General features: G+C 68.1%; 36 protein-coding genes and 1 tRNA gene (1 of these 37 running past the window's edge). 9 read left to right on the forward strand and 28 right to left on the reverse strand.

Translation table 11 applies throughout. The features are described from left to right. Window positions 1-127: 127 nt before the first annotated feature. The 7 genes from E6O51_RS13225 to E6O51_RS13250 form a co-directional block, all read right to left on the reverse strand. Window positions 128-643, reverse strand: coding sequence for a YbaB/EbfC family DNA-binding protein (locus E6O51_RS13225; protein WP_136385471.1), 516 nt, complete (start codon window positions 641-643; stop codon window positions 128-130). A gap of 13 nt (window positions 644-656) precedes the next feature. After that, window positions 657-1,379, reverse strand: coding sequence for a S1 family peptidase (locus tag E6O51_RS13230; RefSeq protein ID WP_168735267.1), 723 nt, complete (start codon window positions 1,377-1,379; stop codon window positions 657-659). 118 nt (window positions 1,380-1,497) lie between these two features. Then, entirely contained in the window at window positions 1,498-1,629 is a 132-nt protein-coding gene (locus tag E6O51_RS22390) for a hypothetical protein (protein ID WP_269140103.1), read from the reverse strand. Window positions 1,630-2,248: 619 nt separating this feature from the next. Beyond that, complete coding sequence (locus tag E6O51_RS13235) at window positions 2,249-15,250, reverse strand: filamentous haemagglutinin family protein (RefSeq protein WP_168735268.1); 13,002 nt, start codon at window positions 15,248-15,250, stop codon at window positions 2,249-2,251. A 323-nt stretch (window positions 15,251-15,573) separates the two neighbouring features. Further along, window positions 15,574-16,563: a FecR family protein gene (locus E6O51_RS13240; protein ID WP_136385474.1), complete on the reverse strand. Its 990-nt coding sequence runs from the start codon at window positions 16,561-16,563 to the stop codon at window positions 15,574-15,576. A 112-nt stretch (window positions 16,564-16,675) separates the two neighbouring features. Next, on the reverse strand, window positions 16,676-17,197 hold the full coding sequence (locus E6O51_RS13245) for an RNA polymerase sigma factor (protein ID WP_136385475.1): 522 nt from the start codon (window positions 17,195-17,197) through the stop codon (window positions 16,676-16,678). Beyond that, the gene (locus E6O51_RS13250; RefSeq protein ID WP_168735269.1) at window positions 17,190-17,822 is read right to left on the reverse strand and encodes a TonB C-terminal domain-containing protein; all 633 of its coding nucleotides are present in this window, start codon (window positions 17,820-17,822) and stop codon (window positions 17,190-17,192) included. Before E6O51_RS13250 ends, E6O51_RS13245 begins: the two co-directional genes overlap by 8 nt. Window positions 17,823-18,289: 467 nt before the next feature. On the opposite strand from E6O51_RS13250, the gene E6O51_RS13255 reads away from it, so the two are divergent. The 3 genes from E6O51_RS13255 (at window position 18,290) to E6O51_RS13265 (ending at window position 20,554) form a co-directional block, all read left to right on the forward strand. Continuing rightward, window positions 18,290-18,961 carry an STN domain-containing protein gene (locus E6O51_RS13255; protein ID WP_136385477.1) on the forward strand — a complete coding sequence of 224 codons (672 nt, stop codon included), beginning with the start codon at window positions 18,290-18,292 and terminating at the stop codon, window positions 18,959-18,961. 12 nt (window positions 18,962-18,973) lie between these two features. Further along, the gene (locus E6O51_RS13260; protein WP_136385478.1) at window positions 18,974-19,489 is read left to right on the forward strand and encodes an RNA polymerase sigma factor; all 516 of its coding nucleotides are present in this window, start codon (window positions 18,974-18,976) and stop codon (window positions 19,487-19,489) included. Window positions 19,490-19,606: 117 nt separating this feature from the next. Further along, complete coding sequence (locus E6O51_RS13265; RefSeq protein ID WP_211091402.1) at window positions 19,607-20,554, forward strand: FecR family protein; 948 nt, start codon at window positions 19,607-19,609, stop codon at window positions 20,552-20,554. Between the two features lie 14 nt (window positions 20,555-20,568). Here the strand turns inward: E6O51_RS13265 and E6O51_RS13270 are convergent, their stop codons facing one another. The 3 genes from E6O51_RS13270 to E6O51_RS13280 are packed head-to-tail and all read right to left on the reverse strand — an operon-like array spanning window position 20,569 to window position 22,133. Beyond that, complete coding sequence (locus tag E6O51_RS13270; protein ID WP_136385480.1) at window positions 20,569-21,252, reverse strand: PulJ/GspJ family protein; 684 nt, start codon at window positions 21,250-21,252, stop codon at window positions 20,569-20,571. Then, window positions 21,249-21,644: a type II secretion system minor pseudopilin GspI gene (gspI, locus tag E6O51_RS13275; RefSeq protein WP_136385481.1), complete on the reverse strand. Its 396-nt coding sequence runs from the start codon at window positions 21,642-21,644 to the stop codon at window positions 21,249-21,251. Before gspI ends, E6O51_RS13270 begins: the two co-directional genes overlap by 4 nt. 3 nt (window positions 21,645-21,647) lie before the next feature. Beyond that, entirely contained in the window at window positions 21,648-22,133 is a 486-nt protein-coding gene (locus tag E6O51_RS13280) for a prepilin-type N-terminal cleavage/methylation domain-containing protein (protein WP_168735270.1), read from the reverse strand. A 261-nt stretch (window positions 22,134-22,394) separates the two neighbouring features. On the opposite strand from E6O51_RS13280, the gene E6O51_RS13285 reads away from it, so the two are divergent. Further along, the gene (locus E6O51_RS13285) at window positions 22,395-22,832 is read left to right on the forward strand and encodes a hypothetical protein (protein ID WP_136385483.1); all 438 of its coding nucleotides are present in this window, start codon (window positions 22,395-22,397) and stop codon (window positions 22,830-22,832) included. Between the two features lie 385 nt (window positions 22,833-23,217). Continuing rightward, window positions 23,218-23,907: a transposase gene (locus E6O51_RS13290; protein WP_136385484.1), complete on the forward strand. Its 690-nt coding sequence runs from the start codon at window positions 23,218-23,220 to the stop codon at window positions 23,905-23,907. A gap of 76 nt (window positions 23,908-23,983) precedes the next feature. On the opposite strand, the gene E6O51_RS13295 is transcribed toward E6O51_RS13290, so the two are convergent. Next, window positions 23,984-24,850 carry a hypothetical protein gene (locus E6O51_RS13295; protein WP_136385485.1) on the reverse strand — a complete coding sequence of 289 codons (867 nt, stop codon included), beginning with the start codon at window positions 24,848-24,850 and terminating at the stop codon, window positions 23,984-23,986. Window positions 24,851-25,059: 209 nt separating this feature from the next. Here E6O51_RS13295 and E6O51_RS13300 point away from each other — a divergent pair, with 209 nt between their 5' ends. Both E6O51_RS13300 and E6O51_RS13305 read left to right on the forward strand, forming a co-directional pair. Beyond that, window positions 25,060-25,353, forward strand: coding sequence for a BrnT family toxin (locus E6O51_RS13300; RefSeq protein WP_136385486.1), 294 nt, complete (start codon window positions 25,060-25,062; stop codon window positions 25,351-25,353). Next, window positions 25,340-25,678 carry a hypothetical protein gene (locus E6O51_RS13305; RefSeq protein ID WP_136385487.1) on the forward strand — a complete coding sequence of 113 codons (339 nt, stop codon included), beginning with the start codon at window positions 25,340-25,342 and terminating at the stop codon, window positions 25,676-25,678. Before E6O51_RS13300 ends, E6O51_RS13305 begins: the two co-directional genes overlap by 14 nt. Window positions 25,679-25,818: 140 nt before the next feature. Here the strand turns inward: E6O51_RS13305 and E6O51_RS13310 are convergent, their stop codons facing one another. The 16 genes from E6O51_RS13310 to E6O51_RS13385 form a co-directional block, all read right to left on the reverse strand. Beyond that, window positions 25,819-26,034 (reverse strand): KTSC domain-containing protein, encoded by a 216-nt coding sequence (locus tag E6O51_RS13310; RefSeq protein WP_136385488.1) that lies wholly within the window; start codon window positions 26,032-26,034, stop codon window positions 25,819-25,821. Window positions 26,035-26,068: 34 nt separating this feature from the next. Next, window positions 26,069-26,629 carry a hypothetical protein gene (locus tag E6O51_RS13315; protein WP_136385489.1) on the reverse strand — a complete coding sequence of 187 codons (561 nt, stop codon included), beginning with the start codon at window positions 26,627-26,629 and terminating at the stop codon, window positions 26,069-26,071. A gap of 96 nt (window positions 26,630-26,725) precedes the next feature. Then, window positions 26,726-27,355: a hypothetical protein gene (locus tag E6O51_RS13320; RefSeq protein ID WP_136385490.1), complete on the reverse strand. Its 630-nt coding sequence runs from the start codon at window positions 27,353-27,355 to the stop codon at window positions 26,726-26,728. Window positions 27,356-27,667: 312 nt separating this feature from the next. Continuing rightward, window positions 27,668-40,735, reverse strand: a complete 13,068-nt coding sequence (locus tag E6O51_RS13325; protein WP_136385491.1) for a filamentous haemagglutinin family protein — start codon at window positions 40,733-40,735, stop codon at window positions 27,668-27,670. Between the two features lie 256 nt (window positions 40,736-40,991). Further along, on the reverse strand, window positions 40,992-42,173 hold the full coding sequence (locus tag E6O51_RS13330) for a substrate-binding domain-containing protein (protein ID WP_168735271.1): 1,182 nt from the start codon (window positions 42,171-42,173) through the stop codon (window positions 40,992-40,994). 501 nt (window positions 42,174-42,674) lie between these two features. Next, complete coding sequence (gene gspF, locus E6O51_RS13335; RefSeq protein WP_136385493.1) at window positions 42,675-43,877, reverse strand: type II secretion system inner membrane protein GspF; 1,203 nt, start codon at window positions 43,875-43,877, stop codon at window positions 42,675-42,677. Window positions 43,878-44,415: 538 nt separating this feature from the next. Continuing rightward, a complete protein-coding gene (gene gspE / locus E6O51_RS13340) occupies window positions 44,416-45,876 on the reverse strand; it encodes a type II secretion system ATPase GspE (RefSeq protein WP_168735272.1) in 1,461 nt (486 codons plus the stop codon). Then, complete coding sequence (gene gspD / locus E6O51_RS13345; RefSeq protein ID WP_136385494.1) at window positions 45,873-48,560, reverse strand: type II secretion system secretin GspD; 2,688 nt, start codon at window positions 48,558-48,560, stop codon at window positions 45,873-45,875. Before gspD ends, gspE begins: the two co-directional genes overlap by 4 nt. Next, window positions 48,557-49,177 (reverse strand): type II secretion system protein GspM, encoded by a 621-nt coding sequence (gene gspM / locus E6O51_RS13350; protein WP_136385495.1) that lies wholly within the window; start codon window positions 49,175-49,177, stop codon window positions 48,557-48,559. Before gspM ends, gspD begins: the two co-directional genes overlap by 4 nt. Beyond that, window positions 49,174-50,364 (reverse strand): type II secretion system protein GspL, encoded by a 1,191-nt coding sequence (gspL, locus tag E6O51_RS13355; RefSeq protein WP_136385496.1) that lies wholly within the window; start codon window positions 50,362-50,364, stop codon window positions 49,174-49,176. Before gspL ends, gspM begins: the two co-directional genes overlap by 4 nt. Beyond that, window positions 50,361-51,338 carry a type II secretion system minor pseudopilin GspK gene (gene gspK / locus E6O51_RS13360; RefSeq protein WP_168735273.1) on the reverse strand — a complete coding sequence of 326 codons (978 nt, stop codon included), beginning with the start codon at window positions 51,336-51,338 and terminating at the stop codon, window positions 50,361-50,363. The genes gspL and gspK overlap by 4 nt, the downstream gene beginning before the upstream one ends. Before the next feature lie 83 nt (window positions 51,339-51,421). After that, window positions 51,422-51,850 carry a type II secretion system major pseudopilin GspG gene (gene gspG / locus E6O51_RS13365; protein WP_211091403.1) on the reverse strand — a complete coding sequence of 143 codons (429 nt, stop codon included), beginning with the start codon at window positions 51,848-51,850 and terminating at the stop codon, window positions 51,422-51,424. A gap of 363 nt (window positions 51,851-52,213) precedes the next feature. Next, window positions 52,214-52,290: transfer RNA gene (locus tag E6O51_RS13370), tRNA-Pro, on the reverse strand. A 39-nt stretch (window positions 52,291-52,329) separates the two neighbouring features. Then, window positions 52,330-53,298, reverse strand: a complete 969-nt coding sequence (ispB, locus tag E6O51_RS13375) for an octaprenyl diphosphate synthase (RefSeq protein ID WP_136385577.1) — start codon at window positions 53,296-53,298, stop codon at window positions 52,330-52,332. Window positions 53,299-53,372: 74 nt separating this feature from the next. Next, the gene (gene ugpQ / locus E6O51_RS13380; protein ID WP_136385499.1) at window positions 53,373-54,128 is read right to left on the reverse strand and encodes a glycerophosphodiester phosphodiesterase; all 756 of its coding nucleotides are present in this window, start codon (window positions 54,126-54,128) and stop codon (window positions 53,373-53,375) included. Window positions 54,129-54,130: 2 nt separating this feature from the next. Continuing rightward, window positions 54,131-55,417 carry an extracellular solute-binding protein gene (locus tag E6O51_RS13385; RefSeq protein WP_408003413.1) on the reverse strand — a complete coding sequence of 429 codons (1,287 nt, stop codon included), beginning with the start codon at window positions 55,415-55,417 and terminating at the stop codon, window positions 54,131-54,133. 109 nt (window positions 55,418-55,526) lie between these two features. Here E6O51_RS13385 and E6O51_RS13390 point away from each other — a divergent pair, with 109 nt between their 5' ends. Continuing rightward, window positions 55,527-55,913 carry a hypothetical protein gene (locus E6O51_RS13390; protein ID WP_136385500.1) on the forward strand — a complete coding sequence of 129 codons (387 nt, stop codon included), beginning with the start codon at window positions 55,527-55,529 and terminating at the stop codon, window positions 55,911-55,913. Window positions 55,914-55,935: 22 nt separating this feature from the next. Here E6O51_RS13390 and E6O51_RS13395 read toward each other — a convergent pair whose 3' ends face one another. Continuing rightward, the gene (locus E6O51_RS13395) at window positions 55,936-56,973 is read right to left on the reverse strand and encodes an aldo/keto reductase (protein WP_136385501.1); all 1,038 of its coding nucleotides are present in this window, start codon (window positions 56,971-56,973) and stop codon (window positions 55,936-55,938) included. Window positions 56,974-57,074: 101 nt separating this feature from the next. On the opposite strand from E6O51_RS13395, the gene rlmM reads away from it, so the two are divergent. Next, window positions 57,075-57,671, forward strand: the 5' portion of a protein-coding gene (rlmM, locus tag E6O51_RS13400) for a 23S rRNA (cytidine(2498)-2'-O)-methyltransferase RlmM (RefSeq protein ID WP_136385502.1). Its footprint extends 498 nt past the window's final position; 597 of the gene's 1,095 nt are visible here — the first part of the coding sequence; it begins with the start codon at window positions 57,075-57,077; its stop codon lies off the right edge, out of view.

Here is a 57,671-nt window from a genome sequence, read left to right on the forward strand (position 1 = left end):
CCGGCCCCGCCGTAGGAGCGGGCTTGCCCGCGATGCGGCCTCATTTGCACCCGGAGCCGCCGCATCGCGGGCAAGCCCGCTCCTACACCCGACCCGTCGGCTACGGGCACAGCGCGCATGATCCCCATCACAGGGTCAGCTTCGGCTCCCTGTCGAACTCCGGATTCGGCTGCAAGGTCAGCCGCAATACCATCGGCTGGCGCATGTCCGGCGGCGGCGGTTCGGGCAAGGGATGGGCGCTCAGGATCGCCCGCAGGTCGGCATCGGTCTGCACGTCGCCCAGGCTGTCGAAATCGCTGCGCACAACCCAGCCTTCCGACGAAATCCAGATGCGCACCACCACCGGCAGCGGCACCGCGCGGCCCTGCTGGCGCTCTCGCAGCCGCTCGTGTAGCCGAGTGATCAGTTCGCCGGCACCTTCGCTGAGGCGTATCTGCAACGCATTTCCGGTCACCTGCGCATAGGCGATCCAGTGCGCCGGCACCTGCTCCTGCGCCTGAGCAACGGTCAACACGGCGGCCGCCATCGCCGAACCGGCCACCAGGCCCGCGCGGCGCGGGAAAACCCGCCGCAGCACCCGTGCGAACAGGCCTGCGGGCCGTTTCTCTCCTGCGGCCCCGGCCTGCGGCGCCGCATTTTCCATTTTCCGTCCGGGTCTATTTCTCACAAATCACTCCTGCGGATAAAGTGGCGGCGCGCGGCGCGCCCGGCTGGTCGTGGCCCAGTTGCGCGTGCTCGCTCTCGTCGAAGCCGACGAAGTTCTCGCGCAGGAAGGTCTTGATCGCCTGCGCCGGCACCGCAGCCACCTCCGTCGCCCCTCCGGCGGGCAGCCTGCGGCCGGCATGCCGGCTCAGGCTGCGCACGTCGCCGGCCCCCGGCGACACCACCGCACGCTCCACCACCATCGCCAGCACCCGGCCATCCGCGCCCAGCACCGCACTGCCGCTGGCGCCCGGTCGCACCGGCGACATCATCGAAAACCGCTCCCGGCCCGGCACCGTCACTGCGTTGAACATCGCCCGCGCACGGTCAGGCATCGCCTGCAGCGCGCTGTAGCCCTCGGCAAACACCGGCACCGCCAACGCACTCGCCGGCGTTTCCACCGGAAACGTCGCCGCCAGGATCGGCTTCAGCCCGGTCTTCAGAACGGCCGCGTCCATATCGCGGGCCGTGGCCCGCACCCAGGCCGGCGCAACCCTGCCGTCCTTGAGCGCGTACAGCCGCCTGCACCCGTCCACCGCATGCCGGGCCGTGAGCACGTCACCCTCCATGTTGAGGAAAATGCCCGTCGCATGCGCCTCCGGCTCCTGCGGCGGCGACGCATGCAGGGCCGAAGCAGCGCACAGCAGGCCCGCCAGGACCGCACGGCGCGCGAGCACGGAACCCCGCCTCATCGGCCCTGCCTCCGCCCTTCGGTCCACGCCCAGCCCGCCTCCGTCCGTACCGCCCCGCCGGGCGCAAACGCGCATTGAACCTCAGCAAGATGACAATTGCGCGTCACTGCACGGTCTGCCGCCCACGCTCCTCCGACGTCAGGCGGGCGCACTGCGCGCCGTCCAGGGCACCCACGCCCAGCACCTGCATGCTGATCACCGACGGGCGCACCTGCCGGGTCTGGCTCCTGGCCATGTCCTGCGCCGCCTGCGAGGCGCTGTTGCCATGATGTTATTGCGGCGGGTATCGATTTCGCCCCATCCGTCTTCGACAGGGGCGATGACGACGACTTCGTCATCCACGATGCGCGCACGCAGACCCGTTCCACTGAGCAGCAGGTCGATGGCCTCGGCCGGCGTATAGACGCCGGGCACGGCGGACGCCATGCGGCCCCGATGGCTGGCATCGATCAGGATGCCGAGCCCGGTCCGCCCTCCCTGCCCTGGGCGGCGGGCGCGGCCAGCATCGCGGTCATCATGGCTGCCAGGCGGAGCCTGCGGACTCCAGCGTGCCGCGCGAAAACGCGGGACGAAAGAAACGGGCCTCGACAAGGCGCCGAGAAGGTCATGATGGCGCTCATGTACGGACGGAGGGTGGCGGCAAAGTCTGTCCGACGGATGTAACAGCCGCGTTGCATCTCTACCACTTAGGGCGTAGCGTGCCGTGGCTGGAGGCCACCGCGGCCTGTGGCGTCGCCGAAGCGAGCCGCATCGCACCACCCGTTGCAGCTTGAGCGGGTCTGCCGCCCAAGGGCGGCAGACCCTTCTGGCGTCACTTCGGGATGGAAGCTCGTGCCGTCATCGGTAGCCCGCCTTCACTCCTGCTGCAGAAGGCTGCGCTGCTCGGGCGTCAGCCGGGCAAGCTGTGCCGCGTCGAAGCTTCTGCCCACACCTACGAACTGGACCGGACTTGCCGGATCATAAGGAAACCCCATCACCGGTTGCCCCACCGCCGGCATGGGAGAAGCCGCCCCCCTCCGCGCATCCGCCTGGGGCTCGCCGAAGCCCAGCACCTGCACGCTGATCACCGACGGACGCGCCTGCCGGGTCTGGTTCCTCGCCATGTCCTGTGCCGCCTGGGAGGCGCTGTTGGCCGCGGCGCTCGCCGAGGTGAGTGCGCCCACGTTCACCGAGGCCACCACCGGCAAACCCGTGGCCTCGCCCTGCACCTCGATGTTCTCCGCATTCACCACCTGCAGCGCCGCCAGGTTCGCATTGCCCGACACCCGGATGCCCGCTTCGCCCGCGTCGATCGTACCCAGCGGTGCGATCAGGTCCACGTCACCCGGCGGTACTTCCGGAATCGGGTTCAGCGTGGCGATGCCTGCGCCCGTGCTCGGTGCCTGCGGCGACAGGGTCACGTTGCCCCACTGGTCGTACACCCGCCGCGGCGGCGTATAGACCACGGTGGTCTTGGCGCCCCGGCCGGCGTTGATGTCGCCTTCGGCCGACCACGCCTGGATGTGGCCGCCGAAGGTGGTCATGATGCGCGACAGGCCCAGCAGGATGCTGCCCTGGCTGTACATGCGGATGTCGCCCGCGCCCTGCGTCATCACGCCCGCCGATGCCGGCGGCACCACACCCTCGACGCCGACGACGATCTGCCCGGCCGGGGCCAGCAACTGGATGTCGCCGCCGAAGAGGCTGCGGATGCCCGCGCCGCCGAACATGATGATGTCGCCCGAGCGTTCGATCTCGTTGCCATCCGCATTCTCTTCCGGGAACAGCGCGGCGATCATCTGGCGGCCGCGCAGGTAGGAGCCGAAGCGCGGACCGTCCACGTCGTTGTATTCGCGGCCGCCGGCCAGCAGTTCGGCGTAATAGACCGTGCGCAGGAAGATGCGCTGCTGTTCGGCCGGCAAGCCAGCGAAACGGGCCAGCGCGTCCTCGTCGCTCGTCGCCTCGTAGCCGAAGGTCGCCTTCAGCCACTCGGCCAGTTCCTCCTCGTAGGTGTGCGCCACCTTGCCGGGCTGGTCGGCCAGCGGATGACCGGGGGTGAGGTCGGCCTGGTTGGCCGGGTCAAGGTAGCGCAGCAGCGCCACCCAGTCCGGGCCGGCCGCGCCGTGGCCGGCCTGGACCACGATGCGCGCGCCGGGGCGGGTATCGCCCTGTATCACGCCGCCCAGGCTGGTGAAGGTGACTTCGCCATAGGCCGGAACGCCCGTGGTGCCGGTGCCCGTCTGCCCGGCCATCAGCACATTGCGGCCGGCGCTGATTTCCAGCGTGCCGGGGCCGGCCACGGTAAAGCTGCTGAACAGGATGTCGCGGCCGGCCTTGACGATGGAGACGTCGTTGGGGTCGGTATGGAAGAACAGGTTGCTGCGGGTGCTGGCTGTGCCGACCGTGCTGACCGGGGTCCGGGCCAGTTCGTTGGCCACGTATAGCGACGGGTCCGACAGCAGCATGCCGGAACGCACGATGTCGCGCCCGGCCTGCATCCACACCGGCCCGGCGCCTTCGTACCAGGTACCGCGGCCGGTGGTCGCGGCCATGGCGATGATCTCGCCGATGCCCAGGCCAATGATGTCGCCGTCCTGAGCATAGATGCGCGTGACCTCGCCCGGCGCCGCCGGAATCTCCTGCGCGGTGCCAGGGCCGAAGGCGATGATGGGAAAGTGGGCAGAACCCGGACGCACCGCTTGCGCCGACAGGTTGTTCTTGCCGATGGTGGTGGTTGCCGATAAGGCAAAAGCCGGTTTGAATGGCGTCGGCACCACCTCGGGGCTGGCGCTGACGCGGCTGACGACGTAGCCATGGGCAAGGATGGAACCGCCGGCCAGCATGTCCATCCGGCCATTGGCGCCGGGGGCCAGCCAGATGTAGTCGCGCGTGACGTCGTAAGTGGAGCTGATGCCGTTGCCCAGCGCCGCCTTGCCCAGGTAGATGCTGCCGGCGGCGGCCACCACGTTCAGTTGCGAGGGCCAGACGAAGCGTCCGTCGGAGACCGAATAGTTCTGTCCCGGGTTGCTGTTGGCGGTCGAGTTGTCGCCCAACTGCTGGCTCCACGACAGGTCGCCGCCGGCCGAGAACAGGTTGATGGCGGTGTTATCCGTCCACAGCGAGAACCAGCCGTAGCCGCCGGCCTTCCAGGCGTCGCTGCCGGCATCGCGGTACGGCGGCAGGTAGGGCTGGTTGATGCGCCCCGGATCCCCGGTGCCGCCGAGTACGAGGTCGCCGCGCGTTTCCAGCGTGGCCACGGCATCGCCCAGCATCAGCACCGGCCCGCCGGAGGCAATCGCCATCGCGGCGGCATAGACGTCCATGGCGCGGATATCCTTGCTGAAGCCGCTGGAATAAGCCAGCACGAGACCGCCCGAAGCGCCCATCCGGGCATCGAGCGCGCCGCGCAGGTTGGCCAACACGCCGCTCATGTTCAGATTCTGCTGCCAGTAGTCCGTGACCTTCGGATTGGTGACGGTGTTCGGTGCCATGGAGCGGGCCTGAAGATCGGGATTCAGGCTGCCGCCAACGCGCAGGGCCAGATCGCCGCCGCCGGTCAGCAGCAGTTCGCCGTCGGCGCCCACGCGCCCGGTGCCGCCCACCGCCAGGATCAGGCCCTGGCTGCGCGGCCGCGGCGTATTCAGTGCGGGATTGCCGATGCGCGTCAACAGGCCGGCATCGCCGCCCACGTCCACGGTCAGGTTGCCGCCGCCCAGGGTGCCGACGCCGACGAAGCCGACCAGTTCGGGAATCGCCGCGATGGCGGTGCGGTCGGTCGCATTGGTGTAGTCCGCGTGCGAGTTGCTCACCGTGCGGCCCGACACATAGGTGCCGAAGTTGATCCACCAACTGGCGAGGATGGGATCGATGCCCCCGGTGTCGCCGCTGGCCTGGCGCCACAGCCAGTTGCCAACGTCCACCGAGCTGCGCTGGCCGCGCAGGTCGTGGGTGCCGTAGTTGACGGAGGCCGGGTTGTAGAACGCCAGCAGGTCGCCGCTGAAGTCGGCGCCGGTGCGCACCAGCAGGTTGCCGCCGCCGTCTGGATACCAGGCCGCATAGGTGCTGCTGGCGCCGCCGTTGACCAGCGCCTCGTACTGCGCGCCCACCTTGGTACGGCCGGCGATGGTCGGCTCGGCCGCGGTTTTCAGGTAGCTGCCGTCGGTGTCCTTGCCATGCGGCAGGTTGAAGGCCGCCTCGTCGGCGCCGGCCGCCGAGGCGGTGGACGTGCCCGCCGTATAGATGCCGTAGAGCGACTGGATGGACACGTCCTCGCCCGCCAGCAGTTCCAGGCTCCCCGTGCCGGTGCGCAGCACGCTGAAGTTCTGCGCCACCGGGTAGATCGCGGTCAGGTTGCCGCTTACGTAGCGGTGGTACAGGCTGTAGTGCGGGTCGGCCAGCGTCAGGCTGCCTTCCGCCTCCGCGCGGGCCAGGCGCGGGTCGGCGGCCGCGATGTCGGCGCCGGCGACCAGGCGCAGGTCCCAGGAGGCCGAGCCTTCCGGCAGCATGGCGGCCACCGCCCAGTTGCGGCCCATGCGCCCGTCCGTGACCGGACGCAGCGGCGTGGCCAGCGTGCCCGCCGGCAGGACGATGCTGGTGAAGCCCGGGATCACCGCGCCCATGGGCAGGTTCAGCGAGCCCGCCAGGAAAACGCCATCGGGGTTGTTGACCGCCTGGGAGGTCGCGCGCTTGGGCAGCGGCACGCCGGCCGGCCAGGTCATGGCCGCCAGCGAGGCGGCGGCCGGCAGCCGGAAGCCGGCATCGAACCGGGTGCCCACGGGCAGGACCACCTGTGCGCTCACCTGCGTGCCGGCGGCGTAGAGGACCTCGCCCGCGGCATCGCGCACGGCCGCCGAGAACACGGTGCCGGCCGGCACGGTCAGTTGCGCCGTGAGCGAAGTTCCAACCGGCAGGTCGGTATCGGCCGCCAGCGCCACCGCCTGGATGGGCAGGTCGTAGTTCAGGACGCGGCCCGGCGGAAAGCGCGTGCTTTCGGCCAGCACCACGCCGGCATTCGGCACCACCACGTCGGCGCCATAGCCCTGGATGCCGGGCGTCAGCACCCAGCCGTTGTCGTCCGGCGTGCCGGGTGGCGGCGCGAAGCCATCGTTGATGCTGCCATAGATATCGAAGTCGCCGCCGGCGCGAATGGCCAAGGCGCCCGCCTCGCCCGAGCCGTAGGCGCCGAAGACCTTCTGCGTGTGCGGATTGAGGCTGTCGTAGCGGTAGCCGGAAAGATCGAGGTCGCCGCTGACCACGAGGTCGCCGTCCGGCGTGGCGCTGACGATTTCCACCGCGGGACGCAAGTGGAAGGCATCACGGTAAGTAGCGTTGTCGAGGCCCGCGAGCTTGTTGCCGAGCAGGTTGGCATTGGCCAGCGCGTTGGCGATGAAGCCGGTGCTGTCGGCGTGCTTGGCGTCCAGGTAATCCTGGTCGACCACCTGATACGGACGGCCGCTGGCGGCGGGATCCGTGCCGTAGCCGGCGTCGTCGTAGCGTTGCACGGCATTGACCGCGATCGACCGCGCACCCTCGATAGTGACGGCGCCGCTGGCATCGATGGCGATATCGCCGGCAGTGGCGCCCCCCAGGCGCGGCGCGTACAGTTCCACCATGCCCCGCGCGCGGCCGTCGTGCAGGGCCGGCCTGGCCCTGACGCGGGCATCGTCGGTGCCGTGGCGCAGATCGATGCGGGCGCCCTCGGCCAGGGCCAGCGTGCCACCGCCCGAGTTCAGCTCGACGATGGCGCGGTTGGGCGCGTCGATGATCTTGCCGTAGCTGTCCAGGCGCAGCGCAGTGCCGTGGGCATCGAGCACGCCGGTACCGGCGACCGTCAGGCCGTTCTTGCCCGCCAGGCGGATGCTGCCCACCCGTTCTCCGCTGGCATCCACGGTGCCGGCCACGGTCAGGTGGCCGCCGTCCAGCGACACGTCGATCTGGTTGGCCTTGAGTTCGTTGCCGATGACCAGGTCGCCCTGCTTGAGCTGGAAGCGGCGCAGGCCGGACACGTGGTCCTCGTTGAGACGCTGGTTGAGCGCGGCAAAGGCTTCGCTCAGGCCGCCCGCGCCCAGCTTCTGCGCGCGTACGTCGATGCCGGCCGATAGATAGGGCACGAAAGTGCCGCCGGCATCGGCATGGCCGCTAGCGCTGCCCAGGATGTGGCCCAGCAGGTCCACCGTGCCCTTGCCCTCGCCCAGGGCGATGGCGGTGAGGCGGCCGGCCTGGTTGTTCTTCGCGGTGAGATCGATGGTGGCGCCGGCGGACTGGCGGATGTCGCCGGCCGCGCTTTCCAGCGTCACGTCGCCGCCCCAACTGTAGCGCGTGGCGCCGTCGTCGTCGAAAAAGGTCAGGGTGCGGCCGGAGAGGTCGAGATACGCCGCATCGCCCAGCGTCAGGTCGCCGCCGGCACTCAGGGTCAGCTTGCCGCTGGGCAGCGCCACCATGGTGTCGAGGCTGAGGTTCTGGCCGGCGGTCAGCGACAGTTCGGCGCCGATGGCGGACACCGTGGCGGCATCGGCCGCGCCGCCGGCCGGCGCGGACACCGTGATGGCGCCGCCGGCCGTGATCTTGTTGACCGAGCCGGCCTCGCCGCTGATCAGCGGCGCGACGATGTCGAGGTTACCGCCGCTGTAGCGGAAGCCTTCACCCGGCACGTAGTCATTCTCCTGCTGCTGATAGACCGCCAGCGTGCCGAGATTGTTGGCCGTGATGCGGTCGCTGGCGTGCAGGTCGACGTTGGCGAAGCCCAGCGCCAGCCGGTCCAGCGAACTGATGCCGTCCGGGCGGCTCCAGGGGCCATAGCCGAAGGTGATGCGTTCGGCCTCGACCGCGAAGCTGCCGGCGCCGGTGCCGGCGCCCTCGCCGATCACCACCGCGGGCGCATCGCCGGAACCGTTCCAGACCAGTTCCTTGGTCTGGATGCGCGCTACCTCGCTAGCGCTGCCATAGCCATAGATGGCGGGCGTGGTCAGCACCAGCTTGTCGAGCTGGGAAACGCCGCCCGCGTCGAGCGTGGAAAGGGTGACGCCGCCAAAGAAGTTGAAGGAACGGCTAGCGATCAGCTCCAGCGCTTCCAGCGCCGGGGCGCCGGTCGTGGTGTCGCCGCTCAGCAGGAGGTTCAGCAGGTCCTGGTTCAGCGCCAACCCTGGCGCCAGCGCCGCGCGGTCGCGGGCCGCGTCCAGCGCTTCGTTGTCGCCCACGTTGAAGGCGCCCGCCGCCAGGTTCAGGTGGCGCGTGCCGTACCGCACCGACTCGTGCATGTCGAAGGTATTGTCGGTGGCGAAGGTCAGGCTGCCTTCCGAATACAGTTGCGTGGCGCCGCTGCAGTCGAGCGAGGCGCAACTGCCGATGCGGATGGGCGCGGGCCCCACCGTGGCGCTGCTCGCCGCCGGCGCCAGCCACTGCTGGCGGCCATTGGAAACCGACACCACGGCCGCGCTCCCGGCCTGGAAGATGAAACCGTCGTCGGAGTCATAGGCCACCGGGCCCTGGCCCAGGGTATTGATGACGGCGCCCTGCTCGATCTCTATGCCGAGGCGGGCATTGGAAAGGCCGCCATAGGCCATCAGCATCACTTCCGGCGCGCTGAGCTCGGCGCCGCTGCGCAGGACGATGCCCAGGGCCGGGCTGGTACTGATGCCGTTGGCCGTGTTGTTGTTGAGCTGCACCAGGTTGCCGCTCTGGCCATACACCACGCCCGGCAGGCCGCCGATGGCAAGGCGGCTGACCTCGATCTTGCTGAGGTCCGAGGCGCGCAGGGAGATGCCATAGTCCGGGGCGGGCATGGCGCCATCGGCCAGTATTTCCACAGTGCTGTTGGCCGTCCCCGCCACCGCCAGGGTACTGCCGAAACCGCCTTCGGCGGCGGCGCTCAGCACCGTGCCGTCGAAGTTCAGGCTGATCTCCGTGCTGTCGGCCGGCCGGGAAGAGAAGGACAGCACCAGGGTCTTGGCATCGGCCTCGATCTGCGCACGCGGCACGCCCAGGCGCGCGGCGTCGATGCGCGCATAGTCGGCATAGGATGTCTCGTTGTACTGCGAATAGCCGCGCAGCACGTCGGCTGGCGTCAGGATGACGGAATGCGCCAGCGTGTCGGCAAAGCCGGTGCCGCCGATGGACAGCGTGCCGCTGGCGAGCCAGGAACGGTTGCCCATCCGGCTCGGTGCCAACGGGGCGCCGCTGGCCGCGCCGCCATTGATTTCGACGCGGAAGGCGCCCGGCAACAGCGCATAGGTCGAGGGCAGCAGCGTGTAGGTGCCGGCCGGCAGGCCGGGCACGCCTTCGGGAATGGTGATCTGCTGGCCGAGCAGCGGCGTCGAGGCCCCCAGTTCGCCCGAGGACGGCGCGGCCACAGGCTGCGCGCCGGGCACGATGGCATAGACCGGATGATCGGCCAGGCTGGGGGCGCTCACGCCGTCCTTGCCGATTTGCAGCAGCGGCGTGTAGCGCGCATCGGTGGAGCCGCCGCGGCCGGAAACGAAACCAGCGCCAGCCAGCGTGCCGCCGCCGGAGAGGTCGATGACCGCGCCTTCGGCGACATTGGTTTGCAGGCCGGTCAACTGGATACCGCCGGTGATGACCTTGCCGACGCCGTTCAGGCGCAGGGGGTCGTCGCTGTTGTAGTACCAACTGATGCCGTCGGCGGTGCCGCCATAGGGGATGACGAGACCGGCGGCGCTGACCGAGGTGATGGAGCCGGGCAGCAGGTTCACGGTCTGCGTCGCCGTTGACCCAGTGGACGAGCCGAGCGCGATCATGCCCTGCGGCGCGCGAATCACGCCGCTCTGGTTGAGGGTAGGGGCGATCAGCGTAAGACGGCCGAATACGGAGTACGGCTGGTCGGGCAGCGTGTCCGTGCTGCGCGTGACCGTCAGCGCGCGCGTGAAGTCGGTGGTGTTGCCGACGCTCTTGTTGTCGCGGCGGCCGGCATTGACCGTCACCGCCGCATGGGTAATGGGGTAGAGCTGCGCCGCCGACAGCGTGAGGTCGCCGGCCACCAGCAGGGAACTGTTGTTGCTGTTGCCGGCAGCCTGGCTGGCTCCGAAGCGCATGTCGCCGGCGCTGACGAGCGAGACCTGGTCGAAAGCACGGCGGTCGATGACCTGGTCGGTGTCGGCGCTGAAGCCCGCGATGGTCATGTGGCCGCCGGTAGCGGTGACGCCCGGGACGGTGGCGACGTCGAACACGCGGCTGGCGCTCAGGGTCAGGCTGCCGAGGTTGGGCTGGGTCGAGCCGGTGACGTTGAGCACATTGGAGGAATGGGCAATGCCGGTATAACCCGTCGTTGTCGTGCTCGTCGTCAGGAAAGCGGAGGACCATTTCATGTAGGGCGCGGCCAGTTCGACATGGCTGCCGTCCGGGCTGGCGTCGCTCCAGCCGAGCGCGCCGACGTAGAGGTTGATCGCCCGCCCCAGCGTCAGATCGACGCTGCCATCGAAGGTGAGCATGGCCGAGGTCCACAGATTGAGCGTGTCGAAGCCGCCCTGGCTGACCCGGTCGGCGCCCAGGCGCGCGTGGCCGTAGGTGAAGAGGGCGATGCCGTCATCCTCGGGGCTGGCATTCGCCGCGAGATCGCTGGTCCCCTGTTCCTGCGCGAACACCAGTTCGGTCACCCGGCGCTCGTACTCGGGCGTGGTGTTGATGTAGTTGTTGTTGGCCAGGCCCACGGTCAGGCTGCCGCCCGCCGCGCCGGCGCCGCCCGACGCCCCGCGCAGAGTGCCGTCGAGGTAGAAGCCGGCGCTGGACGACAAGGTGATGCTGCCGCCGGCGCTGACCACGTCGGTCGCGCCGATGCCCGGAATATCCAGCACGGCATGGCTGCCGGAAACGTCGATCAAGGCGCCTTCACGCACCACCACGAAGTGCGGCAGCCCGCCCAGCGTTCCCTCCACTGGGTCGATTTCGGCATTGCCGAACAGAATGCTGCCGCCCGCATCCACTCGGCCATAGCGCTCACCGCGGGCATTGACGGCAGTGATGGCGCGGCCGGCCGCGTCGAGCACGGCGTGCTCGCCCACCCAGACCGATGCGCCGATAGGCATCAGGCCGCCCTGGTCATGGCGGCTCAACCGGATGCGCCCGCCCGGCGCTTCCAGGCGGCCATCCACGGTCAACTGGCCAGCGGTCAGCAGGGCAATGGACTGCCCCGGGTCCACGGCCACGCGCGCCCCTTCGGCCACATGCAGCCGCTTGGCATAGGCATCGGCCGTCTGGCCGTCGCCGACCGTAAGCGTCAGGCTGGCGCCCCGGCGCTGGCCGAGCACGCTCTTGACCGGGTCTTCCTGGTAGAGCGGCGGTGTCCACAGTTCCAGCCCCTCGCCGCGCGTGGCGGCGCCCTTGGCGCCGGCGCCCAGGCGCAGGGCGGGCATGAAGACTTGCAGGTCGGCGTCCGGCGCCACCAGCGCGGAGTGCCGGCTGAACACGTCGTAGGCCGAGAAGCCGCTCTGGAAGAAAGCGCTGTCCAGCACCCGGGGCGCGCGCACCGCCACCTGGCGGTCGAACACCGCGCCCGGCGCGATGAGGGTGCCCGCCTCAAAGACCACGTCGGCCGGCGCCAGCGTGCCCGCCGGGGCGGTGTAGGCCGGCGTGGGAATGCCGGTGGCCAGGCCGGCCGGGACGACGTAGCCCGCCGTCAGGGAACCGGAGGCGATGCGATCCACCACCGAACCGGCCGGCACCACCTGGCCGGTGGAACCGCGATAGATCGTGGTGCCCACATAAACCGTCAGCGTGGTGCCGCCCAGGTCCCAGCCGCCTTCGCCGACCGGAATGCTGAGGCCCGTGGTGTTGGTGAAGGCAATGCCGCTCGTTATCCGCTGGCCGGGCATGACCACGTTGAAAGTGGCCGCGCTCGGCAGCGGTTCTCCCTTCGCCACGGATACCGGCTCGTCCAGTATCAGGCCGACCTGCGCCGCTTCGCCGCTTTGCAGATGGCCCGCGTCGTGCACCTTGCCGCCCAGCACCAGGGGCTCGCCGGTGCGCAGCGTCAGCGTGCCGCTGCCGGCGACGCCATAACCCTTGATCTGCCCCTCCAGGCTCACTTCGCCAGTGGTACTGCTGCGGCCCGACTCCAGCGCGACGCTGCCGCCCTTGCCGCCCTTGCTCCCGCCGTCGGCCAGCACCGCGGCGCCGGACGACACGTCGATCAGGCTGCCGGTTTCCAGCACGATGTTCTGGCTGGTGGACAGGCTGATGCTGCCGCCATCGAGGAAGGCCAGCCTGGCCTGCTCCTCCGGGTTCAGCCGCAGGTTGGCCCAGTGGCCGGTGAGGTCGAGCGTGACGCCGTCGTGCAGGGTGATGTCAGCATTGCCGCCCAAGGTCAGCACCTGCGGCGTGACGCCGCTGCCCGGCGCGAAGTTGTTGGTGACGCTGATGCTGCCGCCGTGGGCGGTGACGTCGGCATTGAAATCGACGACGGGCGCGACGATGTCCAGGCGGCCGCCGTCGGCCAGCGACAGCGCGCCATCGATGCTGACCGCGCCGCGGGTGCCGATCACCAGACCGCCGAGCGATTGCCGGTTGAGTTGGCCGGCGTCGAGCCACAGGGTGTTGGCGCGTTCGGCCGGCAACAGGGTGTCGATGTCGAGCCCGGCGCTGATGGCGTCGAGGTCGGCGATGCGCACGTCGGTGGTGTCGATGGCAGCAATGCCGCCCATCATGCCGCCGATCCCCGGCAGGCCGAAGCGGCCGAACATCAGCGCGCCGGCGCGGGCGACCGCGGTCTGCGCCTGCCTGTAGCCGTCGTCGATGCCATCGCGGCCGCGAACCTGGCGCGCGCCGTTGAACACGTCGGCGACGATGTCGCCTTCCAGCACCGCGGTGGGCGCGCCGACGATCAGCCGGCCGGCGTCGCGGCCGACGGTGTAGCCGTTCTCCAGGCGCTGCGGTGGGGCGATGATCGGGTTGTAGTAGTAGTCCGTCTGGCCCCAGCGGGCATGTTCGTCCTCGAAGCCCTGGTACACGCCGATGAACAGCATGTCCGCCGGCGCATCCTGCACGGCGTACAGCTTGCCGTCGCCGCCCTTGAGCCAGGTCGTCCTGACGTAGCCCGTGGCGATGTCGAGGGTGCCGCCGGAAATGTTCAGGGTGGAACCGGCCTGGGTCACCACTTCGTTGCCGTTGAGCAGGATGGTGCCGCCTTGCGCGGCCCACTCGCCGATGCGGTGGCCCTGGTTGCTCAGGTAGCCGCTCACTTCCAGCAGGCCGCCCGCCGCATACCAGCGATCGGATTCGTAGCCCCCGGTGCCGGCCGGCACCAGGATCAGATCGCGCCGGTCCACCCAGATGTTCTTGTTGAACAGCGTGCCCGCGTCGCGGTTCACTGGCGAATCGCGCAGTTCGTTGCCCTGTACGTTGACCTTGACGTTGTTGGACTCCATCGCCACGTTGACGCCAACGGCGCCGGACACGTCGAGGATCGCGCCTGCGGCGACGAAGTTGCGCTTGCCGGCGCCGACCACGATCTGGCCGCCGGTGGCCAGCGTCAGGCTGGCATCGGTGAAGTGGACGTTGCCGCCGCTGACGATCTCGATCCGCGACAGGTCGAGCCGGTCGTTCAGGCTGGAATAGTTGTTGAAGCTGCCCGTCGCCACCGTGGAGCGCGGCGCCGAGGAATTTTCGATCAGGGTGTCACGCTGGCTATCCAGCGCCGTCTGGCTGTCGTCTTCGATGACGACCGCAGTGGTGGCACCGGAACCCAGCGTTACCTGCCCACTGGCATCGGTGGCCGAGTTCAGCAGATGGATCGTGCCGCGCTGGTTCACCGTGGTGGTGCTGACCGCCGTGCCATTCTGGCGCACGTCCCGGCCGGCCAGGGTGATGTCGCCTTCGCGCGCCAGGATCAGGCCGCTGTTGGTCACCGTACCCGCCGTGCTGCCGGTGGCGAACTGCGGCGCGATTTCGTTGCCGCGCGTGCTGGAAGCGCTGTTCTCGTCGGTCCCCACGCCCCTGCGGATGATGAAGCTGTCGCCGGCGGCCAGCGCCGTCTGGCCCCTCCGGGTCACGATCTCACCGGCGTTCTCCACTTCCTTGCCCAGCAGCAGCACGTAGCCGCCGCCCTGGGTCACAGACTGCGGCGTGTGGGTCTGGATCAGCGCGCCCTGCTCCACCTTCACCGCGCCGCCCGCACCGGTGAAGGTCGGGGTGGTGGCGCTGGCACCGTACAGGCCGTTGTCCTGGAACTGCGCATCGGTGATGTTCGCCGCCGCGGCCACCAGGTTGCGCACATTGACCTGGCTGCTGCCCTCGAACACCACCCCGTTGCGGTTGAGGATGAATACCGTGCCGTCGGCCTTGATCTGCCCCTGGATCTGCGAGGGTCGCGCGTTCGGGTCATTGACCCGGTTCAACACCGCCCAGTTCGCATCCTGCTCGAAGTTCACCGTGGTGTTGCGGCCCACGTTGAACGTCTCCCAGTTCAGGATCGCCTTGTCCGCGGTCTGTTCGATGGTCACTGTGGTCTGGCCGCCTTCCATCGTCTGCGTCGGGGCGTTGGCATTGCTCCAACCCTTGGTCAGTTCGTTCTCGTCGATCTTCAGCCCGCCTTCGCCCAGGCCGTCGGGGACCGACGACGGGCGCAGCAGCGCCGCCTGCCGGGCCTGCGCCTGCAGCGCCTGCTGCAGGGCGATGGCCTGGGCGGCGGTGTTGAGGTTGGCGATGGAGGTCTGCAGCCGCTCGCGCGCCGCATTGCTCTGGCCCTGCGGGCTGGTCAGGCTGGATACCGGGTTGCCGTTGGGCAGCAGGCCCGTGGCCGTCGCCGTCGCCTGGTTCGCCCCCTTGGCCGCGAACCAGGCCGGGCTGAACGCCTGCTGCGCATGCGCGTGGCCGACGGCACCGCCGGCCATCATCGCCAACGCGATGGCACGGGCAACCGGGGCCATCATGAAAGCTCGTGCTTCGGAGGGGTTCGACTGGCAAGGCTTGCTGTTGCGCGTGCGAGTGGTCATAAGTGCGTTCTACCGAGTGAGGTTGGCCCGTTCGGCTGCCCGCCTCATGCCGGCCAGCCGTATGGATGGAGGCGTTCTCACCTCCCGCGGCATGCGCCGGCGGCAGGCGGAAGCCCCCTTCTGTACGGCTGACGAACGGCACGGACCCAATGCCGCAAAATTTTTCGCACTCCCCCGAGCTCAACGCGCATGGCATGCATGCATACGCGCGACGCTGCTCCGACGCACCGCCGACGGCCGGTTCGACGTCCCCTTTCGGATCAGCTCAGGATCAACACGCCGGCCGGCAACGTGCGGGCGCGCAGGTCGAAAGACTCCTGCAACTGCCACAGCGCCATGTCCAGTTCGACGATGGCGAAGCGCCCGCTGACCGGGCGGTTGCGCACGCGGTCGTTCATGAGCATCACGCGACCGGTGCGATACCGGTTGATCTCATCGATGACGTCGGCCAGGGGCGTCTGGCTGAACACCAGCACGCCCTCGCGCCAGGCCGTGGCCGCGGCCGGCTCGACGCTGGCGACGCTGCCCACGGCAACGGCGTCGTAGCGCACCTGCTGGCGGGCCTGCAGGACGCGCGTACCCGCCGGATGCTCGACCCGCACCGCGCCTTCGATGCAGGTCACGCAGGCCTTGCCGTCCACGTGGCGCACTTCGAAGCGCCCCCACTCGGCCGTGCTGCGGCCGGCACCGGCGATGACGGCGAATGCGCGGCCCGCACCGAGGTCGATGGCGGCCTCGCCGGCGATCAATTCCAGACCGACGGCTTGCCCGCCGCTGGTGCGGCGGCGCACGCTGGTGCGGGTGTTGAGCGTCACGTCGATGCCGTCGGCCAGCGCCAGCGTGCGCTGCTCGCCGGCCGCGGTGCGGTCGTCCGCCCCCCATTCGTCGATGGCGGGCCACCAGCCCAGGGGCGGGTGGACCACGGCCACGCCGGCCGCTGCCGCCGCGCCGATGGCAGCCCCCAGGAAGGCGCGGCGGCCGTATGCCGAGCCGACCCGTCGCCGGGGCCGCGGCACGGCCTCGGGCTTGCGCTGCAGCAGTTCGCGCGCGGGCGGTTCGAGGGCGTCCCAGCGGAATTTGACCGCGTTGTAGGCGGCCTGATGGGCGGGACTGCTGTGCACCCAGCGCCGGAAGCGCTTGGCGTCCAGTTCACGGGCATCCCCCGAGCGCAGCAGGCGCAGCCAGTTCCAGGCCTGGGCTTCCAGGTCGGCAGGCACGGCGTGGCCGTCACGGGACGGAGGTGTCGTCATCGCGTCATGTCCTTCAGTCAGACTCGACCGGCAGGCGGGTTTCCGCCGGCCTGCCGCATGTGAGCGTCTGTCCTTTCATGATGGATGACGAACGAGCGCGTGGGAAACCGCATTATTTTCCTTCTTCGACCGCGGCCAGGTAGGCGTCCAGGCGTTCGTGGACGCGCCTGATTTCGTATTCTACGGTGCGCAGGGACACGCCCAGGCGCTGGGCGGCTTCCTTCTGCGTCACCCCTTCGGCATGGACCAGCAGCGCCACGGCACGGCGCCGCTCGGGCATGCGGTCCAGCAGTTCCTGCAGCGCTTCCAGGTCCGAACGCATTTCGGCCGCGTCCGCCGGACCTGGGGCCGGGTCCGCCAGTTCCTCCAGCAGCGCGTCGACATCCTCGCCGGACAGCAGGCGGCTGTTCCGGCGCTGCACGTCGATGGCGATGTTGACCGCCATGCGCGCGAGGTAGGCACCGGGATCGCGCACCGGGCCGAGGTCTTCGCCGCCCTTCAGGCGCAACCAGGTGTCGTGCAGCGCGTCGCCGGCCAGTTCGGCGTTGCCCAGCCGCCGCGCCAGGCGCCGCTTGAGCGCGGCATAGTGCTGGCCGAGGTAGTCCAGCAGGGCGACGTGCGTGCTCTCAGCCATTTCCGGTGCGCTCCCGCTGCTCTTCGCAGCGCGGCCCGTTCGCCGAATCGTTGGACCGGATCATCATCGTGAGCGCCTGCCGGGCGATGGCCGGCGGCGGCGCGCGCTCGATCCGCACGCGCTGCAGGGCGCCGAGCAGCGCAGCATCGCGCTCGGCATCGCCGCTGCTGCCGAGCAGGCGGACGTCGTAAAGCCGGCCGTCGGTACCGGGCAGGAAGCGCAGCAGCACGCTGTAGTCGGCCGGCCGGGTACGCGCATCCGCGCACAGGCTTTGCCAGATGCGTGCCTGGAGCAGGCCGGCATAGCCGGCCTCGCCGAACAGCGCGGCGAGGCCGCTGCGCCGCCCGACCGCAACCTCGGCCTGCTGCAGGACGAAGGTCTGGCCGAGACGGGAACGGCGCCGCGCCGCCGCCAGGCCGGAGCCCTGCAGCAGCATCTGCAACCCCACTTCGGCCGAGTAGCGACCCCGCACCGGCGAGGACGTGCGTCCGCCAAGGAGGTCGCTGGGCAGCAAGGTCGGGCGGCCGGTCGCCTGGGCATACCGGTCCAGCGCCGCTTCCAGCGGTTGGGTGGGGATGTCGAAGTCGAACTGCGTGTCGTCTTCGGAAAAGGACGAGGCCGGCACAGGTTCCGCCAGCGGGGGGCCACCGTACGCTAGTTCGACCGATGCAAGCCCTCCCAGCATGAAGAGCGCCGCTCCGGCGCCAATCAGGCCGGCCACAGGCGAACGCACGCCAGCCAACCCGGTTCACCTGACGAAGAGCCTTCATCGGCGCGACCATGCCGCGGGTCCCGGTACGGAATGAACGAGCAAGTCGACAAGATACGGGCAGCATTCATAGCCGCGACATTGTGGCGGCCGAGGATGATGCTTTCGTTACGGAGGGTGCAGGCGACCGGCGCTGCCGTGTGGCTTACGGCCGTTGTTGCATGATTGTCATCTTTGCTGGCTATGCTGATGCAGTCAGTCCCTTCAGCGCGGCCATTGCATCGACGCCCCGCGTATCAGGGCGGTTGGAGGCCGGTCTACAGCAGGGGCCTCGAGGAATGCGTGGCATAGGGTACCGTAATGCGCGATCACGGATTGGCTTGGTGGGGTTTGTGCTTGCGTGCGCTTGCACCGGCTTCCTTCATGCCGGCGTTGGGGTCTCCCCTCCTCCCCCGGCGGCCGGCGTATCCGCAGATGCCGCAATCGACTTCGACATCCCTGCGCAAGCGCTGGAAACGGCGCTGGAGCGCTATGGCGCCGTCACAGGTCGCTCCGTGATCCACCAGGGCTCGCTGTCCATGGGCCGCACGTCGAGCCCTGTCAAGGGGCGCTTCACGCCCGATGCCGGGTTGCGGCTGCTGCTGGAAGGCACCGGCCTGTCGCCGCGCTACTCGGACCCGGAGCGAATCGTGCTGCTGCCGGCGCCGCGGACGCCTTCGGACAATGCCGCAGCCGCGGCCGTACACCGGGCGTATTTCGGCGCTGCGCAGGCGAGCCTGCGACGGGCCTTCTGCAACAACCCGTGGATCGCGCCCGGCGGCTACCGTGCCGCGATCAGCCTGCGCCTGGATGCACGGGGTGCGGTGCTCGATGCCCGGCTCCTGGACACGACCGCGGACACAGCGCGTGACGCCGCCATCGTCGAAACGCTGCTGGCGATGCGTTTCCAGGCGCCGCCCGCGGACGTGCCGCAGCCGATGTTGCTGCTGATTCTGCCCAGGGCCGCAAGCGCGAACGAATGTCCGGCCGATTCCGCGGATCCGACTGAGAATTGAAGATCGGATATCATGAACAAAGCCGCCACCATCACCGAGTTCCTCGATTATCTGGCCTGCTCCTATGACGAACTGCGGCACCACTTGGCCCGTCGCCTGGGTTCGGATGAACAGGCGACCGAGGCGCTGCAGGACACCTGGGTCCGCCTGGCGTCCCACACGGGGGATGTCGCCGCCGATTCGGTCAGCAACCCCAGAGCCTACCTGCTGCGCATGGCGTTCAACCAGTTCGTGGACCGCTATCGCAGCCGGAGCCGGCTGCTCGGCGCCGAGGAGATCGACGCCCTGCTCACCCACCCCGATCCTGCGCCCGGACCGGCCGAGACCACCGAGGCCAGGGCCGAGCTCAAGTCGCTGGCTGCGATCATCGAACGCCTGCCGGCCCGGCGTCGGCAGATCCTGCTCGCGATCCGGCTCGAAGGCCTGCCGCAGAAGGAGGTGGCCGAGTGCCTGGGCGTCTCGCTCAGGCTGGTGCAGCGCGAGCTCAAAATGGCCCAGGAGCAGATCGCCGCTCATCTGGACCGATGACGCGCCGCCGCCATTGGCGTGCGTATCGCGCGCTCGCGATACGTCTACGTGATTGAGCGGCAGTTCCGCCGTCACCCTGCACATGGATCAATGATTCCCGCATCAGACCCTCCTCCGTTGAGTGCGATCGAACGCGAAGCCTTTGCCTGGGTCGTCCGCCTGACCTCCGGAAAGGCGACGGCCGCCGATGCCGATGCGCTGCAGGCCTGGTGCGCGCAGAGCCCGGCCCACCAGGCCGCCTTCGCCCGCGCCCAGCGCCAATGGCATAGCATCAAGGCGGCCGGCTCGCAGGTGTCCAACTGGACCCCTTTGCGCGCCGGCGGCGCGGCCGGCGGCAGCGTCCGCCTGCGCCGGCGCGCCTTGATCGGCGGTGCGCTGGCCGCGCCTGCGGCAATAGCGCTGGCGCTGTGGCGGCCGCCGCTGGACCTGTGGCCGTCCGCCGGAGAACTGAAGGCGGACTATCGCACCGCGACCGGCGAACGCCGCCGCGTGGAGCTGTCCGAGCACGCGGTGCTGGATCTGGATACGCGGACGAGCATCCTGGTCCGCGGCGCCCTCCAGGAAATCGAAATGATCGCCGGACAGGTGGCGATCGAGACCGATGGCGGCGTACCATTTGCGGTGCGGGCCGGGACCGGGCGCACGACCGCCGATGCCGGCGCCGCACGTTTCGACGTGCGGTGCATCGGGCAGGAGGTCCGGGTCACCTGTCTGTCGGGCTCGGTCCGCGTGAACCACCTCGCCGGCGTTCATCGCCTGCAGGCGATGCAGCAGATGAGCTACGATCAGCGTGCGATCGCCGAGGCCGTTCCGGCCGATCCGGAAGAGGCCTCGGCTTGGCGCGAGGGCGTGCTGGTGTTCCGCAGGGTACCGTTGGCCCGCGTGGTGGATGAACTCAACCGCTACCGGCCGGGCAAGGTGATCGTGCTCAACGACCGCATCGCCGCGCTTCCGGTCAGCGGCCGCTTCCTCATGGACGACCCGGACGCGGTCCTCGAACAACTCCGCCTGGCGCTCGACCTGAGCGTGAGCGTATACCCTGGCGGCATCGCCGTGCTGGCGTGACGCCGTGCCGCGCTTCAGCCCAGCGGAATCACGCGCCGATACTGCATGACCGGCCCTTCGCTGCGACGCAGGCCAAGGGTGACTTCCAACCCCCTTGCCGCGGCGCGGGCGCGGCCGGCGGCCGGCAGCCGGCGCCAGCCCTGGCCCGGCTCCCAGGCCCGGACCTCGAACGACGCCACGCCGTCGAGGGCGGCGATACGGTCGGCGGTGCGCGGTGCGGGCAATGGATACGCCGCCGCGGGATCGCCGGCGGCACGATAGAGCGTTCCGCCCTGCACCCACCATTGCACGCGCTGCCATTGGCCCGGCGCCGCGGGCGCGGCACGCACCAGTTCAATCGCAAACGGCACCTGGTTTGTGCGGCGCGCGTCCATGCCGGCGGGCAGCAGCGACACGGGTACCGCGGCACGGCGGCCGCGAGGCGCCTCTTCGCCGCCATTGCCATCCTCCTGCGACGCCGCCGCCTCGGCTGCGGGAGACGGCAGTTCCACGGTCGTGCGCCAGCTCAGGTCGCGCTCGATCTGCTGCAACGCCCGCATGAGCCGTACGCTTTCCTCCGTGCGCATCTGCAACCGGGTGTCCGCGCGGCTCATGCTGTCCAGGCCGCGCCAGGCGATCAGGCTGAGCAGCGCCATGATCATGATGGCGATCATGACTTCGATCAGGCTGAAGCCCGGCTCCGCGCGCCGCAGCGTCATGGCCGCTCCGGCAGCCGCGTCTGCAGGCTGGCCAGGCGCCGGTGGCTGTTGCGGCCCTCATAGACCTCCACCGAAACGAAGCGTACCCCTTGCTGCGAAGGGCCGATCTGCACGCGGCAGATGAAGGGTTGATCGGCCTGGGGGCAGTCGACGGCCTGGATGCCGGGCGGCGGCGGCGTGCCGACCTGCAGTTCCGCCAGACTGTTCTCCGCCGAGAGCATGGCGAGCGCGCGCTGTTCCAGATGGCCGAGGTTGGTGGTCGTCTGGCTGGTCATGCGCACGAACGCGGCCAGCGCCACGCTGACGATCGCCAGCGCGATCAGAACCTCGATCAGGGTAAAGCCGGCCTGGCCGTTGCGATCGCGCTTCGGGGCGTGTGGCGGCGCGCGCATGGGTCACTCCGCCCGGAAGCCGCCGGTGCCGTCGCGCACGATGGTGGCCGTGTCGTTGCCGCTGCGCAATTCCAGCTGCCAAGGCAGCCCCATCCATTCGGAGGTCAGGACCAACGGCCTGGCCGGCACGACCTCGACCGGCCGGATGCGCCACTGCCGCGGGCGCAGGACATCATCGCGCGGGAACTCGTCCAGATCGCCCGCCGTCGATACCGTCGGAACGACGCTGCCGGGAACGCCGGCCCATGTGCCGCGTGCGAAGTAGTAGCCGTCTCCACGCGGCTGCCACACGATGAGCCGACCGTCGATGCGGACCTCCTGCTGCGCGGCGCTCAGCCGCTGGGCGAGTTCCCGGGCGTCGAGCCGCAACGCCTCGCCGGGCCGGGGTGTAATGCTCACGGAGATCGCGGCCGTGGCGATGCCGATGATGACGATCACCACCATCACCTCGACCAGGGAAAATCCACGATTGCGGTCGATCGGACTCATGCCGGCGTGCCATTGATGTGATTGGAGGCCCGTCTCTGCTCGCTGCATTCGACGGGGGTTTGATTCTATGAATTGAATGTGGCGTTGACATGAAAGGCCAACATGAATCTGCTATCAACGCTGCAATCGCCCCCCTCCAACGGCGAGGACAGGACCGGCATCGTAGGAGCGGGCTTGCCCGCGATGAGGCGTCATTGGCACCCGGAACCGCCCCATCGCGGGCAAGGCCGCTCCTACATCGCCTGAAAGGAGCATGCCCCAATGCGCCACCCATGGAAGACCATCCCGCCCGCTCGTATGGTCCACATCGCGGGCGCATCGCTTGTCGCCGCAGGTCTGCTCTTCTGGTCCTACCGGCTGCTCGGCCCCGAACCGGCTCCGGCCCAGCGGCCGGAAGCGATTCAATCCGGGGTCGAACCGGCGGGCGAAATCGTGGCGGGCTGGCTGGGGCCCGGCGACGTTCGTCTGAACATCAACGTGATCGGCCTGGTACGCCGGCAGGACAAGGCGGTCGCAGTGCTCAGCATCAACGACGCGCCGCCGGTTGCCTATATGTCTGGCGAGACGCTGATGCGCGACGTGGTCCTGCGCTCCGTCGAGCCCGACGGCATCACCGTGGAGCGCTCGGGCACGCCCCTGCGCATCGCCGCGCCGGCCCGGCCGGAGCCCGATCCGTCGGGCATCGTTCGCGTTCCCTGACGACGGGCGCGCCCGGCCGAGGCGCTCGGGATCGGCCACCCTGCGACGGGCCGCGCCCCGCCGCCTTCATCAAAATGTCATTTCCTGGAACCTTGATCCAAGGCCGATCGTCCTGGCATTTCAGCAGCGGCATTCCGCTGTCGCATCTGTGTCGATCAATCCGTCTATTGAGAAGCAGGGGTCCGTGCCGTCTGGCGCTGCCTGCCTCGTTCCAGTAGACACCACCAGGAGGAGGTCATCAGATGCCCTCTTCTCGTTGCAGACCTGCTGACGACCTTCCCGCCTGACTCCAATTCCGGACGACGAATTCACGCGGTACCTGACCAAGCGGCGCTGCCGACATGGTTCCTGCGCATCGACATGCTGGCGCTGGGGAGAAGTCCGAATGAAGATGAGAAAGCCAAAGCACAGGGCCGGCCTGTACGGATCGAATGGCTACCGGGTCTCCATGACCGAGCTTGACGGAAAGCTGTCCGAATGGATGGGGGTGGCCAGAAAATCCGGCCCGGTCACTGTCGAGCGTTATGACGAGCCATGGGCCTGCATCGTATCCTGGCCGAGCTGGGTCGAAATCGACTGCCTGAAAACCTATCTCCCCGGCCGCAGCCACGCGCTGGTCTCCTTGCGGGAAGCGCTGGATAACGCACTTTCATCCGAGGGCAGGCTGATCAGCGAACTCACGCAGCAATGCCGGAGCGGCGTTGATGCTCACATCGTCATTCGTGCCTGGGTGCTGCAGATCGTCTATTCGGTCTCTTGCGCAACGCAAGTCCGGGAGGCGCTCGGCTACAACATGCTGTGGCGTTGGTTCATCGGCTATGCGCGTGCCTCGGACCCGTTGCCCGACGCCGCCAGGTTCATCCAGGACATGCGGATGGTCAGCGCCGAACCCCGCATCGTCGACCTAGTGTACCACTGCCTGTCCCGCAATCTGACAACGCATGCAGACGCATGCGAGTTCAAGGTGAACTTCGGTCTGCTGCACGCACTGCGCGATCATCACGTCGCGCCATCCGAAGGCGGAACCGACATCCCGGATGCGGAAGCTGGAAGCGGCAAGATCCTGCATGGCTGAACGCTTTCGGGAGGCTCACCAGCTTCGGCTGCCCGCAGGGTGTTGCGTGCGATCCCGGCGCGTGCGGCCATCTGTTTCAACAGCGGTTTCCGCTCATCCGTGTGAAGCCCAGCCCGCCGTCGCCGCTGCCGGGGCGGATGCAGATGGTGATGCCGAGCGAGCGGGCGGCTCGGTCGATATCCGGCGGAAAGGGCGAGAAAGGCACCGAACGCTCCACCACCGCCTTGATGAAGGCGATCTCCGCCGCCTGGTCGCCGGCATTGAGGACGACGAAACCCTGCAGGGAGCCATCCGGGTTGAGACGGAACCGGACCGCGGCGGGCTGGACACCGGGATCGCCCTTGCCGCGCTGGACGAACGCGGCGCTCTGATTCAGGCGGCGGAGCAGGCCGTTGAGATAGCTTTCCAGGCTGAAGGGATGGATGGGCGGAGCGTTCGGGCGCGCTTCCAGCAGGGCTTCCTCGCTTGCGTCCTGGCGGGCCATCTGGCGGCCCTGCTCGCGCGCCATGGCGAGTGCGCGCTGGGCGAGCGTGGGCTGCGGTGTGCGGGCGAGTTCGTCGAGGAATTTCTCCATCTCGGCTTTCTCGGCCTCGGTCCAGGTCGGTTCCCCACTGGGGGCGGTGATGGCTCGGGGGCTGGGTTGGGCCGCCCGCGGTTGCGATCTGGCGGTGGTGGGCGGCGTCGTGCGCCTGGCCTGGGGACGGGTACTCGGTGCCGCGGCTTGCGCGGACGGCGGCGGGGTGACCACTTGGGCGGGAGCGGCTTTCACCACCGGCGGCAGCAGACGGGCCTGAATGGACGGTACCGCCGGCGATGCCGCCGGCGGCTCGCGTTCCGGCTTGGAGCTTGACGCCAGCAACAGCAGCAAGAGGTGCAGTGCGCACGACAGCAGTAGCGCCAGGACGGAGGTACGCTGTTGTCGGGTCAGGCGCGGCTTGAACATTGCAGGTATTCTAATCGAGCCCTTTTGGGCACGTGCCGTGCCGGCGCGCACGACAAACCTTCCCAGAGCGGCCACGCAGCAGTACCCAGGCCAGATCCGTCCGTGGCACCGGCGATTGCCGGTCACGCCTTGCGGCTCACTTACCGGTAGCCATGCGCGCGCATTACCGACGTGGCGACAAAAGGCACACGTCGGCGTAAGATCGGCCCATGAAACCCTTGCGCTGGAACGCCGAAAAGAATGAGACGCTCAGATCGGAGCGAGGCATTTCTTTCGAGAGCATTGTGGTTGCGATCGAGGCCGGCGGGTTGCTGGACATTCTTGCCCATCCGAACCCTGCGAAGTATCCGAAGCAACGCGTTCTCGTCGTCGCCTGCGACAACTACGCTTACTTAGTACCGTTCGTGGAAGAGGTCGACTACTTCTTCCTGAAGACGGTGATTCCGAGCCGGAAGGCGACGAGAGACTACTTGAATCAAGGTGAAGCAGATGCCGAGAATTGATGAATATGAATCCGAAGTACTGACTGCCTACGACAAGGGCGAACTGAAGTCCATCGCGACAAAGGCCGAACTGGCAAAGTTCAAGGCGGCGGCGCGAGCTACAGCCATTAAAGACCGGCGCGTCAACATTCGGCTGTCGTCAGGAGATCTCAACGACATTCAGGTCAAAGCGCTCGAAGAGGGGGTGCCGTACCAGACACTCATTGCAAGTGTCCTGCATAAGTACGTTACGGGGCGCTTAAGAGAGTCACAGGAGGCCAAGCATAGCCAGGGCGAGACGGCCAAGCGACGCCCAACCCGGCGTTCGAGTGGACCTCGCGCGTAGCCACTGAGCACGCCAAGACGCGATGAACTATCGCGTCATCTTCAGCCCGGAAGCCCAAGAGCATCTTGCGGTCAGCAAGAGCGCAATGTCAGCCCTTTTGCTACAGATTTTGAAAGGGCAAAGACATGACATGATGGTGATCAACGGATCTTCTTGCATGGATAACTGCCCTTCTTGATGCAGGCCTCAAAGTACGACCCGTGAGAAGAAGCAGACATGATACCAGGATGAATAGATGATGGAACACCTGAATAACTGTAAAGGCCGCCGTTCAGAAACTCAACCTCAAGGATACGAGTCTCAGGATCATAGCCAACGGCGCGAAGATTACTGGAGGATACGGGAACTCTGTTCATGGTACTGCCTCCTGTGGATTGGTAAGTAAAAGGGTTAGCCTGCGCGGCAGGGCTGCTGTAGCGACGCGGAGGCAGAGCCGTCGGCTGGAACTGATGGTTGGGCCACTACGCATGCCACTGAACCAGCCACTCCCGCAAGGGCCATTACTACGAAAACCCAGTTGAATACTCGTCCGTAGGTGAACAAGCCGCCCACCAGCAGGTACTTCTTGAGCTTGCTCTTGGCCTCATCGTCTTTTTGAAATAGCGCAAGAATCTTGGCCTCTTCTGGTAGGCCTTTAAGAGATTGAGAATCAAGGTATTTTAGCGCGGCTTCCGCGTGCTTGATGAGCATGCGTGTTCTCACATCGAGCTTCCAGAAGATGAACGACAAGAACACCAACGACAGCGGCAAAAACGCATACTCAATGGAAACGCTTTTTCTTGAGATGATAGTAGCGAAGGCGCCAATAACAATGGCGCAAGACGTAATGTAAAAATTGAACGCCTTGAGACGCTGCTCCGCGTGCTGTGAAAAATAACCCCACGCGTAATCACGCCAAAGCTTACGGGTATTTTCGTCCATTATCTCAACCTTCTTTGTCTCGTCATTCACCGTACTACTCCTAAGAGTGACTAGCTCTCCGTGACCCAACGCAAAGTTTTATCGGATGGCAAAATGCACAGCATTTTGACGGTCTGCCGTAAGCACTTATTGGGCAATCTCTTGGCCGCCAACAACGATTATTTGAGGGTGTCGCTTCTGCCCCGCAACGAGTTTCTCTCCCCGGTAAAGGCGCCCGTACTCCCTCAAGGCATTGTAGGCCGGCAAACCGAATGCGGTTCCAAAAATGATTAGAATTAAAAGACCTGTTCCAAGACTCGGCTTGAGCGAACTCAGGAAGAATATTGGTGAAGCCGCAAGAAGGGCAGAGAAGAAATAAAGAACCAGATAGACACTGCGCCTCCATCGCCTCGACCACAGCGAGGAGTATTTCTTTTTGAACTTTACTTGAAGGTGGCCGGATTCGGGCAGATGCTCAAGATATGGGCGAGCGAGCACGTAGTCTCGGAGAGCAGAGCTGGGATTCTGGAGTGAGAGCAGATACTCCATTTCACGAACGGAAAGCGCAGTGTCACCGGCGATTGCGTGATATCCACGCTCAATTACCAAAGGATGAGGTCGAGGCGTCTTTCCGAGTTCGTCAAAGAATTCCTTGGCAAATTTGTAATCATCGCGGAGGCGAGTTTTTCGCGATACGAAAACGTCGTACACGAGTTTCCCAACGGTTACGATGCTGATGACAGCACCGACTAGCTTTAGAACATCATCGAGTCCCATCAATCCTCCAGTTCAGTGCCCAACGTGTTAGCTAACCCGGCCGTCGGCGCGCTAAGAGCACGGCGGGAGCCTGTAAGCATAGCTTGCAGGCGATGTCGTTGCAGTGTTCTCGAAAGCCATTCTCGCTTGAGGTACGGACGTAGTGGCCGGCATTGTGGAGCGGGCTTGCCCGCGATGCGGCGGTTCCGGGTACAAATGACCGCCGCATCGCGGCCAAGGCCACTCCTACACGGATAGCGTTTTCAGGTTGGGCCGGACTGATGAAAACGGCCCGGCCTGCGCATCACCGGCCACACTACTCCCCGCGCCGCCTCACTGCCGCTCCAGATTGCGCCGCTCGGCTTCCGTCAGACGGTGGCGTTCGTCTGTACCGAGAAACTGGAACGCGCTGTCCGGATCGTAGCTGGCGTACTGAGCGCGCGGTTCGCGCGCATCGCGCGGCGCCTCAATGCTGCTGGTCGCCTCGCCGAAGCCCAGCACCTGCACGCTGATGATCGACGGGCGCGCCTGCCGGGTCTGGTTCCTCGCCATGTCCTGCGCCGCCTGGGTGGCGCTGTTGGCCGCCGCACTGGCCGAGGTCAGCGCGCCGATGTTCACCGACGCCACCACCGGCAGGCCCGTGGCCTCGCCCTGCACCTGGATGTTCTCCGCATTCACCACCTGCAGCGCCGCCAGGTTCACGTTGCCCGAGACGCGAATGCCCGCCTCGCCCGCGTCGATCGTGCCCAGCGGCGCGATCAGGTCCACGTCGCCCGGCGGCACTTCCGGGATCGGGTTGAGCGTGGCGATGCCCGCGCCCGTGCTCGGCGTCTGCGGCGACAGGGTCACGTTGCCCCACTGGTCGTACACCCGCAGCGGCGGCGTATAGACCACCGTGGTCTTGGCGCCCCGGCCGGCGTTGATGTCGCCTTCCGCCGACCAGGCGAAGATGTCGCCGCCGAAGGTGGTCATGATCCGCGACAAGCCCAGCAGAATGCTGCCCTGGCTGTACATCTGGATGTCGCCCTGGCCCTGGGTGATCACGCCGGCCGTCGATGGCGGCACATCCCCCTCTACGCCATAGGTCTGTGCACCACCAGGGGTCAGTACCTGGATGTCGCCCCCCGCGTAGGTGTGGATGCCGGCGCCGCCATAGGCGAGCAAGTCGCCGGAGTAGCCGCCCTCGTCCGGGAACAGCGCGGCAATCGCGTTGCGCCCGCGCAGGTAGCTGCCGAAACGCGGGCCGTCGGCGTCGTTGTACTCGCGGCCGCCGGCACGCAACTCGGCGAAATACACCCGGCGCGCGAAGATGCGCTGCTGCTCGGCAGGCAGGCCGGCGAAGTAGGCCAGCGCTTCTTCTGCCGTGCCCTCGAAGCCGTAGCGGGCAGCCAGCCACCCGGCCAAATCCTCTTCATAGGTGTGAGCCACCTTGCCGGCCTGAGCTTCCAGGGGCACGCCGGTCTCGGCGCGGTTGGCCGGGTCCAGGTACAGATCCAGGAAGCCGCGCCAGTCGGCGCCACGGTCGCCGAGGCCCGCCTGCACCACGATGCTGGCGCCGGGGCGGTCGTCGCCGGGCACGACCGGGCCCAGGCTGCGTACGCGCGTTTCCCCGTAAGCACCGCCTTCGGTCTGCCCGACCATGACGATGTTCCGGCCGGCGCTGATCTCCAGCGTGCCGGGGCCGGCCACGTCGAAGTTGCTGAAGAGAATGTCGCGTCCGGCCTCGACGATGGATACATCATTGGCCTGGCCATGAACGAACAGGTTGTTGCCGGTGCCCCTGACGACGCTCTGAGTGCTGGACGGGGTTCTGCCAAGCTCATCGGGCGCAATTATCTCCGTCCCGATCAGCGAACCAGAGCGCACGATGTCGCGGCCTGCGCGCATCCAGACCGGCCCGGCCCCCTCGTACCATGTCTGGCCCGTGCGCGGGCCGTAGAACGTCAGTATTTCACCCGTGCCGAGCCCGACGATATCGCCTTCACGGGCATAAATGCGGACCGGGTCATCCGCGGCGGCCGCGGCATTGGAGGCGGTGTTCGGCCCGAAGGCGAAAAGGGAGAACATATTTGTCGTCGGCCGGATCGCGTCTGGAGCCAGATTATGCATCGACGTCAATCCGCCACCCGACGTGAATACCCCGAATGCAGGGCGGAAAACGGTCGGCACGACGTCCTGCGCCGCGGCGGAGCGGCTCACCACATAGCCGCTGGCATAGATCGAATCTCCGGCCAGAATCTCCAGCCTGGCGTTCCCGGACGGAGCCAGCAGAAGCGAGTAAGCCGTGTTGTACTGATTCGACGTCGCCATGCCCAGCGCAGATTTGCCAAAGAATACGCTCCCGTCGGCGGCGGTAACACTCAACTGACCCGGCCAGACGAAACGCCCGTCGGTGGCCGTATGGTTCTTTCCACCGAGGGCAATACCGCTGCCGTTTACCGGGACTTCACTGAGCTGGACGCTCGGCGTCACGTCGCCACCGGCGGAGAAAAGGTTGATCGCCGTGTTGTCGGTCCACAAGGAGAACCAGGCATAGCCCCCGGATTCCTGCGCTACGCCGTTCGCCACGTAAGGCAGTGCATGGGGCAACGCGACGCGGCCAGGATCGCCGGTTCCCGCGACCACCAGATCGCCACGCGTGGTCAAATACGCGGCCGAATCACCGAGCATCAAGACCGGCCCGCCCGTGGCGGTACCCAAAGAGGCAGTAAAGGGATCGAAGGCACGCGCCTCCCGGCTATCCACTTGACCCGCGACCGTAGTGAAGTAAGTGAGCGCCACGCCCCCCATCTCTCCGGTCTGCAACTGCAGGCCGCCCCTCAGGTTGCCAAGAACGCCGTTGAGATCGACGTTCTGCACTCGATAGTCGGCTGCATCCGATGACGTGCCGGAGGTGGCCGTCGCGCGCGCCGCGAGACCGGGGTTCAACGCGCCATCGACGTCGATCCGCAGATCGCCGCCCCCGGTCAGCAGCAGTTCTCCGTCGCTCAGGACGCGCCCCGTGCTGCCGACCACCACGACCAGCCCTTGACTACGCTGACGGCCTTCGGCTGCCGACCGGGATGTCCCGCGCCGGTCCAGAAGACCGGCATCGCCCGCGACCTGGACGGTCAGATTGCCGCCTCCCAGCGTGCCCAGTCCGGTAAAGCCGACGAGTTCAGGGATTGCCGCCACGGCGTTCTTCTCCGCACTGCTCAAGCCGTAGCTGTCGTTCGAGACCCCGGCACCCTGCACGTAGGTGCCGAAGTTGATCCACCAACTGGTGTGGATCGGATCGACGCCCACCGTATCGCCGCTGCCCTGGCGCCACAGCCAGTTGCCGACGTCCGCACTGCTGCGCTGCGGCCTCAACTCCTCACCGGAATACGCCGGTCTGTAGCTCGCCTGGATATCGCCGATCAGGTTCCCGCCCACATTCAGCAGCAGATTGCCGCCATCATCGGGATACCAGGCCGCGTAGGTGCCGCCGCCGTCCACCAGCGCTTCGTAGGCAGCGCCGACTGCGGCATCGGCGCTGCCGCTGGTGCCCAGATAGGTTCCGTCGGCGGGACCGGTGGCCGTGCCACGCGCCCGGTCGAAGGCCTGCGCCGCATCGCCCGCACGGGACGCGGTGGACGTGCCTGCCGTATATACGCCGTACAGCGAATGCAGCGCCATATTGCCACCGGCGATCAGGTCCAGATCGCCGGTGCCGGTACGCAGCACGCTGAAGTGCTGTGCCACCGGGTAGGGAACAACGAACTCCTCGCCTCCCACCACGCGATATTCACATGTGTAATACCCCCAACTGCAGGCGGTTGCCGGATCAAGGCCCCACGTATCTTCAGGCACCAACTCATCCGTGCCCGCTATGTACCACGCACCTTCACCACCCACGATCTCGGTGCGTTCATACAGGCCGTAATGGGTATCCGCCAGTACCAGGCTGCCATCCGCCCGCGGCCGTGCCCGCCGCGAATCCGCCGCCTCCACATCGGCCCCGGCCACCAGCCGCATGCTCCATGACAGGGAGCCCTCCGGCAGCATCGCCGCCACCGCCCAGTTACGGCCCATGAGCCCGCCGTCACCAGTCGGGCGCAAAGCCACCGAGGGGATGTCATCGACCAGTTTCACATCGGTCATCGAGGGGATCAGCGCGCCCACCGGCAGTTGCAGAGCACCGGCCAGGAACACGCCGTCAGGATCGGTGTTCGGGTTGGACGTCGCCCGGTTCGGCAACGGTACGCCCGCAGGCCAGACCATGGCCGCCAGGGAGGTGGCCGCCGGCAGTCTGAAGCCCGCATCCAGCCGGCTGCCCGCCGGCAGCGGCAAGGCCTCGCCCAGCACCGTTCCGGCACGATGGACCGTGCCGTCGGGCAAGGTCACATCCGCCGACAGCACCGTGCCCGCCGGCACCTCCAGCGCCGCCGCCAGCACGGCCTGCGCCGGCAGTTCGGTGCCCGCAGCCAGTGTCGCCGCCTGAATCGGCAGGTCGTAGTTCAGCGTCTTGCCGGGCAGGAACCGGGTACCTTCGGCCAGCACCACGCCCGCCCCCGGCACGATCACGTCGCCACCATAGGCCTGCACCCCCGGCGTGAGCACCCAGCCGTTGTCGTCCGGCGTGTCCGGTGGCGGCGCGAAGCCGTCGTTGATGCTGCCGTAGATGTTCAAATCCCCGCCGGCGCGGATCACCAGCGCGCCCGGCTCGCCCGAGCCGTAAACGGTGGTGATCTGCTGCGTGTGCGGGTTCAGGCTGGCGTAGCGGTGGCCCGACAGATCCAGGTCGCCGCTGACCACGATGTCACCATCGGGCGTTCTGCTGACGATTTCCACACCCGGACGCAAGTGGAACACGTCGCGGTAGGTGGCGTTGTTGAGGCCGGCCAGCTTGGCGTTCAACAGATTGGCGTTGCCGAGCGCAGCATCGATGAAGGCCGTGCTCTCCGCATGCTTGCCGTCCAGGTATGCCTGGTCGATGACCTGATAGGGCCGGCCGCCGGCGGCGGGATCGCTGCCGTAGTCGGCATCGTCGTAGCGCTGCACGGCATTGAGCGCGATGGACTTGGCGCCCTGGACGTCCAGGGCGCCACGTGCGTCGATGGCCACGTCGCCGCCGGTGGCGCCGCCCAGGCGCGGGGCGAACAGTTCCACCGTGCCCAACGCGCGGCCGTCGTGCAGCGAGGGATCGGCCTGCACCCGCGCATCGGCGGTGCCGTGGCGCAGGTCCATACGCGCCCCTTCGGCCAGGGTCAGCACGCCGTTGCCCGAGTTCAGTTCCACGATCGCCCGGTTGGGGGCGTCGATGATCTTGCCGTAGCTGTCCAGGCGCAGCAGCGTGCCGTGAGCGTCCAGCATCCCATTGCCGCCGATGGTCAGTCCGTTCCTGCCCGCCAGGCGGATGCTGCCCACCCGCCCGCCGCTGGCATCCACGGTGCCGGCCACGGTCAGGTGGCCGCCGTCCAGCGAGACCTCAATCTGGTTAGCCTTGAGTTCGTTGCCGATGGTCAGGTCGCCCCGCTTGATCTGGAAGCTGCGCAGGCCGAACACCTTGCCGTCGTTCAGGCGCTGGTTCAGCGCGGCGAAGGCGTCGCTCAAACTGCCCGCGCCCAGCGACTGGGCGCGCACCTCGATGCCGCCGTCCAGGTAGGGCACCCAGGTGCCACCCGCCTCGTAGTAGCCGCTGGCGCCGCCCAGGATGGCGCCTTGCAGATCCAAGGTTCCGGCGCTCTCCGCCAGGGCGATGGCGGTGAGGCGGCCGGCCTGGTTGTACTCGGCCGACAGGTCGATGACCGCACCGGCAGCCTGGCGGACGTTGCCGGCCGTGCTCTCCAGGGTCACGTCGCCGCCCCAGCTGTACTGGTTGGCCTCCTCGTCGTCGAAGAACTCGACGCTGCGGCCGGACAGGTCCAGGCGGGCGCTGCCGCCCAGCACCACGTCATTCTCGGCAGCCAGGGTCAGCTTGCCGCTGGGCAGGGCCACGGTGGTGTCCAGGCTCAGGCCCGCGCCGGCGGTCAGCGACAGTTCGGCGCCCAGGTCGGACACCGTGGCGGGGTCGGCCGCTCCGGATGCGGCGGAGACGGTGATCGCTCCGCCCGCAGTGATCTTGTTCACCGAACCGGCTTCGCCGGTCCACAGCGGGGTGACCACGTTCAGGTTGCCGCCGCTGTACTGCCGGCCCTCGCCGGCGACGTGCTCGCCCTGGGACTGATACACCGCCAGCGTGCCGGCGTTGTTGGCGGTGATGCGCTCGCTGGCCAGCAGGTTCACGTGGGCGAAACCCAGCGCCAGGCGGCCCAGCGAACTGACGCCGTCGGGCTGGCCCCAGGGGCCGTAGCCGAAGCTGATGCGTTCGGCTTCCACCTGGAAGGTGCCCGAACCGGTTCCGGCGCCACCCGCGGCAACCGCGCCCGGTGCCTGGTCCGAACCGTTCCAGATCAGGTGGCCGGTGCGGATCAGCGCCACGTCATTGGCAGCACCGTAGCCGTAGATGGCCGGCGTGGTCAGCAGCAGGTTGTCCAGCAGGGAGTTGCCGTCCGCATCCAGCGTGGACAGGGTAACGATGTCGAAGAAGTTCACCGACCGGCCGGCGATCAGTTCCAGCGTTTCCAGCGCCGGCGCGCCCACGCTGGTGTCGCCCTGCAGCAGGCGCTCCATCACCTGCTGGTTGAGCACCAGGCCCGGCGTCAATGCGCCGCGTGCGGCGGCATCGGCCAGCGCCTCGCCGCTGCCGATGTTGAACGCGCCCACCGCCAGGCTCAGGTGGCGGGTGCCGTAGCGCACCGCGTCGTCGAGCTGGAAGTCGTTGTCGGTGACGAAAGCGATGCTGCCTTCGGAATACAGTTGCGTGGTGCCGGTGCAGTCGCCGGAGGCGCAGGCGCCGACGAGGATCCGGCTGGGGCCACGACCTATCAAATCTGCTTCCGGCGCCAGCCATTGCAGCGTGCCGTTGGAGACGGCCACGACGCCGACCGACTCGGGTTGATAGATGAAGCCGTCGGTGGAATCGTACGCCGTCGCACCTTGGCCCAGGGTACTGATGATCGCGCCCTGCTCGATCAGGATGGCATTGTTGGAACCGAGGGAACTGCGGCTGACCAGCATCACCTCGGGGGCCGACAGGCGCACGCCGCTACGGATGGCAATGGACGCCGCCGGGTCAACCACACCGGGGCCTCCAACAAAGCGTACGAGATTGCCACTTTGCCCATAGACAACGACCGGCACGCTGCCGATCGTCAGCCGGTTCACCTCGATTCCGTTCAGATCCGAGGCACGGACCGCAATACCGAAATCCGAAGAGGGCGCCGCATCATCGCCCAGAATCTCGATCCTGGCATTCGTCGAAGCACCGATCACCGCCGCGGTGCTGCCATGGCCCCCTTCGGCGGCCTCGCCCAACACCGTGCCTGCAAAGCTCAGGCTCAAGGCCTCGCTGTCCGGGTCACGGTTGGTGAATCTGAGTCGCAACTGCTTCGCATCGGCCTCGATCTGCGCGCGCGGCACCCCGAGCGTGGCGGCATCGGCACGCGCGAACTCGGCGTAGGAGGTCTCGTCGTACTGCGAGTAGGTGCGCAGCACGTTGGCCGGGGTCAGGATCACCTGGCGGAACAGATTGTCATGGATGTCGGTGCCTGCGATCGACAGCATGCCCGAGGTGGCCCAGGAACCGTTGCGCAGCGCCTGCGTGGCCATGGCCGCGCCCTGGCCCGACAGGCCGTTGAACTCCACCCGGAACGCACCGGGCAGCAGCGCGTAGGTGGACGGCAGCAGGGTGTAGGTGCCGGCCGGCACCCCCGGCACGCCGGCACCGATGGTGATCTGCTGGCCGACGAGGAGATCGGCCACCCCGCTCTCGCCGCCGGCCGGCGCCGCTGGCGCCTGCACGCCCGGCACGATGGCATAGACCGGGTTGCTGCTCAGCCCCGGCAGGGTAAAGCCGCCGCTGCCCACCTGCACCAGCGGGTGGTAGCGGGCATCGGTGGAGCCGCCGCGGCCGGAGACGAAGCCGGCGCCGGTCAGTTCACCGCCGCCGGAGATATCGATGACGGCGCCTTCTCGGACATCTACATATTTGCCGAGCAAGGTCACGCTGCCGGCCCTCGGCGAACCGACGCCCTGCAACTCGATCTCTTCGCCGTCGTAGTACCAGGTCACCCCGTCGCTGGTGCCGCCGTAGGGCATCACCAGCCCGGCCGCGCTGACCGAGGTCAGGCTGCCATCGAGCAGGTTGACAGCCTGTGTATTGCGGATGCCGGCCCTCGAGGTGCCCAGCGCCAGTTCGCCCAGCGGCGCGCGCAGGATGCCGCCCTGGTCGATCGTCGCCGCACCGAGCGTCAGGCTGCCGAACGCCGAGTACGGCACCGCCGGAATCTCGTCCGTGGTCCGGGCCAGGGTCAGCACCCGCTCCGGATCGAAATCCGCGTTGTTGCCATGCCAGCCCGCATACACGCCGGCAATGGCCCCCGTGACCGGGTAAATCTGCGCCGCCGCCAGGGTCAGGTTGCCCGGCGTATGAAAATCCCCTCCAAGCAACCTCAGATCGCCGACGCTGGCGAACTCGACGTGCTCGAACGCACGGCGATCCATCACCGTGCCCCCTCCCGAGTAGAGCCCGCCAATGGTCAGACCGCCCAAATCCAGCAACCGGCCGGCCTGGATCGTCAGACGCCCAGCAGGCGCCTGGGAAGAAAGACCGCCCAGGATCGTGGGATGAATGAGACCGTCCCCACCCCCTGAACTGCCATATCCGGCTAGGCGCACGTACGGTGCAGCCAGTTCGACCCGGCTCTCCTGCGGCGCAGCCTCGGTCAGGCCCAGCACCTGCGCATAAAGATTCAGGGACTGGCCCAGTTGCAGCGACAGGTCGCTTTCGAAACTGATCCCGCCATCGCTGGCCAAGGTCAAACGATCGAATCCGCTGTCCGAGATCTGGTTGACGCCGAACACGCCGTGGCCGTACGCGAGCAGGTCTGCCGCTTCGTTCGCGTCGATGCCGGAAGGCAAGGCTCCGCCGGAGCGCTCCTGCACGAGCACCAGATCCCGCGCTCGCTGTACCCTGTCTCTGACGGAATCACTTCGATAAAAGGGCGTATCCAGCACCAGCGTCAGGCTTCCGCCGGCCGCGCCCGCACCGCCCGCCTCCGCGCGCAATGCGCCGTCGACATACAGGCCGTTACTGGAAGCCAGGGTAATGGCACCACCCGCGCCGGCAACGGTGACGGCGCCCTGGCCAGGAACATCCAGTACCGCACCCGCCCCGGAGACATCCAGCAAGGCGCCTTCGCGGACGACGACGAAAAGGTCGCTGAGGGCCGCTATCTCTCCGGCTTCGTGGTCGAAGCCGCTGCCGACCACGATCTCGCCGCCGGCATCGACGATGCCATAACGGCGGCCCAGCGCATCCGTCGCCACGCTTGCGCGGCCGGCGGCGTCCAGCACCGCCTCGCCGCCGATCCAGATCGAGCGGCCATGGCCCGCGGCCCTCAGCCGGGCAGCCTCGACGCCGCCGACATTCACGCTGCCCAACTCGATGCGGCCACCCCAGGCCTGCAAGGCCCCATTCATCGTCAACTGGCCGATACTGCGCACGGCGATGGACTGGCCCGGATCGACCGTGATCACGGCGCCCCGCCCGACACGGGCTTCCACCGACGCCATGTCGTCGGCCGGGGACGCGGACGTTCCCGCCTGCAGGCTCAGGCTGGCCCCTTGGCGCTGGGTCAGCACGCCCCGTGCAGGGTCCTCCAGGTACAAGGGCGGCGTCCACAGCTCCAGGGCGGTCGCCGGATCGCTGCCGGTGGCGGCCTGAAGCGCGCCATCGGCAAGCCGATACACCGGCATCGCGACGTCGATCCGGCTGCCTTCGGCGACGAGCAGGCCGTGCTGGCCGGTGACGTCGTAGTGGGAGAATCCGCTGCGGAACCGTTCGGATTCCAGCGTCAACGGCGGCCGCACGGCCACGCGCTGGGCCAGCACGGTCCCGGCCTTGAGCAGGCTACCCGCCGGGATCACGGTCTCGACCAACGCCGGCTGCCCTGCGGCAACGGTATAGGCGGGGGACGGCAGCGCGGCGACGGATGCCGGAATCTCGTAGCCCGCAGGCAAGGTGCCCGCATTGATCCGGGTGACCACGGCCCCTTCGGGCACAACCTTTCGCGTACCTGTGTTCCCCCGGTATCGGCTGGTGGAACTATTGCTGCCGTTGATATAGATGTCCATGTTGGTGCCGGTCAGATCCCAGCCGCCGGGGCCGACCACGATTTCCAGGGTGTGCCCGGTGTTGCTGTAAGTAATCGCCGAGTCCAGCACTTGGCCGGCCACGACCTGGGTATAGGTGGCCGCAACGGGCAGGAGATCGCCAGCCGCCACCGTCAAGGGTTCATCCAGGGCCAAGCTGACCGGCGCGGCTTCGCCGGCCTCCAGCCAGCCTTCGGCCTGCAACACCTCACCGCCCACCACGACGGTACCACCATGCTGGAGGGTCAAGGTGCCACCGCCATTGACGCCATGGCCCGCGAGCGTGCCGTCCAGCGTCAGCGTGCCGCCCTGGGCCTGTTGCGCGCCGGCCTGCAGCCTGATGTTGCCGCCACGCCCCCCCGTGAAGCTGCCGTCGCCGAGCAGCGCCGCGCCCGAGGACACATCGATCAGGCTGCCCGCGCCCAGCGTCACGTCGCCGCTGCTGCGGATCGAGACGCTGCCGCCGTTCTGGTACGGCAGGTTGGCGATATTCTCCGGTTCCAGCACCAGGTTGCTCCACAGGCCGCTGGTATCGAGCGTTACGCCTTCGGCCACCGTCACCGCCACGGTGGTGCCCGCTGGCACGGCCAGGGTTGTGTCCTCGATGCGGTAACTGCTGGCGACCTGATTGAGCACGTTGCCCAGGCGGATCGTGCCGCCATGGGCGGTCAGGTCGGCATTCACGTTCACCTGCGGGCCGTACAGGGTGATCTCGCCGGCCGGGGCTACGTTCAGCTCGCCATCGACAGCGATGCCGTTGCGCGCGGCGATCTTCACCACGCCCAGCTCAAAGCCGTTCAACTGCGCCGTGTCCAGGTACAGCACGCCTTCACGGTCTTCGGGCAATACGCTGTCCAGCTCCAGCCCGGCGGCGATCTTCTCCGCCGCGGTCCCCAGGATCACGTCCTGGAGGGTGTTGGCGGTCGCCGTCAGCCCGTGCTGCAGGGTGCCGCTGTCCTTGACGTAATAAGGGGTGTAGCTGCCCACCACCAGGCTGGCGCCGCGGGCCACCGCCTTCTGCGACTGGTGGTAGCCGTCCAGCCCCTGCTGCGCCGCCTGGGTCTGGCGATTGCCCTGGAAGGTATCGCCGACGATCTCGCCTTCGAGCACCGCGTTCTTCGTACCGATCACCAGCGTGCCGGCGTCGCGGCCCACGGTGTAGCCGTTCTCCAGCCGGCTCGTGGGCGCGATGATCGGGTTGTACCAGTATTCGGTCTGGCCCCAGCGTTCGTGGTTGTTCTCGAAGCCCCGGTACAGCCCGGTGTAGAGCAGGTCGCCCGGCGCGCTGGAGACTTCGTACAACTGCCCGTCCGCGCCCTTGAGCCAGCTCTGCCGGATCGAGCCGGTCTGCACGTCCAGCGTACCGCCGGACAGGTTGATCTTCGAGCCCAGTTGGGTGACCACGTCGTTGCCGGTGAAGCGCACCGTGCCGCCCTGGGCCATCCATTGGCCCACGCCATGCCCCTGCAGGCCCAGGTAGCCGCCCACTTCCAGCAGCCCGCCGGCGGTGTACCAGCGGTCGGATTCGTAGCCGTTGGTGCCGGCGGGCACGAACACCAGGTCGCGCACGTCGATCCACACGTCGCTGTTGTTGAGGTGCGTGCCGTCGCGATTGACCGGCGCGTCGCGCTGTTCGTTGCCCTGGATGTTGATCTTCACGCTGTTGGCTTCCATCGCCACCTGCACGCCCACCGCGCCGGAGACGTCGAGGATGGCGCCGTCGCGCACCAGGGCGCGGGTGCCGGCATCCACGGCGATCTGGCCGCCGGTGGCCAGGGTCAGCGAGCCGCCCTCGAAATCCACCGTGCCGCCGCTCTTGATCTCCACCAGCGACTGGTCGCGGCGGTAGGCGTCGGCCGCGACGATGTTCTGGTCCGGCAGGTTGTCGACGGCCGGGGCCAGCAGGCTGTCGCGCTGACTGTCGAGCGCAGTGGCGTCGGTGTCTTCCAGCAGAATGGCGGTGGCACTACCCTCGCCTAGGGTGATCTTGCCGTCGGCGTCGGTGGCCGTCAGGTGCACGGTGCCGCGCGTATCCACAGAGGTACTGGCGAGGATCACGCCCTGCTGGCGGACTTCGGCGCCGGTAAGGGTGACGTCGCCGGTGGCGGCCTGGATCAGGCCGGCGTTGGTCACCGTGCCGCTGCCGCTGGCGGTGACTTCGTTGCCGCGGGTGGTGGAGGCCTGGTTGCCGTCGGTCCCCACGCCCCTGCGGATGATGAAGCTGTCGCCGGCGGCCAGCGCCGTCTGGCCCCTCCGGGTCACGATCTCACCGGCGTTCTCCACTTCCTTGCCCAGCAGCAGCACGTAGCCGCCGCCCTGGGTCACAGACTGCGGCGTGTGGGTCTGGATCAGCGCGCCCTGCTCCACCTTCACCGCGCCGCCCGCACCGGTGAAGGTCGGGGTGGTGGCGCTGGCACCGTACAGGCCGTTGTCCTGGAACTGCGCATCGGTGATGTTCGCCGCCGCGGCCACCAGGTTGCGCACATTGACCTGGCTGCTGCCCTCGAACACCACCCCGTTGCGGTTGAGGATGAATACCGTGCCGTCGGCCTTGATCTGCCCCTGGATCTGCGAGGGTCGCGCGTTCGGGTCATTGACCCGGTTCAACACCGCCCAGTTCGCATCCTGCTCGAAGTTCACCGTGGTGTTGCGGCCCACGTTGAACGTCTCCCAGTTCAGGATCGCCTTGTCCGCGGTCTGTTCGATGGTCACTGTGGTCTGGCCGCCTTCCATCGTCTGCGTCGGGGCGTTGGCATTGCTCCAACCCTTGGTCAGTTCGTTCTCGTCGATCTTCAGCCCGCCTTCGCCCAGGCCGTCGGGGACCGACGACGGGCGCAGCAGCGCCGCCTGCCGGGCCTGCGCCTGCAGCGCCTGCTGCAGGGCGATGGCCTGGGCGGCGGTGTTGAGGTTGGCGATGGAGGTCTGCAGCCGCTCGCGCGCCGCATTGCTCTGGCCCTGCGGGCTGGTCAGGCTGGATACCGGGTTGCCGTTGGGCAGCAGGCCCGTGGCCGTCGCCGTCGCCTGGTTCGCCCCCTTGGCCGCGAACCAGGCCGGGCTGAACGCCTGCTGGGCGTGGGCTTCACTGAACAGGCCGCCGGCGGCCAAGGCCAGGGCGACGGCCTGGGCGATAGGCGCCCTGCGGAAGAAGCGGTAGGACGCGGACTGCCGGCAGAGTTTCTTTTTCATGTGGACGTTCCTGAGAAATGCTGGGCTGAAGTCGAAAGCGGTCCGCCGACACTGTGTCCTTGGGGTGCGCACGCCGCGGCGGTGTTCGTCTACAGGACGGAATCAGCGTCCCAAAAGCGACATCGAATTGCCGGCGAAGCCTCATGCCGGCGATCTGCCGCGTGCGGACACGACAAAGCACCGGCGGCACGGAGCCGCCGGTGCAAGTTCGACAGTCCGGAAGGTTCAGCGCTGTCGACGAGACCCTATCTGCAACTCAATCGACATCACCGATCGGACGACCGAAACCGGCCGGGCATTCCGCCGGATTGCCCACCGACAGTTCCAGCGGATCCGCATGGTTCAGGAAGGTGGCAGTGATGGCGTTCGCCCACACAGGCGGCAGCGGGATGAAGCCGTGCTGGACGATCTTACTGTTCCACGTGCCGTTGTAGAGTTTGGTGAGGGCGTCACGAATGCTGGCCGTATCATCCTCGCTCTCGTAGCACTGGCTCAGGATCAGGTTCGTCGAAGCGACGATCGAATAGCCCGCGGACGGATTGGGGTTGGAGATGCCCCACGCCAACGGATTCTGGCGATCCTCATCCGCAGTCGGTACCGGAACCGTTTCGATGGCCGCCTGCACGTTGACCTGGGTCGGCAGCAGGCCGTTGATGCGGGCGACTTTGGTGTTGTCGTCCTCATCGGTGTAGTCCGGGCTCACGTAGCCGATCGCACCCGGGATGGAATAGACGACCTGGGGAACACCGGCACTACCTTCGGTGCCCAAATCGTTGCTCGGAAGATAGTTACCAGGCCGGGTATCCAAATCACTTTCGTCCGCATGACCCAGCGCTTCCCAGAAGACGTTGTCGGCCGTGAATGCCGAACTACGAGCCGCCAGGTGGCGTGTGAAGATCTCGGTGGTGCCACTACCGTCCTGGCGGTACACAACGGTGATGTCCAAGTCCGGACCACCGACGTCCTCCCAGTTGGTCACGGCACCGGAGAAGATCGCAGCCAACTGCTCGCTGGTCAGATTGAGGTCCAACACGCCAGGCACGTTGTACGGCACGGTGACCGAGGTCAGCACGGACGGGATCTGGATCAGCGGGCCGAAATCCGGCTCGTCGTTCAGCTTATAGTTGGCCGCCTCGGTCGAACTCACCAGGGAGTCGCTGCCCGCGTAGTCGACGGTGATGCCGGACGCCAGGCCGAACTCCGTAGCGTCGTTATTGAAGAAGGCGCGCTTGCCGGCGCCGCTGCCGACACCGATGTAGGCTTCGAAGCCCGGAAGGCCATTGATGTCCGTCAGGGTGAAGGTATCGTTGTAGAGGTGCTGCGGCAGCGTCGCACCGCCGCCGACGACAAACTGCTCCTGCGCCGAAGCCGCACCAGCCATCGCCATCATGCCAGCCGCAACGACCGCGGACAGCGCCTTGAATTTGAACGTTTTCATCGGATTGCTCCTTTGCATTCAGTGAACTTGGGAGAACCTGCGAACCAACCTGCCTGGGCGTCTCATTCGCCATCTCGCGCATGACGCCCGTCGCCCTGGGGGCTGACATGCCGCCATCGGTTGGCGGCGAGTCCATTTTCACGATCGCCGGTTACACGGCGACTAAATGAAATCCCCAACACGCACAAAAATTCTCCCGATAATTCATTGAGATACATCGTGTTACGATGCCATCGAGATTCCGATGAAATGCTCATGGACTTGTCACGAAGTTCCCGGAACGCATTGATTTTCAAGCGATGGGAAGATGGGGTTCCCGGTCTCCGGACGCCCGCTCAGTTGATCGGAGCCCGCCTCGCCCGCCGGTCCTCCCGGCACGCTCTCCCGAACATTTGCAGGACCGCTCCCGAACACGGCCTTTTCCGGCGGTTGTGCTTACGATTCGTAACAACGGCAAGGAGCCGGCGGACGCGGAACGTCCGGGCACCGGCGCGGCGCGCGTCAGCGCACCATCTGGTTGATTTCCATGATCGGCAGCAATACCGCCAGCACGATCATCATCACCACACCGCCCATGCCCAGGATCATCATCGGTTCCAGGAGAGCGCTCAGGCGCGTGGCGCGGCGTTCGAGATCGCGCGAAAGGTTGGTGGCGGCGCGGTCCAGCATGGGGGCCAGCGCGCCGGTCTTTTCGCCGCTGGCCACCAGGTGGATGAGGTTGGAGGGGAAGATCTTCTGGACGCGCAGCGCGGCCGCCAGGGGCGCGCCTTCCCGGACCCGGGATGCGGTGTCCGCCACGCAGGCCTTGAGGCGGTCGTTGCCCATGGTCTGGCGGGCGGCGTCGAGCGCGCGCAGCAGCGGTACGCCGGCATCCATCAGGATGGCGAGGGTGGAGGCGAAGCGCGCGGTGTTCACGCCCAGCACGTAGCGGCCCACCAGGGGGATGCGCAGGATGGCCGCGTGCCAGCGCAGGCGCACGCCGTCGTCCCTGAGCAGCCCGCGCCACAGGGCGAAGAGGCCCGCCAGCGCCGCGCTGCTCAGCCCGCCCCAGTCCCGCACGTAGTGGCTGGCGGCCAGCATGGCCCGGGTGATGGCGGGCAACTCTTGGCGGGCCTGGGAGAAGGCGCTGACCACCTGCGGCACGACGTAGCCCAGCAGGAAGATGACGATGCCCACCGAGACCAGGGCGATCACCCCCGGGTAGATGAAGGCGGTGAGCATCTGGCTGCGCAGGTTGTCGCGGTTCTCCAGGTAGTCCGCGAGCCGTTCCATGACGCGCGCCAGGTCGCCCGAATCTTCGCCGGCGCTGATCAGGGCCCGGTAGATGGCGGGGAAGTCGCGCGGGCGCTCGCCGAGCGCGTCGGCCAGCCGCATGCCGCCGCGCACGTGGTCGCGCACGGCGGTGAGCGCATCGGCGACGGCCTTCTTTTCCGCCTGTTCGATGGTGGCGGTCAGCGCCGCTTCCAGGGGCAGGCTCGCGCCCAGCAGGCTTGCCAGTTCGCGCGTCGTCCAGCACAGGTCCGCCGCGTTCAGGGCGGGACTGAGCCACGACGGGCCGGTGCCGGCGGAGACTTCCTGCACGTCCAGGGCGGTCAGGCCGCGGTCGCGCAGTTGCAGCCGGACTGCGCGGGTGGATTCGGCTTCCATGGTGCCGGCCTGGATCTGGCCCGCGGCGTTGGCGGCCTCAAACTGGAAGCGGGGCATCGCGGCACTCCTGTCCCCAGTCGGGCAATCGGGTGGGGGTGGGCTCCCTCCCCCCTTGCGGGGGAGGGCTGGGGAGAGGGACGCCCCGCAGGGGTGGCGGTGTGCCATGCTGGAAGGGCATTCCCCCTCTCCCCCGGCCCCTCTCCCGCAAGGGGAGAGGGGAGAAAGGATCATGCTGTTCGCTTGAATGAACTGTATTGTTGCTCCACCCCCAATGCAGTTCAAACAAGGTAACGTCATTGCCGACTGCGCGGTGCTCCCTCCCCCCTTGCGGGGGAGGGCTGGGGAGAGGGGTGCCCCGCAGGGGCGGCGGTGTGCCATGCTGGAAGGCCATTCCCCCTCTCCCCCGGCCCCCGCTCCGCGCCCCGGCCCTGTGGCCAGCCGGCCACAGGGCGCTCCGGCGGGCGAAGCGGTGCTTCGCTTTTCCGCCTCCGCCCCGCGAGGGGAGAGGGGAGTGAAGGGGGAGGAGCAAGAGCGGCGCACCGACGATGCCAGCCGGTGCGCCTACCTCATTGGCATTCATGCGGTTTCCCTGCTCCTATCCCTCGTCCCGGGTCACCCGCAGGATTTCGTCCTGCGTGGTGACCCCGGCCGCGACCCAGCGCTGCCCGTCCTCGCGCATGGTGCGCATGCCGCGGCGGCGGGCGGCTTCGCGCATGGCCTGCTCGTTGCCGCCATCGTGGATGACGCGGCGGATTTCGTCGTCGATGACGAAGAGTTCGTGGATGCCGGTGCGGCCCTTGAAGCCGGAGTGATTGCACTGCGCACAGCCCACGGGCACCCAGCTCGTGCCGCCGTCCGGCAGGGTGTCCTGCCGCCTGCACGCCGGGCACAGGCAGCGCACCAGGCGCTGGGCCAGCACGCCGAGCAGCGAGGAGGACAACAGGAAGGGTTCGATGCCCATGTCGGTCAGCCGCGTCACGGCCGAGATGGCGTCGTTGGTGTGCAGCGAGGCCAGCACGCCGTGCCCGGTCAGCGAGGATTGCACGGCGATCTGCGCGGTTTCCAGGTCGCGGATTTCGCCGATCATGATGTTGTCCGGGTCCTGGCGCAGGGCCGCGCGCAGGGCCGCGCCGAAGCTCATGCCGATCTTGCTGTGGACGGGGATCTGGTTGATGCCCGGCAGGTCGTATTCGACCGGGTCTTCGACGGTGAGGATGTTGCTCACGCTCTTGTCGAGCTGGCCGAGCGCGGCGTAGAGGGTGGTGGTCTTGCCGCTGCCGGTGGGGCCGGTGACGAGCACGATGCCGTGGGGCTGGCGGATCAGGCGGGTGAGTTCTTCCAGGGTGTCGGGCGCCAGGCCGAGCTTCTGCAGTTGCAGGCGCCCGGCGTCCTTCTCCAGCAGGCGCAGTACGGCGCGTTCGCCATGCACGGTGGGCACGGTGGATACGCGCACGTCGATGGGGCGGCCGGCCACGCGCAGGGTGATGCGGCCGTCCTGGGGAATGCGCTTTTCCGCGATGTCGAGCTGCGACATGATCTTGATGCGGGAGATCAGCGCCGCGTGGAGCGCCTTGCGCGGGGAGACCACGTCGCGCAGGGTGCCGTCCACGCGGTAGCGGACCACGGAGTGGGTCTCGAAGGCCTCGAAGTGCACGTCGCTGGCGCCGTCGCGCGCGGCCTGGGTGAGCAGCGCGTTGATCATGCGGATGACGGGGGCGTCGTCCTGGGCGTCGAGCAGGTCGGTGACGGCCGGGATGTCGTGCATCAGGCGTTCCAGGTCGACTTCGGACTCGGCGGCGCCGACCACTTCGGCGGCGCTGCCGGACTCGGTATAGGCCGCGGCCAGCAGCGCGTCCATGTCGGCCTCTTCGACCTCGTGCCAATGCCCGATTCCCGTCTGGCGCACGGCCTCGGCCAGCGCCCAGCCGGGCGTCCGCGGGCTGGTGGCAAGGCGCAGGGCGTCGCCGGTCCGCTGTACGACGATGCGCTGGCTGCGCGCCCAGGCATGCGGCAGCGCCGGGTCGACGATCTGCAGCATGTGCGGCATGGCGCTCATGGCGTCACCACCAGTTCGGGGCGATAGCCCAGTTCCCGCAGCACTTCGGTGGACACATCCACCGCGCGGGCGTCGCGCGGCAGGTCCACCCGCACCGCATAGCCCATGCCGCCCGGCCCGGTGACGATATAGGCCGGCAGGCCGCTGATGCGCACGCGCCGGGCGATCCGGGTGGCGTCTTCTTCCTGGCGCACGTCGGCCACCTGCACCACCGTCCTGTCGCCGGCGGGCGCGGCGTAGAGCGCGGCGAGGTCTCCGGTCACACCGGGCGTATCGTCTTCCGGCGCCGCGGGCCGTTCCCTGACCGCGCTCGAAACCCCGGTCGGCGGCACCTCCTGCTCGCGGGTCCGGGGCCATTGTTCGGGCCGCAGGTCGAGCGCAGGTCTGCGCCCTGCGACCGGCAGGTCGGCCGGCGGCAGGATGGGGGCGGCGATGTCCGGCAGCAGCGGGTGGCGGCCCGGCTGGACGCGGCTCTGCGCCGTGCGCATGAAGTCGTAGCGGTCCTGGGTGAGGCCGCGGCCGGCATTGGCGTCGCGGATCACGTAGGGCCGCAGGAAGATCATGAGGTTGGTCTTCACGCGCTGGCGCCGTTCGTAGCGGAACAGATGCCCGAGCAGCGGGATCGAGCCCAGCACCGGTACGGCGTCGCTGCCGTTGTTGACGCTGTCTTCCAGCAGGCCGCCCAGCACCATGATCTGGCCGTCGTCGAGCAGTACGCTGGTATCGAGCGCCCGTTTGTTGGTGACGATGCCGGCGATGCCCGAGTTCTGTTCGTCGATGCTGCTGACTTCCTGGTAGATGTCCAGCTTGACCGTGCCGCCTTCGGAGATCTGCGGCCGGATCTGCAGCTTCAGGCCGACGTCCTCGCGCTCGACCGTCTGGAACGGGTTGTCGGACCCGCTGCTGCCCGAGGTGATGTACTGGCCGCTGACGAAGGGGATGGTCTTGCCGACCATGATGGAGGCGGCTTCGTTGTCCAGGGTGAGGATGTTGGGCGTGGACAGGATGTTGGCGCCGCCGCGCGTCTGCAGCGCCCGCGCCAGCACTTCGAGGTTCATGATCTCGCCGACGCCGGGCAGGTTGATGGTGCCGTCGATGACGCCCAGGTTCAGGCCCCGCGGCAGCAGATCGATGGTATTGGCCGCGTCGTTGTCGAGTCCGGCGCCGCCGAGGTTGGTGCCGCCGATGAAGCGCCCGCCCTGACGCATCCACTGGATGCCCAGTTCGGCGGCGTCTTCCTCGACGACTTCCACGATCAGGCTTTCGACGAGCACCTGGGCACGCCGCTGGTCGAGCAGGTCGATGACCCGGCGCAGGCTGCGGTACATGGGCTCGGGCGCCGAAATGATGAGCGTGTTGGTGGTCGCGTCGGCCTGGACCGTGACGCCGTTGGCGGAGAACGCGGTGCCGCCGTTCTGCTGCTGCGCACCGGCGCCGCCGGTGTTCGCGCCAAAGCGCTGGCTGCCGCCCGCCGCGAGCCCGCTGCCGGAGGTGGTGGTGCCAGACGTGTTCGCCGCACGCCCGGTAGTGCCGGTACTGCCGCCGCCGCTGAGCATGCCGCCGGCGCCCAGCGCGGCGCGCGCGCTGTCGCCGCTGCCCAGCGCCACGTCGCCCGATTCGCCGGTCAGCAGCCCGCGCAGCACGCCGGCGAGGGAGGTGGCCTGCGCGTTGCGCAGGTACACGACGTGGAGGTTGCCCGGATCGTCCTGGGCGTTGTCCAGCTTGATGATGAGGTCGCGCGCCAGCGCCGTCCTGGCGGGGCTGCTGGCGCGGATGACGATGCTGTTGGAGCGCGGATCGGCCAGCACCGCGATGTCCCGCTGCGCATTGCTGCCGCCTTGCTGCAGCAGTTCGCCGGCCAGTCCCGCGATGTCGACGGCCACGCCGTTGTGGACCTTCACGACTTCGGTGTCGAGCGCAGTGGGCGTGTCGATGCTTTCGACGATGCGGGCGATGCGCTCCAGGTTGTCGACGTAGTCGGTGATGACGATGGTGTTGTTGGCGGCGTAGGCGGCGATGCTGTTCTCCGGCGCGATCATCGGCTTGAGCACCGGCACCAGCGCTTCGGCGTTCTCATAGGCCAGGCGGAAGGTGCGGGTGGCGATGCCGCCGCCGGCGGCCGGGTCGTCGACGGCGCCGCCCTGCAGCCTGGCGTCCGCCACTGGCACGACGCGGCTCACGCTGCCCACGTCCACGATGGTGAAGCCGCGCATGCGCAGGGCCGATACCAGCATGCCGTAGGCCGTATCCGCACCGATCTCGCCGTCGGAGACCAGGGTAATCTGCCCTTTCACCCGCGGGTCCATCAGGAAGTTTCGCCCCAGGAAGCGGGCCAAGGCGCTGATGACCGCCTGGATTTCCGCATCCTGGAAGTTGAGGACGACTTGGTCTTCCACGTCCGCGGCCGGCCGACGGGCCGATGGGCGGTCGCCGGCCGGCCGGCTTCCGCCCACGGGCCGGATCACCCGTTCGCCCGTGCCCGGCGATGCCGACGGCATCAGCGCGGAAGGCGGTGCAACGGGCTGTGCCCGTGCGGCCTGCTCGCGGGTCTGCGCGGCGGAACTCGGCACATAGGTGCCGTCCCGAAAGAGCGGTTCCTCGCCGGTGGTGGCGCAGCCGGCCAGCGCCAGGCTGCACGCGAGCGCGCAGGGCCGGAAGGCCCGCTTCGCATCGATGCGCTTCATGTCCCGTTCCCTGGTTGTCGCTGCCGTGCCGCGAGCGTCACGGAGGCCTTGATGCCGTGTTCGTCCCCGTCGATGCGCTGGAGCGTGGCCCGTTCCACCGCGAGCCCCAGGCCCGCCGGTGCGTTGAGCAGCCAGGTGGTCAGCCGTGCGGCGTCCACGGGCTGCTCGAACCCGATGATCAGTGTTGTGCCGTCCTCGCGCATCCGGTAGGTCCCGGCGAGCCCGATCTGGTCGAGGCTGGCGCTCGTGCGCGCGGCGGGCGGCCCGGTCTGCGCGCCCAGGGCCGATGGGACGCCCCCGACGTCGGCGAGGATGTCCCGCAGCGCGGCCGCCTGTGAGCGCAGGCGCGGCATTTCCTCGCCCCAGTAGCGCAGGGTGTCCAACGCAGGTTTGGTGAACAGCAGCCAGACGGCCGCCCCGGCCAGCACCGCCACCATCAGCAGGATCTGCTTGCGCTCACGCGGCGCCAGGCCGCGCCAGCGGCTCGTGGCCTGCGCGTGGACCGGCTGCAGCCGTGCGCGCAGGCGCGCCATGACGCCGCCGACCGGAAGAACGGTGAAGCGGCGGAGCGCTGCCGGCACGCTTTCGGCGCGCAATGCGGACGGCCGCGCGGTCATGGCGACGGCTCCGGCGATGCGGCGGCAGCGCGCACACGCAGCCCGTCTTTATCGGACTCGATCGCCAGGCCGCGCTCCGCGGCTTGCGCCTGCAGCGCTTCGACTTCGCTCGCCTTGAGCATCGCGCCTTCCCGCCATCGCAGCCGAAGCCGGCCGCCCTGGAAATCCACGCGCTCCACCTGCCCGGCGGACTGCGCGAGCAGCGTCGTGGAGGTGCGCAGGAGCGCGGCAAAGTCATCGGCGGCCGCCGATCCGGTGCCGGCGTTGCGCGCATCGCGAAGCTGGCGTGCCTGTTGCAAGGGGTTGAGCACCACCGGCACCTCGGGAAAGGCCGCTTTCACCTGGGCTGCCATCTCCCGCTTCAGCGTCTGCCCTTCACTTGCGATGCGGTGGGCATGGAGGTTGAGCCCGACCAGCCCGACCAGCGCCGCGGCGGCGCCCCAGGCCAGCGCCGGGCGCAGCCAACTGTGTTCCAGCGTGCGCGACGATCCATGCCCCAGTGGCAGGCCCCAGGACCAGCCGGCCCCGCTCCACGGCGGTTCATCGTCACCGGCCCCGTCCGGGTGATGCCATTGAAGCCGGCCGACGGCGGGATGCGCCGCCTGGATGCGGGCTTGGAGCTGGCCCGGCTCGCTGCAGCGGCTGGGCAGGGGGTACAGCGCCCCCGAGTCGGGCCCCGTGCGCACCACCACCCAGTCGTCGATGATGGCGGCGCTGGCCGCGCCGTCCGGCCCGGCATCGTGTGGCAGGGGCAGGAAGGCGGGCGGCGGGTACACGGCATCGACGCGGAGGCCGTTCGCCGCCAGTTGGCCCTGCCAGCCCGCCAGTTGCCCGGCCGCCATCCAGGCGATCGGCACCCGGCCGGCATCGCCCCGCGGGCCGAAGCCTATGGCCAGGCTCGCCGGCGGCGCCAATGCGAGCAGTTCGACGGCACCCTGCACTGCCGGACGCCGCTTTGCGGCCGGCAGCGGCGGCAGTTCGGCTTCGGTCATCGAGAGGTCGGCCGGGTGGGGGCACGCTTCCACGCGCCGGGGCCTGAACCGGGCCGCGACCTCGTCCAGGTCCGCGAGGAATCCGCTTTGCCACGGCCCCCGGGGCACGCGCCAGGCGCAGCGCACGGGTGCCGGACCGTTCGCACGGCAGGGCGGGAGAACGAGGCGGAGCAGGTCGACGCTGATCGCGGTCATGCCCCCTCCCGCAGCCACACCACTTCGGGAAGGGATTCTTTGTTGTCGTGCAGCAATGCCTGCATCAGTACCGTCGTATGCGGTGTCCGCAGGGCACTGGAAACCCGGAACCAGCGGCTGGTGACGCCCACCCGGAGTTCAGCGGGGTCCAGTGTCTCGCGCATCTGCAAGCGATTGATGATGTCGCCCCGGTTCAGGAACCACTGGCCCCTATCGCGCGTTTGGACCAACGCTCGCGCACGCTCCAGTGGCAGACCCGGGACACCGGCCGCGAGAACTTCCGGCCCGGTCGTGTTGGCATTGATGCGAGTACGAATCGGCAAGATCGTCGCATACGGCCGCAGTCGCTCGATCGCGGCGTGCTCGATGCCGTGGTCGCTGAGTAGATCATCAAGGGTGCGCAAGCGCGGCGCTTCTTCTTGCGAAGGAAGCGGCTGAGGCAATCCAAGCTGTGTCGCGACTGCCCGAGCCTGCGCCTGCCGCTCAATCCTTGCCGGTGAAGGCGAACCCGCTGCCTCGACGCGACGCTCCGCCGCGACCAGGCTCACCACGACACGCCGCACGATATGCCGGGCCTGTTCCGGTGGAACCCCTACAAGTGTGCAGAGCCGCAAGAACGTTGCAGCCTCGGTTGGATCGACCTCGTCGGCGGTCAGTAGATTTCGCAGGTTAAATTTTGACTGTTCATCAATGATCTCGGAAAACACGCGGGCGGGCTCACCATCAAGGCTCCCAACTACCTTGCCGGTGATCGGCCGACTCCAAAGTCCATCAAGACGCGTGGAAGGTTCGCGCTGGGCTTCTGCGCGAAGCACGACCTGCGCACGGCTGATTTCACCGCGCAGCAGCCACCGCGCCTGCACCAGGGTCTGCTCGGCCTGGGCAGCATGGATCGCAGTGGCCTGCCGCGCCATCAGCGCAGCGGCCATGACCGCCACCACGGCGACCACCACCAGCACGCTGATGACGGCCATGCCCGCTTGGCCACGCCGCCAGCGGGTGCAATGCCGTGATCGCAGGCCCGCAGGCAGCCCCCTGAATCCGCCCATGGTCTCGCCTACAGTTGCCAGGAGCCGATGTCGGCGTTGGTTCCCTCGCCACCCGGTTCGCCATCGGCGCCGAGCGAGAACACGTCGATCTCGCCATTGGTGCCCGGATTCAGGTAGTGGTACGGGTTGCCCCAGGGATCGGCGGGCAGGCGCTCCAGGTAGGGGCGCCAGTTCGGCGGCATGCGGCCCGCGGTGGGCTTCTCGACCAGGGCGCGCAAGCCTTGTTCGGCACTGGGGTACTGGCTGTTGTCGAGCCGGTAGAGCTTGAGCGCCTGCATGAGGGCGCCTACGTCCTGACGCGCAGCCGTGGCGCGGGCCTGGTCGGGGCGGTCCATCAGGTTGGGAACGATCAATGCGGCGAGGACACCCATGATCACCACGACGACCATGATCTCGATCAGCGAGAAGCCTCCCTGGTGTCTGGGAGTACCGCGCATTGATCCGGGGACGCCAACTATCATCTTCATCTCCAGGCCGAATGCATTCCGCGCCCGACGATGATCTCAAATCAACGTGTCATTTCCGTTTATTTTGTTCGGGAGAAATCTGCCGCATTAGCGACAAAATTGACGATAAATCCGGAGTAACGTCAAATTTCTCCAGAACATATGTCACATATTGGTAATGCACGCTTCTTGGCGGGCGCGCATTCGCCATCGGGCACGCTGAGGCTCGCCATCCTGCCTGCCGTGCCCCGCCATCGTCGGGCGCAGCGCAAAGCGCGCAACAACCGCTGAAGATGTCGCTTCAAAGCAAAACGCCCAAGTGAATCAATCACTTGGGCGTTTTTCGGGATTTTGTGGTCGGGGAAAGAGGATTCGAACCTCCGGCCCCTGCGTCCCGAACGCAGTGCTCTACCAGGCTGAGCTATTCCCCGACGCTTCTTCGTTGTTGCCTTGCGAAGCCCACTAATATATCAGCGATCCCGCGCAACCGCAAAGTTCGATAATTGTAGCAATGCGTCCTTGAAAATGGAAGGGGGCAAGGCGTCCAGCGCTGCGATGGCGAGCTGCGCCTCGGCGCGGGCATGACGGCGGCTTTCGTCCAGCGCGCCGGTGGCACGGATGGCGGCGAGCACGGCCTGGAAGTCGTCACGGCCGCCGGTTTCGATGGCCTTGCGCACCACGGCGGCCTGTTCGGCGCTGCCGTGCTGCATGACGTGGATCAGCGGCAGGGTCGGCTTGCCTTCGGCCAGGTCGTCACCCAGGTGCTTGCCCGTGGCGGCCTCGTCGGAGGAGTAGTCGAGCACGTCATCGATGATCTGGAAGGCCGTGCCCAGGTGCGTGCCGAAGGTCGCCAGGCGTTCTTCCAGCTCCGCCGGGGCGCCGCCGACGATGCCGCCCAGGCGGGCGGCGGCCTCGAACAGCTTGGCGGTCTTGTAGCGGATCACGCGCAGGTAGCCGTCGATGCCCACGTCCGCGTCATGGCAGTTGAGCAGTTGCAGCACCTCGCCTTCGGCGATGATGTTGGTGGCATCGGCCAGCACCTGCATGACGCGCATGTCGCCCACGCCGACCATCATCTGGAAGGCGCGGGAATAGAGGAAATCCCCCACCAGCACCGAGGCGGCGTTGCCGAACATGGCGTTGGCGGTCTTGTTGCCGCGGCGTAGGTCGGATTCGTCCACCACGTCGTCGTGCAGCAGCGTGGCGGTGTGGATGAATTCGACCACCGCGGCCAGTTCGTGGTGATGGGTGCCGCGGTAGCCCATGGCGCCGGCGGTGTAGAGCACCAGTGCCGGGCGCAGGCGCTTGCCGCCGCTGTGGATGATGTATTCGGCCACCTGGCGGATCAGCACCACGTCGGAGTACAGACGCTGGCGGATCACCGCGTCGACGGCCTGCATGTCGGCGGCGATCGGGGCGAAGAGCTGCTGGATGGACAAGGCGGACGCGCTCACGGGGAAAAGCGGGATGTTAGGAGGCCCGCCGCAGCCGCGTCAACACGGGGCAGAACGCCTCAACCCGCCGCTGCCGGCTCCTTTATCCGTTCGGGATGATCGGTGACGATGCAGTCCACGCCCCAGTCGAACAAGGCCGCGGCCTGCTGTGCATCGTTGACCGTATAGACCAGCACGTGCAGGCCGGCACCCCGCACGGCGGCGACGGTGGCGGCATCCAGCCCTTCGGCGCCCACGTGCAGCGCGATGGCGCCCAGGCAGACGCAGCGCTCGCGGAAATCCGCCGGCACGGTTTCCACCAGCAGGCCGCGCGGCAGCTCGGGCGCCGTCACGGCTGCGGCAGCCAATGCCTCTTCCGAAAAGGAGGACGACAGGGGCGGCAGGGACTGCCCTCGCCACAGCGCCCGCGCCAGTTCCGCCACCACCCTGCCCGTCTGCGCCTCGTGGCCGGCGGCAGGCTTGATTTCCAGGTTCACGGCCAGGCCGAGGGCCAGACAGCGCGCGGCGGCCTCTCCGAGGGCGGGGATGCGCTCGCCGGCGAAGCGCTCGTCGAACCAGCGTCCGGCATCCAGCCTGCGCAAGACGGCGAAGGGGGTTTCGGCCACCGCCCCGCTGCCGTTGGTGGTGCGTTCCAGGGTTTCGTCGTGGATCAGCACCGGCACGCCGTCGGCCGACAGCATGGCGTCGAATTCGACGCCGCGGCAGCCGCAGGCCCGCGCCGCCTCCAGCCCGGCCAGCGTGTTCTCCGGTGCCAGCCCCCCGCCGCAGCGATGGGCCAGCACCCGCGGCCAGCGCCAGGGGGCCGCGCCGCCCACGTTCAGCGGCGGGCGACCGCCGGTGGCGCCACGCGGGCCACCGCGGTGTCCAGCGCTTCCTTGGCCGGCTTCACGTCCGCCCACACGGCGGCCAGTTCCTCGTCGAGGATGCGCCGCACCTTGTCGCTGCCGACCACCGCCGAAGCGGAGGACTGGGCGGTGGCGGGCTTGTTGGTGAGTTGAGCGACCGCCACCCGCACGTTTTCCAGGTCGGGGCCGAGCAAGTCGCTCTGGTAGGCCAGCAGCCCGGCACGGTTGAGGGGCAGGTAGCCGGCTTCCCGCTGCCAGGCGACCTGGTTCTCCGGCTGCAGCCAGAAGGCCACGAAACGGGCGGCGGCCTTGTATTCCGCCGCTTTCTTGCCCGCGGCGACCCACAGGGAGGCGCCATCGGCCAGCGTGTTCTGCGGTGCCCCCGCAAAATCTTCATAGAACGGCAGGCGCAGCACGCCCACGTCCAGCCCAGTCTGGCGGCGGAAGGCGACCCAACTCGCCGACGGTGCGGCGAGCACGGCGCACTCGCCATCGGCGAAGCGGCGCTCGGCTTCCGGGCCGCGGCCGAAGATGTGCAGGTAGCGCGCGCGGTACCAACTCGCCATCATCGCCACGTGCTTGATCTGCACCCAGCCGTTGAAGGCCGGCGCCTCCGTGCGCCCGCGCCTGGCGGTGACCGGCGCGTTGTGCCAGGCGCTGAGGTTTTCCACCATGACCCGGCCTGGTTCGGACACGGTGTAGGGGCAGGCATGGCCCTTGTCGAACAGCGTGCCCAGCGCGTGCTGCAGGTCCTGCCAGGTGTTGATCGGCGCCTCCGGGTCCAGCCCGGCGCGGCGGAAGGATTCCCGGTTCACGTACAGCACCGGGGTGGTCAGCCCCACCGGCAGCGCCAGCAGGCGCCCCTGGGCATCCACCGGCTTGCGCGTCATGGTCACCGGCGGACGCAGGGTCTGCAGCGGTACGCCGGCCGTACGCATCAGCTCGTACAGCGCCCGGTAGCGCGCCTTGCCGGCGAGGAAGCGCTCTTCCTCTTCACCGTCCAGAATCATCAGGTGCGGCAGCGCGCCCTGCTGCCAGTCGCGCCGCGTCAGCGTCAGGTGGTAATCCTTGCTCTGGGCGTTGAAGCGGTCCACCAGGGACTGCAGGGCTTCCGTCCTGACCAGATCGAAGCGGTGCGCGAGTTCGATTTCCTTCACGCCCTTGGCGCCTTCGGCCGCGGGCTGGGCCAAACCGGCCACGGGCAGCATCAGCGCCAGCACCGCACCCATCCACCCCTGCCGCCACGTTGTCGTTTTCATGTCTGTCGTCACCCGAAGAAAAAGCGGTCGATCGAAGAAGACCGATTCAAGATTTCCCAAACACGGACGTAATTCTTGTTGTACCCCGCCCCGGCAACTGTAAGAAATTATGTCCTCCGCTGCCAGACGTTCCCTCCTCCTGCTCCTCGCGCCCCTGCTGCTCGGCTGCGACCGGCTGGCCGACCTGCTGGAACTCCCCGACCCGCAGAAGGAGGCGCTGGTCGCCGACGCCGAAGGCCGCGCCATCGGCAGTGCCTGCCGGCACGCCGGGCGTTCGCTGGAAGACTGCTACGTGCTCAATCCCAAGGCGCAGAAGGCGGCCGTGTTCGCCGGCTGGCGCGAGATGAACGACTACATGATGGAGCACAAGCTGCAGGACGTTCCCTCGCAACTGGTGCCGCAACCGGCGAAGACCTCTCCGGCGGACGAGGGCGAGGACGCGCCGGCCATCGTGCCCGGCATGCCCTTCACCCCGATCAAGCCGTCGGCAAGCTGATCCGTACTCGCCCGCCCTGCCCTCACGGCGCGGGGTTGGTGAAGCGCAGGTGGATGGCGTCGATCCGTTCCAACAGTTCGGCATCCGGGCTCACGCGCCAGGCGGCGAGGTTTTCCTGCAACTGGGCCATGGTGGTCGCGCCGATGATGGTGCTGGTGACATAGCCCCGGTGATAGATCCAGCCCAGCGCGAGCGCGGCCGGCGTCAGGCCCCGGCTGCGCGCCAGTTCCGCATACGCCGCCACCGCCGGCTGCACGTTCGCCTTGGTGTAGCGCTGGCCGAAGTTCTCGAACTCGGTCAGCCGCCCCGGCGCCTGGGGATCGGCCAGGTACTTGCCAGTGAGATGGCCGAAAGCCAGCGGCGAATAGGCCAGCAGGCCCACGCGCTCGCGATGGCAAATCTCGGCCAGGCCATATTCGAAGCTGCGGTTCAGCAGATTGCAGGCGTTCTGGAGCGACACCACCCGCGGCAGGCCGAACTCTTCGGCGAGGCGGACGAACTGCATCACGCCCCAAGGGTGTTCGTTCGACAGCCCGATGCGGCGCACCTTGCCCTCCTCCACCAGTTCCGCCAGCGCTTCGAGCTGGGCGCGGATCGGCGTGCACTCGCGCTCCTTGCCCGGGTCGTACTGCCACTGGCCGAACATGGGCTGGTTGCGCTCCGGCCAGTGCAGTTGATAGAGGTCGATGTAGTCGGTCTTCAGCCGGCGCAGGCTGCCTTCCACCGCCGCGCGGAGGTTGGCCCGGTCCAGCGCCGGCGGGCCGCCGCGTATCCATTCCAGGTTGCGCGCGGGTCCCGCCACCTTGGTCGCCAGCACGATGCGTTCCCGCGCCTGGCGCGCCAGCCAGTTACCGACGATGGCTTCGCTGGCGCCGTAGGTCTCGGCCCGCGCCGGCACCGCGTACAGTTCGGCGGTGTCGATGAAGTTGATGCCGTGCTCGACCGCGTGATCGAGCTGGCTGTGGGCTTCGGCCTCGGTGTTCTGCTGCCCGAAGGTCATCGTTCCGAGGCAGACGGCCGACACCTTCGGCCCGCCCTCGCCCAGCACCCGGTATTCCATTGCGTTCTCCTGTATGGGATCGGGCTTTGCGCCCCCGGCCACGGGGCTTATCATCCCCCGCCTTCGCCCCGATGATACGACAGCCCCCCAACAGGACCGCCATGCCCGACTTCCAACAACCTCCCGGCCTGATGGTCAGCGGCCTGCTGGGTTTCTGCCGTGCCGGCTTCGAAAAGGAGCTGGCCGCGGAACTGGACGAACTCGCTGCCGAAGCGGGCCTGATCGGCCACGTGCGCGCCAAGCCCGACAGCGGCCTGGTGGTCTACGAGACCTACGAGCCGCTCCCGGCCCCGGTCTTCGAGGGGCTCGCCGACTGGCGCGTGCCCGTGTTCGTGCGCCAGTTGATGCTGTGGTTCGCCCGCGTCGCAGACCTGCCCGAGCGCGACCGGGCCACGCCGCTGCGGGACGCGGTCAAGGCCACCGGCCAGCGCTTCGGCGCCCTGGTACTGGAGACCCCGGACACCGACGAAGCCAAGCAGCGCTCCGGCTTCTGCCGCCGCTTCGCCGAACCGCTCGCCAACGTACTGAAACAGGCCAGCGCGCTGCGCCCCAGCAAGGTCGGGCTGCCCGTGCTGCACGTCGTGTTCGAGGATGCCCAGACCGCCTGGCTGGCCTCGGCGCTGGCCGAGGAAAGTTCGCCCTGGCCCATGGGCATCCCGCGCCTGCGCATGCCGGGCGGCGCCCCCAGCCGCTCCACG

The sequence above is a fragment of the Pseudothauera rhizosphaerae genome (assembly GCF_004801305.1).
In the GTDB taxonomy this organism is placed as follows: Bacteria; Pseudomonadota; Gammaproteobacteria; order Burkholderiales; family Rhodocyclaceae; genus Pseudothauera; species Pseudothauera rhizosphaerae.

What these genes read in the sequence shown, in the direction of transcription:
- gspF (WP_136385493.1), bottom strand. Translation starts at nt 43,877, where the DNA reads ATGCCCCGCTTCCAGTTTGAGGCCGCCAACGCCGCGGGCCAGATCCAG.
- E6O51_RS13330 (WP_168735271.1), bottom strand. Translation starts at nt 42,173, where the DNA reads ATGAAAACGTTCAAATTCAAGGCGCTGTCCGCGGTCGTTGCGGCTGGC.
- gspK (WP_168735273.1), bottom strand. Translation starts at nt 51,338, where the DNA reads ATGGCCGTCATCAGCGTGCTGGTGGTGGTCGCCGTGGTGGCGGTCATG.
- E6O51_RS13235 (WP_168735268.1), bottom strand. Translation starts at nt 15,250, where the DNA reads ATGATGGCCCCGGTTGCCCGTGCCATCGCGTTGGCGATGATGGCCGGC.
- E6O51_RS13290 (WP_136385484.1), top strand. Translation starts at nt 23,218, where the DNA reads ATGAAGATGAGAAAGCCAAAGCACAGGGCCGGCCTGTACGGATCGAAT.
- gspG (WP_211091403.1), bottom strand. Translation starts at nt 51,850, where the DNA reads ATGCGCGGTACTCCCAGACACCAGGGAGGCTTCTCGCTGATCGAGATC.
- E6O51_RS13245 (WP_136385475.1), bottom strand. Translation starts at nt 17,197, where the DNA reads ATGGCTGAGAGCACGCACGTCGCCCTGCTGGACTACCTCGGCCAGCAC.
- E6O51_RS13325 (WP_136385491.1), bottom strand. Translation starts at nt 40,735, where the DNA reads ATGAAAAAGAAACTCTGCCGGCAGTCCGCGTCCTACCGCTTCTTCCGC.
- E6O51_RS13310 (WP_136385488.1), bottom strand. Translation starts at nt 26,034, where the DNA reads ATGAACAGAGTTCCCGTATCCTCCAGTAATCTTCGCGCCGTTGGCTAT.
- E6O51_RS13270 (WP_136385480.1), bottom strand. Translation starts at nt 21,252, where the DNA reads ATGACGCTGCGGCGCGCGGAGCCGGGCTTCAGCCTGATCGAAGTCATG.
- gspE (WP_168735272.1), bottom strand. Translation starts at nt 45,876, where the DNA reads ATGAGCGCCATGCCGCACATGCTGCAGATCGTCGACCCGGCGCTGCCG.
- gspM (WP_136385495.1), bottom strand. Translation starts at nt 49,177, where the DNA reads ATGACCGCGCGGCCGTCCGCATTGCGCGCCGAAAGCGTGCCGGCAGCG.
- E6O51_RS13240 (WP_136385474.1), bottom strand. Translation starts at nt 16,563, where the DNA reads ATGACGACACCTCCGTCCCGTGACGGCCACGCCGTGCCTGCCGACCTG.
- gspD (WP_136385494.1), bottom strand. Translation starts at nt 48,560, where the DNA reads ATGAAGCGCATCGATGCGAAGCGGGCCTTCCGGCCCTGCGCGCTCGCG.
- gspI (WP_136385481.1), bottom strand. Translation starts at nt 21,644, where the DNA reads ATGCGCGCGCCGCCACACGCCCCGAAGCGCGATCGCAACGGCCAGGCC.
- E6O51_RS13395 (WP_136385501.1), bottom strand. Translation starts at nt 56,973, where the DNA reads ATGGAATACCGGGTGCTGGGCGAGGGCGGGCCGAAGGTGTCGGCCGTC.
- E6O51_RS13390 (WP_136385500.1), top strand. Translation starts at nt 55,527, where the DNA reads ATGTCCTCCGCTGCCAGACGTTCCCTCCTCCTGCTCCTCGCGCCCCTG.
- E6O51_RS13225 (WP_136385471.1), bottom strand. Translation starts at nt 643, where the DNA reads ATGGAAAATGCGGCGCCGCAGGCCGGGGCCGCAGGAGAGAAACGGCCC.
- E6O51_RS13260 (WP_136385478.1), top strand. Translation starts at nt 18,974, where the DNA reads ATGAACAAAGCCGCCACCATCACCGAGTTCCTCGATTATCTGGCCTGC.
- E6O51_RS13305 (WP_136385487.1), top strand. Translation starts at nt 25,340, where the DNA reads ATGCCGAGAATTGATGAATATGAATCCGAAGTACTGACTGCCTACGAC.
- E6O51_RS22390 (WP_269140103.1), bottom strand. Translation starts at nt 1,629, where the DNA reads ATGGCCAGGAGCCAGACCCGGCAGGTGCGCCCGTCGGTGATCAGCATG.
- gspL (WP_136385496.1), bottom strand. Translation starts at nt 50,364, where the DNA reads ATGACCGCGATCAGCGTCGACCTGCTCCGCCTCGTTCTCCCGCCCTGC.
- E6O51_RS13285 (WP_136385483.1), top strand. Translation starts at nt 22,395, where the DNA reads ATGCGCCACCCATGGAAGACCATCCCGCCCGCTCGTATGGTCCACATC.
- E6O51_RS13295 (WP_136385485.1), bottom strand. Translation starts at nt 24,850, where the DNA reads ATGTTCAAGCCGCGCCTGACCCGACAACAGCGTACCTCCGTCCTGGCG.
- E6O51_RS13385 (WP_408003413.1), bottom strand. Translation starts at nt 55,417, where the DNA reads ATGAAAACGACAACGTGGCGGCAGGGGTGGATGGGTGCGGTGCTGGCG.
- E6O51_RS13320 (WP_136385490.1), bottom strand. Translation starts at nt 27,355, where the DNA reads ATGGGACTCGATGATGTTCTAAAGCTAGTCGGTGCTGTCATCAGCATC.
- E6O51_RS13300 (WP_136385486.1), top strand. Translation starts at nt 25,060, where the DNA reads ATGAAACCCTTGCGCTGGAACGCCGAAAAGAATGAGACGCTCAGATCG.
- E6O51_RS13280 (WP_168735270.1), bottom strand. Translation starts at nt 22,133, where the DNA reads ATGAGTCCGATCGACCGCAATCGTGGATTTTCCCTGGTCGAGGTGATG.